A 57,671-nucleotide genomic window follows, 5' to 3' on the forward strand; every position below is an offset into this window, starting at 1 on the left:
GTGAGCACGCACTTGCCGGGTTTGAGAAGGGGTCAAGCGAACTCAAGAACCTAGAAATCAAGCGCGGCCGCGCCACGGGCATGGTGCAGATGCAGGTAGGCATCATCAGCGGTCTGACGCTGGCAATTGCGCTTCTGGTCGGTCTCAATCTCGTCGCGGAAGGAACCATGAGTGTGGGTGCTCTCAGCAGCTATTTTGCGACCGCGACTATCTTGATGGCGCAGGTGGAGCGGAGCAGTATGCTGCTCTCCATGTACCTGGGTGCTAAAGTTTCTATGGATCGTCACCGCCAGGTCATGGTGGGTGGAGCTGGTGAGCAGGTGGAGCTAACCCTTGACGCTGATGAGTCTGAGGTTGAAATGCTATCTACCCAGCTCGGTGGAGCGTCCATCGAGTTCGATCAAGTTCACTTCAGCTACGGTGAGTCAGAACGTCCTGTTCTCACAGGTTTCAGCCTGAAGGTACACCCCGGCGAGATTGTTGCCTTGGTCGGTTCAACTGGCTCAGGCAAGTCAACGGTTCTGCAACTGGCAGCTGGCCTTTACGCCCCTACCTCCGGCTCCCTGCGAATAGATGAGCTGGACGCACATCGGGTGCCGTTGCCCCAGCTACGGTCACGGGTTGCTTTCGCTTTTGAAGAGCCCGTACTCTTTTCAGCAAGCGTGCGGCAGAACGTCCTCCTTGGTGCCAGGTCAGACCTCACCGAAAATGAGCAGAATAAGCTACTAGAACGCGCTCTGGATGTTTCTGCTGCTGACTTCGTGGCGCAGCTGCCCCAGGGTGTTGAAACGGTCATTGGAGAAGAAGGCATGAGTCTATCGGGCGGCCAGCGCCAGCGTCTTTCGCTGGCACGCGCTATCGCAGCTTGCCCCGGCGTCCTGCTCTTAGATGACCCGCTCTCTGCCCTGGACGTGAGCACCGAGGAACGGGTTATCACCAACTTCAAGAAGCAGTTAGGCGGCACCACCGTCTTGCTGACCGCCCACCGGCCTTCAACTGTAGCTCTAGCTGACCGCGTAGTTCTGCTGCAGGAGGGTAAGGTTGCGGCCTTGGGAACCCACAGTGAGCTTTTGAGCAGGGCTGATTACCGCCGACTCATGGCACCAAGTACCACCGGGCAGGGAGCAGAGCAGTGAAACCCTCTATCGAAGCCCAAGAAGACAAGGTCAATCTCAGCAAAGAAGAAGCCCGGCAGGTGCGCCGCCGGTCGGTGGCTCTTCTGGCAGACATTCTAGCGCCGGTACGCTTACACCTGCTGTTTGCTGTGGTGCTGGTAGTTCTGTCCATGGTGCTCAAAACCGCCATGCCCTGGATTATTTCTGAGGCCCTCAACACCACCATTAACCCGCTGATGGCAGGGGATGCCGGGCCCGCCACTCGCATGGTGCTCCTTTACGCCGGTGCGGGTGTGCTGTCTGCAATCTGCATCTACACCAATATTCTGCTGACCTACAAGATCTCTCAGAGCGCCCTCTACGATCTGCGCCAACGAATGTTCGACCATTCCCAGAAACTATCCGTAGGTTTCCACGAGACCTACACTTCCGGGCGGGTCACCTCACGACTGACCAGCGATCTTGACACCATCCGCCAGTTCCTTGATTCCGGGCTATCTGAGCTGGCATCTACATTGCTGGGCATCATCTTCACCGTAGTTGCGCTCTTCCTGATGGACTGGCGAGCCGGGGTTGCCCTGGCGATCGCTTTCGTGCCGGTCTGGTTGCTTACCCTCTGGTTCCGCCGTGCGTCCTCTCTTACCTACCGCGCTCAGCGGGTAGCCTCCGCCCGCATTATCAGCCGTTTTGCTGAAACCTTCACGGGCATTAGGGCGGTCAAGGCTTTCCGCGCTGAACCACAGGTACGCGAGGACTACGCGGCAGCCGCTGAGGACTACCGCGCACGGGTCATGGAATCGGTGAAGGTTCACGGCCTCTACATGCCTACTCTTCAAGCTCTCGGAAACACTTTCGTTGCAGCGGTGCTGGTGATTGGTGGCTACACGGTCCTCGGCGGTTCTATGCAGGTAGGTACTTTGCTGGCGCTGGTTATTTATGCTAACCGAGTTTTCGAGCCGATTTTTATGCTCTCCGAGTTTTATAACATGTTCCAATCGGCGGTGTCTGCTCTTGAGAAGGTCTCCGGTTTCTTGGCGGAAAAGCCCCAGGTTCGTGAGCCTGAATATCCGGCGCAGCGTCTCACCCCTGCCCAGGGCCACCTGGTCTTTGACGGGGTGGAGTTCGAGTACTTGGACGGCACACCCGCCCTGCACCGCCTGAGTGCCGAGGTGCCTGCCGGTCAACATTTGGCACTGGTGGGCGCCACGGGTGCAGGTAAGTCAACTATCGCTAAGCTGGTTGCCCGTTTTTACGATGTAACCACCGGTTCTATCAGCCTGGACGGGGTGGACGTGCGGCAGCTGTCGGATGCGCAGCTACGCCGGGAGGTAGTGATGGTAACCCAGGAGGCCTACCTCTTTGAGGGTACCGTTGCCGACAACATCCGTTTGGGTGACCCCACCGCTACTGATGAGCAGGTGCACGAGGCCGCCCGCACGGTGGGGGCCTACGATTTCATTATGTCTCTACCCCAGGGTTTTGATACCGATTTGGCCAAGCGCGGTGGGAGGGTCTCTGCTGGTCAGCGACAACTGATTTCTTTTGCCCGCGCTTTCTTGGCAGACCCTGCTGTGCTCATTTTGGACGAGGCAACCGCATCACTGGATATCCCAACGGAACAGCTGGTGCAACGGGGCCTTGAGACCCTGCTAGCGGGGCGCACCTCTCTAGTGATTGCCCACCGGCTTTCAACGGTGCTCAACGCTGACCGTATCTGGGTGGTGGACGCCGGGCACGTGGTGGAGGACGGCTCGCCCAGCGACCTGGTGGCACACGGTGGACGCTTTGCTCGCATGGTGGGCGCCTGGGAGGAAAGCAACGCTGTGAGCTAGGTTTTGGGCAGCGGTAGTTTTATGGGTGTCCACCTAGTGATCGCCCAATGAAACTAACCCTGCCTAAAACTGCGTGTCACAGACCGACCTGCCGCCTTGGTTGATTCTGTGGGCTGAGTTACAGTAAGAAGTGGGCAACGCTGGTCAATTATGCCCCGCGCTGCTGTCACACACACTTCATCCCTGCCCTTGGAGCCCCCGTGAGCGTTATAACCTCAGCCGAAGCCCTAGCCCACTCCCACACACCAGAGCTACAAGCTCTGGCGGAAACATTGCGGGGTAAGCAGCAAGCAGATTTCTTCTCAGACAGCACCACCGACCGCCTCGCCATGGCACACGATGCCTCCCATTACCTCCTGGTTCCCGGTGCAGTTGTGCGGCCCGAGTCAGCGGCTGACATTGGCAGAATCTTTGCCGGTGCAGCCCGCCACGGTGTCCCCCTCACCTTCCGCTCCGGGGGCACTTCACTTTCCGGCCAGGCAAGCACCGACGGGCTGTTAATAGATACCCGCAGAAACTTCCGGGAAATCGAAGTGCTGGATGGCGGTAGGCGGGTGCGCGTCCAGCCCGGCGCCACCGTCCAAGCGGTCAACATCCGCCTGGCACCCTACGGGCGCAAGCTGGGGCCAGACCCGGCGTCCCTCACCGCTTGCACCATTGGTGGTGTGGTCGCCAATAACTCGTCGGGTATGTCCTCGGGGACCGAGTTCAACACCTACAACACCCTGGACTCCCTGGTTGTCGTGCTGCCCTCGGGAACCGTCATTGATACCGCCGATGCGGACGCAGACGCTCAGCTAGCAGCCAAAGAACCAGACCTGCATGAGGGTCTACTGCGCCTGCGACGCCGCATCGTGGATAACCCGGCATCCGTGGAGAAAATCGAGCAGCAGTTCTCTATGAAGAACACCATGGGGTACGGTCTTAACTCCTTTGTGGACTATGAGGTTCCGGTCAAGATTCTGGAACACCTGCTCGTAGGCTCCGAAGGAACCCTGGGGTTCATTGCCTCAGCCACCTACCGCACCCTGCCCATCCTGCCAGCGGTCTCCACCGGTCTGCTGACCTTTGATAATCTCATCGACGCCACCAGTACCATTCCAGCTCTAGTGGCAGCAGGCATGGCAACAGCAGAGCTCCTTGATGCAACCTCCATTCGCGTAGCCCAGCGCAGTGGCCAGGTACCGGCATCACTTGCCGCCATTGACGTCAAAGACCACGCCACTTTGCTGGTCGAATTCCAGGGCATCAGTAGCGAAGAACTGGCAGACAAAGAGGCGGCAGCTGCCCCCATGCTGTCTTCCCTGGGCACCGTTCTACCTTTCAGCATGACCACGGACGCCGCCGAACGAGACCTGCTCTGGGCGGCCCGCCGAGGCCTCTACACAACGGTGGCCGGAAACCGCCCTAGCGGCACTAACGCCCTGTTAGAAGACGTAGTGGTACCGGTCGAGCGCTTGGGTTCAACCTGCCAGGATCTCTCGGCCCTCTTTGACGAGCATGGCTATCAGGATTCAGTGATTTTCGGCCATGCTAAGGACGGCAACATCCACTTCATGCTCAATGAGCAGTTCCGTGACGCTGCTCTACTGAAACGCTATGAAGCCTTCACTGAGGACATGGTGGATCTCATCATTGGTGCTGGCGGCTCCCTGAAGGCTGAGCACGGCACCGGCCGCATCATGGCGCCCTTTGTCCGCCGCCAGTTTGGCGATGAACTCTACGAGATCATGTGCGAGCTCAAAGCCCTGGTTGACCCGCGCGGCATGCTCAACCCCGGCGTCCTGCTCTCTGATGATCCCACCTCTTACGTGCAGAATCTCAAGGTAGCTGAGACGGTTGAAGAAGAAGTGGACCGCTGCGTGGAGTGCGGCTACTGTGAACCGGTTTGCCCCTCCAAAGACCTGACTCTTACGCCCCGCCAACGGATCGTCCTCCGCCGGGAAATTCAGGCAGCCGAAGCCGAAGGCAACGGCCAGTTAGCGCAGCAACTGCGTGCGGACTACGACTACGCAGGGGTGCAGACCTGTGCGGTAGACGGCATGTGTCTGACCAGGTGCCCTATGCACATTGATACCGGTGAGCTGGTGCGCAGACTCCGCAGTGAAAACCAGAATAAGCTAGCGGCTACTGGTTGGAAACTTGCGGCTAAAAACTGGGGCGCAGTGGACGCAGGGGCCGGCAAAGCGCTGAACCTGGCTAAAGCTCTCCCCTTTCCGGCGGTCCAAAACGTCACGAAGGTGGCGCGCACTCTCGTGGGCGAAGACATGGTGCCTCTCTATAAGAAGCACCTCTCCGGCGGTGGAACCCGCCGCCATCCCCATGCCGATGAGGCAGCTGAGATCGTTTTCTTCCCCGCCTGCGTCAATGCCATGTTTGGCGGCATCGATGAGAACGGCGCTGACACCACCGTCAACGCCACCGCTGCCTTCACTGCCCTCTGCGAGCGCGCCGGTGTACACTACACGGTGCCCGAGGGTATCGGTGAGCTCTGCTGCGGCACTCCCTGGAAGTCCAAGGGCTACACCGGTGGATACGCCATTATGCGCGATAAAGTTCTCACTGCACTCTGGAAAGCCACGGATGGCGGGCGCCTACCGGTGATCTGTGATGCTTCATCCTGCACCGAGGGGCTGCTGACCATGCAGCAGAAAGTTGCCGCCGCGGTAGAGAGCCAGCAGGGGCGCAACCGAGTGGCGGGTGAGCCGGATTTCTCCCGTATTGTCTTCATTGACTCGGTAGAATTCGCGGCCGACCGTCTACTTCCCCAGTTATCCGTTACAACCCCCATCGCTTCTCTTGCCCTGCACCCCACCTGCTCCATCACCCATCTGGGCTTGCAGAGCCGTATGGTGCAGATTGCTGAGGCGATCTCACCGGATGCCGTGGTACCGGCTGCCTGGGGTTGCTGTGGTTACGCCGGGGACAGGGGTATGTTGCACCCCGAGCTGACGGCTAGCGCTACCGCTGCTGAGGCTGCTGAGGTTAATCAGCGCACCTTTGCTGCCTATGCCTCAACCAACCGCACCTGTGAGCAGGGCATGACGGAGGCAACCGGGCACAGCTACCAAAACATCCTGCAGCTACTAGAGCAGGCGACCCGGTAAAGGGAGAGCGCGCTGATCAGTGCAGAGAAAGCGCGCTATCGGCCTTGCCAGGTTTTGCGTCCTAGCAGGCGGAGCGTTATTATTGAACAGTTGCCCTAGGCTCAAAAACTGAAGCAACAATCGGGATGTGGCGCAGCTTGGTAGCGCGCGTCGTTCGGGACGACGAGGTCGCAGGTTCAAATCCTGTCATCCCGACCAATAGCCCCGGAACTCAGCAGAGTTCCGGGGCTTTGTCGTATCTAGACGTCAATAGCGGGAGGTAATAGCGCACGCGTAGACGACTGGCTCGGGGCTGGCGTGAATTCCGACGAGCGCCCGCGCGAGGAGGAAGAGGGTCGGCCGTCTACGCGTGCGCTATATTACCTCCTTACGCCTAAGGCTTCTTGGTCAGCTTGGAGGGCCACCAGACCTTGGCGCCGATGTCCTCAACCAATGCTGGGATGAGCAGGGCGCGGACCACGGTGGCATCCAGCAGAACGCCGAAGGCGACGATGAAGGCCAGCTGCACAAGGAACATGAGGGGGATGACGGCAAGGGCGGCGAAGGTCGCTGCTAGTACGATACCGGCGCTGGTGATGACACCACCGGTCACCACCAGCCCCTTGCGCATGCCTTGAGTGGTGCCAACCTGTAGGGCTTCTTCGCGGACCCGGGTCATGAGGAAGATGGTGTAGTCGATGCCCAGGGCTACGAGGAAGACGAAGCCGTAGAGGGGTACGGTGGGATCTGCGCCGGGGAAACCGAGGATGTGGTTGAAGACCAAGGCTGAGACGCCGATGGCGGTGAGGTAGGACAGCACAGTGGCGGCAACCAAGAGCAAGGGCGCGGCGATAGAGCGCAGCAGCAGCATCAGGATGAGAGTGATAACGATGAGCACCGAGGGGATGATGACGGTGAGGTCGCGTACGGCGCTGGTGTTGGTGTCCAGGTTGGTGGCGCTTTCACCGCCGACGATAGCTCCGGTGTCGTTCAGTTCGGTTCGGATGGTTTTGATGGTTTCTTCGGCCTCGCGGGAGTCGGCGGGGTCGCTGAGGGTTGCTTGAATCAGCACTTTGCCATCGACCACGGTGGGTGCGGCGTTGGCAAACATAGGCGGCAGGTTGGCAGCCTCTGCACAGAGGGGTATGGTGCCTGATGGTGAGTCTTCTGAGACTACTGCTAGGGAGTCCACGCCCTCGGTTGCTTCAAGGGCGCTAACCGCGGTATCCATGGAATTTTCGGGCAGAATGATGGACGCTGGTGAGCCGGAGCCTGCGGGGAAGTGCTGGGCGAGTACCGCCTGGCCGTCGCGTGCTTGGGATTCACCGAGCACCAGGTCTGACTGGCGCACACCGTTAGCCTGGAAGGTCGTGGCGAAGGCCGCGAAGATGGCGAGCACAAAGGCGGTAGCTAGCCAGACCTTACGGGGTTTAGCAGAAACAAAATCTGCAATTTTGACCCAGAGACCCGCGCTAGCGTCCTGAGTTCCCTCACGTAATTTGGGGCGGGCAGGCCAGAAGGCTGCTCTGCCAGCTAGGGCGAGGGTGGCGGGGAGGAAGGTAAGGGCGGCCAGCATGGACAAGACGATACCGGTGCCAGCTACCGGGCCCAGCGCCTTGTTGGAGGATAGCTCGGAGAGGAGCAAGCAGAGCAGACCGGCAATCACGGTGCCGCCGGAGGCCAGAATAGGCTCGAAGCTTCCCTTGAGAGCTGCTTTGGTGGCGTCGAATCGGGAGGCGTACTGGGTGAGAGCCTCACGGTAGCGGGCAACGTAGAGCAGGGAGTAGTCGGTGGCAGCACCGACCACCAGAATGAGCAGGATGCCCTGAACCTGCCCGTTGATTTTGACCCACCCCATGTTAGCCATGTGCCAGATGACGAAGATAGCGCCGGAGAGCGCGACCATAGAGGTGATGAGCACCAGGATGGGGAGAACGGGTGAACGGTAGACAATGAGCAGAATGATAAAGACAACAATCAGGGCCACGGCGAGCAGGATACCGTCGATTCCGCCGAAGGCTTCGACGAGGTCAGCGGTGAAACCAGCCGGCCCAGTGATGTAGCCCGTGAGACCAGCCGGCGGGTCAGCGATGTAGCTACGTACCGCTTCGACCGGTTCAAGCACATCTTCGTTGCCTTCTAGGGGGATGATAATTTCTGCAGCTTGCCCGTCTTCTGAGTAGATGACCGGAGAAGTTTCGCCGCTGATAAAACCCTCATCACGCATGGACTGGGTTAGCCCGTCTAGGTAGGAGCGGTGTTCATCGGTGAGTTCGCCGTCGGCAACGAAGACAGCAATAGCCGGGATGGAATCTGATCCGAAGAAGTCCCTCTGCTGCTCGGTCACCTGGGTTGATTCAGCGCTTTGGGGAAGAAAGTCGGTTGCTGAGTTGGTTGAGACTTCTGAAATCTTGCCAAAGTAAGGCCCACCAATACCTGCAACAGCCACCCAGACCAGCACCAGAAGGGCAGGAATCAGGGCTCGTAACCAGGGACGATTTTTTGGGGGCTCCATATGTTTGGGCATTGATAGCTCAGCTTTCTTCTAGGGGTGAGATGAGCCTATCAGAAAGAGGGGTTAATCTAACCCGAAAGCACCTCGTTGAGTAGGTACCGGCACAAGCATTAACCCCTGCCGCTGACCAGCGCTAATAGACTTTCCAGGGGGCCACGTCGAGCGATCGTTCTGCCCAACAGACGGTCCCAACTCCAGGCAAAAAGTAGCGATAGGGCAATGAGAAACGCGAGCATCCACCAGGAGTCGTCGTTGTAGGGCAAGCCGTAGGCCGGGGCGTAGCGGATATAGAGAGCCAGCACGCCTATCTGCAAGACGTAGAGCGAGAGCGTCATCCTGCCGGCAGCTACCAATGGGTCAAGCACCTGGGCACGCGAGGCGAAGATACGTGCTAGTAGGCAGCTCCACCCTAGGGCAGCGATACTCAAGAAGAGCGCGAACGCGATTTCAAGCCTGCTGGCGGTATAGGGCAAGAACTCGCTAAGTTCGGTGGTTGCATACCAGTAGATTAGGCCGGCGACGCCGGTAGCGGCTATCGCAGTTACCGTATCTCCAACTGCTCCCCACTCCCCCAGTGCACGAGCCAGGATGCCACCAACACAGGCATAGACCAAAAGAGTGAAAACCTGATAGTGGGTGCCAGCGAAGAACCACTGGTAGGCGTACTGGAGATAGCTACCGGAAAGTACCTGCTCATTGTAGGCGGGTGTAAAGTAGGTCAGCGCGGTAGTGGCAAACCACCATGAGAGTAAAGATATGACACCCAGCAGCCAGGCAGGCAAGAAGACCAGCGGGGCGATGAGGACGCTCAAAACGCCCAGGTAGGGCAGGACGATATCCACTTGCGCGTCCCACGTATCGATATATAGCCCAATAGCTATCAACACGATTCCGCGGACCACCGATGAGGCAAAGAGTGCCGGGAAGCTCATGCGTTCTGTGGAGAGGTAGGCTGACACGCCCATCAGCAGCGCGAAGAGGGGGGCGGTTACAAACTCACTGAGGTTTAGGATGCCAGCTGGTCCCGCACTAGGGGCAACATGGGCTACGTACATGGCAGTGAGTGCCAGGCAGCGTGCAAGGTCCACGCCAATAATACGCCCCGCGCCCGGTGTTGCTGTCTTCATGGAATCTCCACTTCTACGTCCGTTCACGATTATGCCACGGTCTTCCGGGAGTGGAGTGTGACAAATTACCTGCACCAGATCACCCTCCCCGAGTTTAGTTCAAGCATGCAGTATAGGTAAGACTCAATCATCGGTAACCGTCATAACCCTCGCTGAGGGATCAGCTAGAGCGCCAAGGATTTCTCCTCAAATATAAAAAGATGGGGTGTGAACTTTCAGTTCACACCCCATCTTTTTGTTTGCCAGCGCTCTACTTGAGGATAATGACATCCAGAGTACGGGGGCCGTGCACGCCCTCCACACGAATCAGCTCGATATCACTGGTGGCTGAGGGGCCAGAAATCCAAGTGATGGGCTTTTCGATATCCAGTCGAGCAACAGTTTCAGGGATCAGCTCCACAATGGTTTCCACCGGCACCACGCAGATGTGGTGGTCAGGTACCAGGGTGATAGCGCGGCGTCCCTCAGCAGGGTCGCTGTTGAGCGCAATGGTACCAGTTTCAGCACAGGACACGGTTGATGAGGTCACCACGGCGTCCACAGCGTCTAATTCGCGCACGGAGAGCACACCTGGCTTATCAGCGTTACCAGAATCTGTGACCGCTGAACGTGAAGCGGTGTCCTCAGGCAACCAAGCGGGGTCCAGACCAGCAGGCACCACATACCGCGACGCCTTAGCCAGGAGCTCATCAATGCGACCGGCGATGGTTTCAGCAGTTTCGTGATAAACGTTGGCCTTATAGTCAATCAGGCGGTCGACCAGAATCTCAATGATTTCTTCCTGACCCTTGTCGCTGACTCGGCGGTAGGTGCGCACCGGTTCAGCGGGCTGGGGTGAATCCCAGAGGGAGGCACGGATACGGCCCAGAATCTCGCTCTTAGCATCGGTCATTACTGTGCCTCCTTGGTGATGGGGTTAGCGGCCTCAGCTTTGGCGTGAGCCTCAGCTACCTTAGTCTTATTAGCCTCCATGAGGGCTGCAACGTCCACCCGGGAGCCGCCCACCCGCTTGGGCGCAGCACCGCGCTCCTTCTTCCACTGGTTACGGAAGGAGGTGGACGGGGGCTCAGGAATGTCTCGGTAGTCAGTCCAGCCGCCGACTAGACCGGGCAGCTTGCTAATCTTGTGCTTCTTACCGGTCAACAGCTTTGAGGCAGGCAGACCCTTGGTTGCCAGGCTCATGAGCTTACCGGAGCTAAAGAGCTTCTTAGCGCCAAACATGATGGCGTCCATCTGGTAGTGGGGGTCCTTCTTACCGCCGGCAAATTCGCCCTGAGCTTTCTCGGCGTCCACTGCCTTACCGCGCAGGTGAACCAGCACCTCAGGGATGTTGATCTTTACGGGGCATGCGTCATAGCAAGCACCGCAGAGGGAGGACGCGAAGGGCAGGGTGGCATTGTGCTCGTTCTCGATGCCGCCCAGCAGGGGTGAGAGAATGGCACCGATGGGCCCGGGGTAGGTTGAGCCGTAGGCGTGACCACCGACGCGCTCGTACACCGGGCAGACGTTCAGGCAGGCAGAGCAGCGGATGCAGTTTAGAGCCTGACGGCCTACCTGGTCAGCTAGGGCAGCGGTGCGACCATTGTCCATGAGGATGACATGCAGGTTCTGGGGGCCATCGCCCGGGGTAACACCGGTCCACATTGAGGTGTAGGGGTTCATGCGCTCACCGGTGGACGAGCGAGGCAGCAGCTGAGTGAAGACCTCAAGATCTTGTACGGTGGGCAGTAGCTTCTCAATACCCATAAAGGTAATGAGGGTGTCGGGCAGGGTCAGGCACATGCGACCGTTGCCTTCTGACTCAACGATGGTCATGGTGCCGGTATCGGCGATACCAAAGTTTACGCCCGAGATAGCCACCTTGTTGGTCAGGAACCTCTCGCGCAGACGGAAGCGAGATACCTCGGCAAGTTCAGCGGGATCATTCGACAGGTTGGGATTAACGCCCTCAATCTTGCGGCGGAAGATATCGCGAATCTCGGTACGGTTGCGGTGGATAGCGGGCACCAGGATGTGGGAGGGACGGTCGTTATCGCCCAGCTGCACAATCTCTTCTGCAAGGTCAGTTTCGATAGCGTGAATACCGAATTCTTCCAGGTACTCGTTCAGCCCGGTTTCGGCGGTAGCCATGGACTTGATCTTATTGACCTCGGTGACACCCTCAGCCTGAATGAGTTTCAGAGCAATCTCGTTTGCCTCGTGAGCGTCGCGTGCCCAGTACACGTGACCGCCCTTGGCAGTGAAGTTACGTTCGAATTCTTCGAGGTAGGTATCCAGGTTAGCCATGACCTGCTGCTTGATCATGGAACCGGCAGTGCGTAGATCCTGCCAGTCGGGCAGTTCGCTGGTGACAGCGGCACGCTTGGTGCGGATTTTATGGGTCGCAAAGCCCAGGTTGGAGCGTAGCTGCTCGTTCTTGAGCTCACGTGCTGCGTATTCGGGGAAGGGCTCGTGTTCAAAGATATTGCCCACTCCGTGGCGGACCTGGGGCATACCGAGTGCGGTTGCAGTCATGTTTACTTACCTCCTGCGGTAACAGAGACGGGGCCGGAAACCTTAAGCGGGTTCTCTTTAGTGGATGCCAGAATTTCAGCGAAGTGAACGGTCTGAACCGGTGATTCCTTACGGGACAGGGCGCCGCCGATGTTCATCAGGCAGGAGGCGTCACCGCCGGTACACACGCTGGCACCGGTTTCTTCAATGTGCTGCACCTTATCAGCGACCATAGCGCCTGAAGTATCGGCGTTTTTAAAGGAGAAGGTGCCACCAAAGCCGCAACACTGATCTAGATCTTTAATCTGGGTGTATTCTAGGCCGCCCACGGTGCGCACCAAATCTTCCTGGCGAGTGCCTAGACGCAGCAGACGCATGCCATGGCAGGACGCGTGGAAGGTAACCTTCTCAGGGAAGTAGGAGCCCAGCTGTTCAGCAGCATCAGTAATGCCGCAGATATCAATCAAGAACTGGGACAGCTCAAAGGTGCGGGCCGCCAGGTCAGCAGCTGCGGTGGCGGTGGCGGTGTCACCGGCTCGCTCAGCAATCATGGGCTGCTGGTGTCCCAGGGAAGCAACGCAGGAGCCCGAGGGTGCTACGGCTACGTCAAAGTCCCACTCACTGAAGGCCTTCACATGGGTTTTAACCACCGGGTAAGCATCGTCAAAATAACCCGAATTGACGTGCATCTGTGAGCAGCAGGTCTGCCCCTGAGGGAACACAACTTCATGCCCCAAACGCTCTAGGACGCTGACGGTAGCTGCCGCTACCTTCGGGTACATAGCGTCTACGATGCACGTTGAAAACAGTGCCACACGCATATCTATCTCTCAATCTTCCGTGCGGTGCTCCCTGCCGCCATCCGTAGCGCTGCCGCCGTCTTTGAGCGGGTGCCGGGAGCGAGAGAGGGCACCTAGTCTGGATTCTCTTCTTCACTCTTCATTTAACACGATATTGGGTCACTTTTACCTTTTTAATAAGCGCACATTTTTTTACTCAAATCGCCTAATGGTCTGACCACATCAAGACCGGTTCGACTCCCTGACCTTGTCAGGGAGGTATCAACAGGTTGAGTCACCCCTCGTTACCCCTGCACTAGCATTTCGGGAACACCTAACATACCTACAGACAAGCCCAAAATAATGGTTTGAACAACTTGGCAGAGTGTTATAAGTCATGTAATCTAAACCTCATCACTATGGTCTGACCACACAATCAGGTCTCTTAATTTTTATATTTGACAACTCATAGAAGAGTCGTCATCTCTGCACACATTCAAGGAGGTTTACGGTGGAGAATACTTATACCGCTGTAACCGACGCCGTAGGTGGCAGCCTTGCGCTCAGCGCACTGGTTTCAGCCCTGCCCCTGCTGGCGTTCTTCATTATGCTGCTGGGTTTTAAAGCCCGCGCACACGTCTCGGGTCTTGTTTCCCTCGTTGTCGCTATCCTCGTAGCCGTCTTCGGCTTCGGCATGCCTTTCGATCTTGCAGGTATGAGCGCTTTCCGCGGCGGTATCTACGGCCTCTTCCCCATCGTCTGGGTTATCCTCATGGCGATCTGGTTCTATCAGATCACCGTGCTCTCAGGCCGCTTTGAAGACCTCCGACGCACCTTCGACCTCATCGGCGGCGGCGACCTGCGCATCCAGGCAATCCTCATCGCGTTCTGCTTCGGCGGTCTACTTGAGGCACTTGCAGGCTTCGGTGCCCCCGTTGCTATTACCGCAACCATGATCCTGGCACTCGGCGTTAAGCCTCTCAAGGCAGCAACCACCGTCCTTATCGCCAATACCGCCCCCGTTGCCTTCGGCGCAGTTGCTATCCCCATCACCACCGCCGGTGAAGTTGCCTACGGCGCCAACGAACAGGGTGCCCAGGCCGCCGTCAACGTGGCAGCTGTTGTTGGTCACCAGGCACCCTTCATCGCCTTCTTCGTTCCTTTCATCCTGCTCTGGATCCTAGATGGTGTAAAAGGCCTCAAGGACGCCTGGATGCACGCCGCCGTTATCGGTCTGGCTTTCTCAGTGGCGCAGTGGTGGGCAGCTACTTACTTCGCCTACCAGCTCACCGACGTTATCGCCTGTATCGTCTCCATTGCAGCAGCCGTAGTCTTTATGCGCTTCGTCAAGCCTCGTGGAGTTGCGGGCGTCCGCGAGCGCTACGGCATCACTGAGTCAGCTGAATCAGTGCACCTGCCCGCCCGCCGCATCTGGATGGCACTCATGCCCTACCTCATTGTGGTTATCGTCTTCGGTCTAGCTAATCTCTACACCCCGCTGGTTAACTGGCTCAAGGTGCAGTCCATCAAGTTCGATATCCCCCTGCTGGCAGAACGACTGGTCACCGCTTCTGGCGATCCCGTCAACTCCGCCTACACCTGGGCCTGGCTGGCTAACCCCGGCACCTACCTGCTCTTCTCGGGTCTGATTGTTGCCGTTATCTACTCCATCTTCAACGAGAAGGGTGCCTACAAGCTTGGCCTCGGGGACGTCCTCAAGGAAATCGGCGCTGTCGCCTACAAGATGCGCTGGACCGCTGTCACTATCGCCCTGGTTCTGGCCCTGGCCTTCGTCATGAACTACTCAGGTCAGACCGTTGCCATCGGTGAATTCGTTGCCTCCCTCGGTGTGGCTTATGCCTTCCTCTCACCCGTTCTGGGTTGGGTTGGTACCGCAGTTACCGGTTCTGACACCAGCGCCAACGCGCTCTTCTCCAAGCTGCAGGTCACTGCCGCTGAGAACTTGCAGGCGAACGGTGTTCCCGGCGCTCACCCCGAACTTATGCTGGCTGCTAACACCACCGGTGGTGTTGTGGGCAAGATGATCTCACCCCAGTCCCTGGCTATCGCAGCTACCTCGGTGAACATGGAAGGCAAGGAATCAGAGATTTTCAAGGCTGTCCTGCCTTGGTCCTTCATCCTCCTGTTTGCTATCTGCGTGCTGATCTTCTTGCAGTCCAACATTCTGGGATTCATGGTTGACCCCTACTTCGCCAGCAACCAGTAACACTCTGTAGCCTCACGGCTAAGATATATGAGACGGTGCAGCGCCCTCGCTTCGTTGGGGCTGCACCGTCTTGCTACCCCCATTCCTTTCATGAAAGTAAAGACGTGAAAGAAAAAGAACGCACCTACACCGCTCTACTGGAGTCGGTGGAATACAGGCTGCGCCACGGCCAGCTACGCGTGGGCGACCGCCTGCCCGGGGAACGGACCCTGGCTGAAGAATACGGCATCTCGCGCCCATCCGTGCGCGAAGCTCTGCGCATCCTCAGCGCAGTAGGGCTCATTCGCTCGGGCGTAGGATCAGGCCCTAAATCAGGGGCCGTTGTTATCTCCCAGCCCTCGGATGCTCTGGGTTGGGCTCTGCGCATGCACATCGCCACGCGCACTCTGCCTGTAGCAGACATCGTCACCACCCGCGTCCTGCTCGAAGGTAACGCTGCCGCCCAAGCAGCTAAGGTGGCGCACCTGCCCGAACACAGCGAAGCCTTGAAAAGGGCAGAGAGATACCTCGATGAGATGAGTCACGCCGGTATCTGTGATGACCGTTTCCACTTCTGCGATACTCGCTTTCACTACGAAATTTCGTCGCTCAGCGGCAACATCGTCATGGAAACCGTCATCGACTCACTGCACCTTGCCACGGTGGGTTATGTACAAGAAGCGGTGCCCTATTTAGAAGACTGGGAAAGCACCAAAAAGGAGCTCCAGCGGCAGCACAGGGAAATTTTCGCAGCGGTGAGCACCGGTGAGCCTGAACGCGCCCAGGTAGCGGTAGCCGAGCATATCCGCTGGTTCTATGCTCTCTCAGAGATTGGTGCCGCCCACTACGAGTACCACCAGAAGGTACGCGCAGAGCAGGGTAGCTAACCTAGGCATGCAAAGAGGCGGGGTGCACCAGGCATCTTCCTGGTGCACCCCGCCTCTTTAGCGCTTAAGCCTTAAAGGTCTGCCCGGTCAGGCGTTCAAAGGCTTCCACATAGCGTGCCCGGGTCTTCTCAACCACGTCGGCAGGTAGTTCCGGCACGGGGCCGGTGCCGTCCCAGCCAGAAGCCTCGCTCTTGAGCCAGTCGCGCACGTACTGCTTATCGAAGGACGCTTGGGGGCGGCCTGGCTCGTAGTCCTCGGCGTCCCAGAATCGGGAGGAATCGGGGGTGAGCACCTCGTCACCCAGGGTAATTTCACCACGGTAAGAGTCGGTGCCGAACTCAATTTTGGTATCGGCGAGAATAATGCCGCGTTCGCGGGCAATCTTCTCTGCGGTTTGGTAAACGTAGAGGGTGAGTTCTTCTAGTCGGTCTGCGATTGCTTCGCCGACTTCTTCGTTGAGCTCCTCGATGGTGATGGGCTCGTCGTGTTCGCCCACTTCTGCTTTACCGGTAGGGGTAAAAAGCGCGCTCTCAAGGCGGGAGCCGTCCACAAGACCGGCCGGCAACTTGTGTTCATTGACCATCCCCGTCTTTTGGTAGGAGACCAGCCCTGAGCCGGTGAGGTAACCACGCACGATACATTCCACGGGGAACATATTCAGGGATTTGCAAATCATGGCTCGCCCGGCAACAACTTCAGGCACATCGGTGGAGAGCACGTGGTTGGGCACACCGGTGAGCTGCTTGAACCACCAGAGGGACATCTGGGTAAGGATCTTGCCTTTATCGGGGATTTCAGTGGGGAGCACCTGGTCAAAGGCGCTGATACGGTCCGTCGCAACGACCATGACACAACCGGCACGAAGTTCAGCATCGTCGCTGAGGTTCACTCCTACAGCGTCCTGTGTATCTTCTAAGGGAATGTAGAGGTCTCGGACTTTACCGGAATAAACGTGGTTCCAGCCGGGAATATCAACCGGGGTGTTGGTCATTGTGGTTCTCCTGGTATGTGATGCAGGGTGAGGTGTGAGCTAATGATAGAACAGTGACTGCCCACCCGTACATAGGGTGGGCAGTCATAGAACTATTTAGTTAGAGAGGGGTGGGAATGGTAATGCGGTTCTCGGCGGCAGCTAGAGCAATATCTGAGCGGTTCTGCGCGCCCTCCCAGCTAATGGCAGCAACACCAGAATAGGCTCGTTCGCGGGCATCTGCCAGGTCTTCGCCTAGAGCTACTACGGCCAGCACGCGGCCACCGGCTGTTTCGATGCCGCGGTCGGTAGACACAGTACCAGCGTGGTCGACGTGCACCCCTTCAAGAGCGTTAGCTGCTTCGATGCCGGTGATGACGTCGCCTCTGCGGGGAGTGTCGGGGTAGTTTTCCGCTGCCATGACGACGTCAACGGCGGTGCGGGGGTCCCAGTCCAGTTCTATATCTGCGGGCAGCTCACCCTTGGCTGCTGCCAGGAGCAACCCTCCCAGGGGGGTTTTGAGGCGGGTCAGCACTGCCTGGGTTTCAGGGTCTCCAAAACGGGCATTGAACTCAATGACGCGGATGCCGCGGGAGGTCGCAGCTAACCCGCAGTAGAGCACTCCGACAAAGGGGGTGCCTCGGTGATTCATTTCAGCGATAGTGGGGGCAGCTACCCTCTGAATGACTTCTTCAACGAAGCCTTCAGGTAGCCAAGGCAAGGGGGTGTAGGCACCCATGCCACCGGTGTTAGGGCCCCGATCCTCATCAAAAATACGCTTGAAGTCTTGAGCAGGCGAAAGCGGTACACAGTTAGTGCCATCGGAAAGCACAAAAAGGGAAACTTCGGGGCCATCCAGATATTCCTCGATAACCACGGTGCCGCCGGTGGCGAAACAGGTTTCGGCGTGGGCTAGCGCCTCGTCGTAGTCCTCGGTGACTATTACGCCCTTACCAGCGGCCAGCCCGTCGTCTTTGACCACATAGGGTGCACCAAAAGCAGCAAGCGCACTCTCAGCTTCTTCTGTGGTACCAGCCACACGAGCCAGAGCGGTAGGGACGCCAGCAGCAGCCATGACCTCTTTGGCAAAAGCTTTAGAGCCTTCAAGTAAAGCTGCGGGCTTGGAGGGCCCAAAGACCGGGAAGCCAGCATCGCGCAGGGCATCAGATACCCCGGCGACCAGAGGGGCTTCAGGACCAACAACCACTAAATCAACGGCAAGTTCCTGGGCCAGTTCGACGGCCTCCAGGGGGTTATTGGCGTCAATGGCATGAACCGGGGCATGAGCGGCTATACCCGCATTACCCGGTGCAGAATGCACTTCGGTAACAGAGGGATCTCTCTGCAAAACTCGGATAATTGCGTGTTCTCGCCCGCCGGGGCCAAGTACCAAAACCTTCATACCCTTAGGCTACCCGATAGCATCAGCTTGGCCAGTTTATCCCGCAGAGGTGACGCGAAAGATAACGTGTATATGTGCGCTCTATTAGCCATACAACACAGCATTTCCTGCTGTTTATCTAGACCATTTTGTTTTCGACATCACACGCTCCTAAGCCCTACCACCTTCCCTGACCACGACGGCCTCATGCGGATCCGGCCCGGCGCTTCTTCCCGTGATAAATACTGTTGATTCTCAGCATGGGCGGCGCCTCTTCTCTGTGCCCAACCCCACACAACGTTTTGTTGCAGTAACTGCATTATTACAGTTACTGTGTGAACATGCTCCATCATGCGCCACCCATCGATAAGCGTCGTGCCCGCTCCACTGCGTCCAAACAAAAAATTGCTGAAGCAGCTGAGCAGCTGGTTTTACGTAATGGACGCAGCGGGCTTACAACCAGCGCTCTCGTCGAGGTAGCAAAGGTTTCAGAACGCACGATTTTCAATCACTTCAAAAAAATCGACAATGCTCTGATCTTCCGCGTTGCTCAGCACTTAGAACCCATCATCGATAGCCCTCCGTTCCCTCATGACCTCACCCTTAAGCAAGTGCCGGTAGCTATCACCAACCACTTTCACGCAGCGGTGGATAGCCCCCACGTGCAAGAACACCTCAAGAAATTTATAGTGCTGGCAGCGGCCCTGTCCTATGAAGAATTCGAAGGCATGACTCAAGAAATCATGCTGACCTTAGGTACCATCAGCGACCGCTTCTGTAGCAGTATTGACCGTGCCTATCCCCAGCTCACGGTTCAGCAAAGCCTTGCCAATGCCCTCTACACCGTCAATCTATTGATGGGTGTCCTCATGAGTTTTGCCGCTTTCGCTCAAGAATCTGAGCAGAACTCCGCTTGCTTTTCGGCAGAAGCCAAAGACGTAGAAATAGCGCACATTGTGCCCTACATTCACCTCAATATCGATCAGGTAGCTAGCGGAACCCCGCGCTACTAACCGCCTCAAACATTCATCGTCCAAGAACATCAATTTTTCATCACAGGAAGCTGACCAATTAGCATGTCGCAACTCCTCTATAGGCTGGGCAGTTTTGCTGCCCGGCGCGCCTGGGCCGTTATCGGCATTTGGGTTCTCATCCTTGCCGGAATCGGTGGGTCCTATGCCGCTTTCAAGGGCGAAATGAGCAACGAAATCACGATTCCCGGCACCGAAGCGCAGCTGGTTCAAGAAGAGCTGGCTGACACCTTCGACATGAACACTAACGCCGCTACAGGCTCCGCGATTGTTCAGACTCAGGACGGCAACGAGTTCACCGAGGAGCAAAAAGCAGCCCTTGCCAGCTCACTCGCCCGGGTTGGGGAGCTTGAAACCGTTGATAGCGTCACCAACCCCTTTGAAACGGCAGCCCAAATCGCAGACGGGAAGGCCAAGATAGAAGAAGGCCGCGGCCAGCTTGAGAGTGGTTCCCGCGACATTGAAAGCGGGCAGGCAGAAATTGATCGCAACCGCACCGCCGCAGAAGAAGGTATCGCTGCCCTAGACGCAGCCCAAACAGATGTGGATGCCGGCAAGGCTCAGCTTGAGGATGCCCAGCGACAACTCGATGAGGCACGCGCCGGGCTTGAAGCCTCTAACGCTCCCGCTGAAGCTTTCGGTGAGATCGAAGCCCAGCAGACTGCACTTGATCAGCAGCGGACTCCCCTCGAAGAAGCTCAAGCTGAAATTGATCGCAACCGCACCGAAGCTGAAGCGGGCGTTAAGGCACTGGATGACGCCCAGGCTCAGCTTGATCAGGGACGCACGGACCTTGAAGCCGGCACCGCTGAACTAGAACGCAATGCGACTCTGCTGGACATGACCTCCGACGCGACCTCCATCTCTGAGGACGGCTCAACTGCCATTGCAGGAATTACCTTCACCAAGGAGCTCACAGCGCTCTCATCGGAAGACCTGGAGACCGTCCGCAGTGAAATGAGCACTGCCGCAGAAGACGCCGGGTTGAAAGTCACCTTTGACCAGACCATGCAGGGCATTGAAACCCACATGAACATGACGGCCGAGATTATTGGTGTGGCAATTGCTTTCATCATTCTCTTCATCATGCTGGGCACCCTAGTGGCCGCCGGCCTGCCCATTCTCATGGCCCTCATCGGGGTAGGCGCCTCCGCTTTAGGCACCCTAGCGCTCTCAGGCGTTATCGACATGACTAGCACTACCCCCACTCTGGGTACCATGCTGGGTCTAGCCGTTGGCATCGACTACACCCTCTTTATCCTCAACCGGCACCGCAATAATCTAGCGCAGGGAATGGGTATTCGACCTTCCATCGCGCTGGCAACGGGTACCGCAGGTGGTGCCGTGGTCTTCGCCGGTATTACCGTGATGATTGCCCTGTTGGGTCTCAACGTGGTGGGTATCCCCTTCCTCTCCACCATGGGTAACGCTGCTGCCTTCGCTGTTTTCATTGCGGTAGCCGTATCGGTCACCTTCTCCCCCGCTGTGCTGTCTCTCATTGGATGGCGCCTCATCAGCAAGAAGCACCGCGCCCACCTTCAGAAGCGCGCTGAGCAGACCGCGTCCGAAGACCCCTCTGATGCCGCGGCCAGCGTCCGTGCAGAAGCACACGCAGCGGCTCAAACTCACGAAGAGAAGAAAACCGGCTGGATTGCGGCGGTCCTCAAAAAGCCTCTGCTCACCATCGCTGCAGTAGTTTTGGCTCTGGGCGCTCTTTCACTACCGGTAGCGGACATGCGTTTAGGGTTACCCGACGGTTCCTCCCAGCCCACTGATTCGGCAGCTAACATTAGCTATAACCTCATTGCTGATACCTTCGGTGAGGGCCGCAACGGCACCATAATCGCGGCGGCGCGCCTCCCCGAAGGCACCACTGAGGATGAAGCCGCAGCGCTTCAGGTAGATATCGGCCAGGACATCTTAGAACAGGAGCACGTCGTCAGCGTGATTCCAGCACTCATCGCCGAGGATCACTCAGCGGTGCTCTATCAGGTTGTTCCCGCCGAGGGCCCCAACTCAGAGTCAACCACCGCTCTGGTGCACGAGCTGCGAGCGCTGACCCTGGACACCGACCGGGGGCAGGTAAACTTCGGTGTTACCGGCCAAACCGCCATGAATATCGATATCTCAGAGAACCTTTACCGGGTGCTACCCATCTACGTGGGGATCGTCATTGGCCTTTCGCTTCTGGTGCTCGTTCTGGTCTTCCGTTCCATCCTGGTGCCAGTCACCGCAACCATTGGTTTCCTCTTCTCTTTGTTGGCAGCGATGGGTGCCACTGTGGCGGTATTCCAGTGGGGCTGGGCTAGTGAGCTCTTCGGTGTTTCTACGCCCGGGCCCATCCTCTCCTTCTTGCCTATCCTCGCCGTGGGCATCCTCTTCGGCCTAGCCATGGACTACCAGCTCTTCCTAGTATCCGGCATGAAAGAGGCCCATAGCCGGGGACGCGGGGCTCAAAAGGCTGTGGTGATCGGCTACCAGCACGGGGCCAAGGTGGTCACCGCAGCGGCCCTCATTATGGCCGGTGTCTTTATCGGCTTCGTTTTCTCGGGTGATCCCATGATTGCTTCTATCGGCTTCATCCTCGCCGCCGGCGTCCTCTTTGACGCCTTCCTAGTTCGTATGACGCTGATTCCGGCGCTCATGTATCTTCTCGGTGAGCGGGTCTGGTGGATTCCCAGCTGGCTCGATAAGGCGCTACCTGATCTGGACGTTGAGGGCACCAAGCTCGAAGCTGAAATGACGAAGGCGGGCTAGGCACCCGGTAAAACTTTTCGCCCGAAAGGAGTTAGAAGCAGCCAGTTTTTAACCCCTTTCGGGCGAAAACTTTGTGCGGGAGAAATACGAGAGATAAACGGCCCCCAGTAGACTTGACCCATGCAGACTTTTACCGCTGACCAAGCAGCCGAACTCGCCGTCGTCACCCGCGGGGGCTTTACCGAATCCCGCCACGTAGGTTCGGTGGTGGTGTTGGACTCCGCCGGCCAGGTCGCTTTCTCCGCTGGGGCACCCGATGAGTTGATTTACGCCCGCTCAGCTCTCAAGCCCCTGCAAACCATTGCCTCGATGAACGCGGGAGCTGAGCTACAAGGAGCGCAGATTGCTCTAGCTTCTGGCTCCCACACCGGCTCCTTTGAACATATGAAGGTGGCGCAGACCGTCCTTGCTGAAGCTGGTTTGACCGCTGATGATGTGCAGTGCCCGGTAGCATGGCCCGCCGATGAGCCTAGCTACCATGCCCTCGTGCAGGCAGGTCACGGCAAGCAGAAACTAGCCTATAACTGTTCAGGTAAGCACGCCGCTTTTCTCTGGGGTTGCGTGAAATCAGGCTGGGACACCGCCACCTATCTTGAACCTCAGCACCCTTTACAACAGCTGGTTCTTCAAACCATTGAGGACTACACCGGTGAGACTCCCCAGCATGTTTCCGTTGATGGCTGCGGCGCTGCCCTGGCAGCAACATCCCTGACGGGCTTAGCCCACGCGTATTCAACGCTAGGCGCTGCCGCCTACAACATTAAGGCGGATGCCCGCGCAGCTACCGTTGCCACCGCCATGATCGACTACCCAGAATACGTGCACGGGGTAGGCGCCAGCGATACCGTCCTCTCTGAAACCCTAGATGCCGTGGTGAAGCGTGGTGCCGAGGGTGTTCTGGCTATTGGCCTGCAAGGTGGGGCAGCCGTAGCTGTCAAAATGTTGGACGGCTCCAACCGGGCAGCATCTCTGGTGGCAGTTCGCGCTTTACAGGTGGCCGGGCTCATCGAAGCTGATGTAGCTGACCGTGCGGTAACAGCTACCACCTTCCCCATCACCGGTGGCGGCGCCCCCGTGGGCGCTATCAGACCGGGGGCAGCTTTTGAGGAGCTGCTTTAATGGGGATCCGGCGTAAGGTATCTGAGGACGCCGGGGCAGCGGCTCTTGCCGCCATCAAACAAGCCCTATGCTCAACTGACCCAGCCACAGATTTTGCTGCTCTGCCCCGCACCGTTCGGGCAACCGGCGTCCGCTATCTGCTGGAGGAACTGGCAACCCTGGCTCCCGGTAACTCGGTTGAAGTACGGGTACCGCCCTTTGGTGTGACACAGTGCGTGGCGGGGCCTCGACATACTCGCGGCACCCCGCCCAATGTGGTAGAAGCAGACGCGCTGACCTGGTGCCAAATTGCTCTGGGCTTTGCCACCTGGGGCGAGAAAGCTGCACTCATCTCAGCGTCCGGGCTGCGCTCAGATTTAAACGACTACCTGCCGCTCTTCTAAAGATTCGACGCATTAACCGTAAGCTGGGTGGGGCGCTCCCTCGCCAACTAATCAACTTGGGGCTGGTGCATCAGTTAAGCGCTAGATAGGCTGCTCCCCCAGATACGCTCTAAACCGGGTAAAGTTAAGCCCCATGAGCACCCCTTCTGAGAAGACCGAAGAAACCCAATATTCCCTGGGCCAGCACTTTAACCCTGCTGATGCACCAGAACGCGCGCAACTGACCGTGCGCCGTGCGCCATCCATCCCTGCTTTTGCCATTACAGGGCTGATTCTTGGCTTAATCGTTGCGTTTGTAGTTACTCTTCTGGGCCCTGAAAACGAGAACTACACCTTTGGTGCGGTGTACGGGGTTATGGCGGTAATTTTTGGAACTGCCTGCACCGCACTGTTCATAGTATTAGCGCTGTTGCTGGATCGCCGCTCGTCCAAGCGACCCAAGGTTTATAACGCCACCACAGATGTTGCCTAGATGATTGGCCCACCAACGCGAATGTACACGCCGCTGGTGGGCTTTTCTTCTTTAAGCTCTTCGCAACAGGTAAACTAGGCTTGTTCACTCGCTCACCCACCCCACCCCGCGCGGCAGTGACGAGGCTAACCACTACACGAGAAGAGATGGAAACTCGCGCTTTGGCTCGTTCCGATGGAAAACTCACCCACGATCTCGATCCCCTAGACCACGGCCCCAAAGACGAATGCGGTGTCTTTGGCGTGTGGGCTCCCGGTGAGGACGTCGCAAAACTTACGTACTACGGTCTTTATGCCTTACAGCACCGCGGCCAGGAGTCTGCTGGTATAGCAACCAGCGATGGCAAGCATCTTAGCGTCTATAAGGATATTGGGCTGGTTTCCCAGGTGTTTGACGAAACTACTTTGAACTCCATGCCGGGCCATATGGCCATTGGGCATTGCCGCTACTCAACCACCGGTGGCAATATCTGGCAGAACGCGCAGCCTACCTTGGGTGACACCCCCCACGGCACCCTAGCGTTGGCGCATAACGGCAACCTGGTCAACTCAGCGGATCTCTACGATCGTTTGCTGCAGAAGAATGATGGCAAACGCCCTGAACGCGGCGAACTAGCCCAGGGCAATACGACCGACACCGCGCTGGTCACGGCTCTGTTGAAGGACCATCATTTTGAGAGCCTCGAGGAGGCAGCTCTTGATTTGTTGCCGACGCTCTCTGGCGCTTTCTGCCTGGTGTTCATGGATGAGGAAACTCTCTATGCGGCGCGTGACCCTCAGGGCGTGCGTCCGCTCGTCTTGGGCAGGCTGGATCGCGGCTGGGTCATAGCCTCGGAAACCGCTGCTCTGGATATCGTTGGTGCTTCTCTCGTGCGCGAGGTTGAACCCGGTGAATTCATCACTATCGATGCCGACGGACTACGCTCCCAGCGCTTCGCTGAGGCCAAGCCGGCAGGGTGTGTCTTCGAGTATGTTTACTTGGCCCGCCCCGACACCACTATTAGTGGGCGGAGCGTGTACGAGTCCCGAGTTGAAATGGGGCGCCAGCTGGCGCGGGAGCACAAGGTTGAAGCAGACCTCGTGATGCCTACCCCAGAATCCGGCACCCCGGCGGCCATCGGCTACGCTGAGGAGTCGGGTATTCCCTTTGGCAACGGTCTCGTCAAGAATGCCTACGTGGGCAGAACCTTTATTCAGCCCTCGCAGACCATTCGCCAGTTAGGCATTAGGCTCAAGCTCAACCCCTTACGCAGCGTGGTGGAAGGTAAGCGTCTAGTCGTCATTGATGACTCCATCGTGCGCGGTAACACCCAGCGCGCCCTAGTCCGTATGCTACGAGAGGCCGGGGCTAAAGAGGTGCACGTGCGGATCTCCTCCCCACCCGTTAAATGGCCCTGCTTTTACGGTATTGACTTTGCTTCCCGCTCTGAGCTGGTGGCCAACGGCCTAACCATTGAAGAAATCGGTAAGTCACTGGGTGCAGATTCTCTGGGATACATCTCTGAAGAGGGCATGATTGCCGCTACAGAGCAGCCCCGCGAGCGTCTTTGCACCGCCTGTTTCACGGGCAACTATCCCATTCCCCTTCCTGCTCAAGAGCGCCGGGGCAAAGCAATTTTCGATGCTGGAAAGAACGGTGGTCCTCTAGCCGGTACCGCTGCTGAGGTAACGGTAGAGCGCGAGGTTGCCCATAAGCCAGAGCATGCCACAGCAGTGTCGATTGATACCCGTCCAGGCACCGAGACCCTCGAGCAGAAGTTCTCCGCTCATCCTCAGGGCCCCGGGCAGCAGTCCGTCACCAAGACCGGGTGCGAACCAGGGCCAGACGCCGATCTTGAGGCGCTCGTCCTCCCCGAAGACAAAGTTTCACCCACCACCCAGAAGGGCTCATAATGACCGCAGACAAGGCAGTAACCTACGCTTCAGCAGGTGTGGACGTTGAGGCAGGTGACCGCGCCGTAGAACTGATGAAGGACGCGGTCAAGGCAACCCACACCGCCGGTGTGGTGGGCGGGGTCGGCGGCTTTGCTGGCCTCTTTGACCTCTCTGTTCTGAAGGATTACCGTAAGCCTTACCTGGCGACTTCCACCGACGGTGTGGGCACCAAGGTAGCGATTGCGCAGGCTCTGGACATTCACCACACTATTGGCCATGACCTGGTGGGTATGGTGGTTGATGACATCGTGGTGACCGGTGCCCGCCCTCTCTTCATGACCGACTACATCGCCACCGGCAAAGTAGTACCCGAGCGCGTTGCTGATATCGTGCGCGGTATCGCTGAGGGCTGTTCTCTGGCTGGTACCGCCCTGGTGGGGGGTGAAACCGCTGAGCACCCCGGTCTGCTGGCTGAAGGTGAGTACGACGTCGCTGGTGCGGCAACCGGTATCGTTGAGGCAGATGAGCTTTTGGGCCCTGAGCGGGTACGCGAGGGTGATGTGCTGATTGCTATGGCCTCCTCCGGCATCCACTCCAACGGTTACTCACTGGTGCGCAAGGTTATTAACGTTGCGGGCTGGGGTCTAGAACGCCAGGTGGATGAGCTGGGCCGCACCCTGGGCGAAGAACTGCTGGAACCCACTCGCATCTACACCGCGGATTGCCTTGATCTGATTGAGGCTTTCCCCGTGAACGGTGAAGACGGGCAGACCGGTAGCGGTATTCGCGGTTTCTCTCACGTCACCGGTGGTGGTCTAGCCGCAAACCTGGCACGCGTGCTGCCCCGCGGGACCGTGGGTCTTGTGGACCGTTCCAGCTGGGAAATCCCCGCTATCTTCCGCCTCATCAGCGAACTGGGTTCTGTGCCCCAGGCTGACCTGGAGCGCACTCTCAATCTGGGTGTCGGCATGATCGCTGTGGTTGACCCCAGCGTTGCCGATGCTGCCGTTGAACGCCTCAACAAGCGCGGACTACCCAGCTGGGTTCTGGGAACCGTGGAGGCAGATACCGGCGCCTATCAGAGCAACGCCGACTACGTTCAGGGGGCTAAGGGCGTGGACGGCGGTGCGGCAGTGTTGCTGGGCAACTACGCCTAAAGCGCTAAAGGCCACAGCAAAGGGGCCAGATTTTTTAGAAGAGACCATGAGTATGGGGATCTCTTCTAAAGAATCTGGCCCCTTTTTCTTTGAGGTAGGTCAAAGAAAAGGCACCTAGCCACTCAGCGCGGCAGGTGCCTAATATAACGGGAAGAACCCGCGCTGGGCGCGGGTTATTTACCGTCGTAGTCGTCAGAATATTTATCTGCGTACTGCGAATAGTCTTCTTCGTCATCGCGCCGTGGGTGGGCAGATGATCGGTTGCTAGAACCCGTGCTTTTGCTGAGTTCTTTTTCAAGTGCAGTGTAATCTGTCTCGGGGCTGAAGTACTTCATCTCCCGAGCCTGACGTGTTGCTTTAGCCTTTTGACGGCCGCGCCCCATGGCGAGACCCCCTCTTTATCGCTCGTATCTGGTCACCTGCTTATGCACGCACAAGGGTACCAGAAAAACCTTCAGTCTTTTCTGTATATAAGGGTACAGGTTTTTGCGGCCATTTTCCTCTCGCTCTGCCGGTTGAGACGTAAGAATGTAGTCACATGTATAGAGAACGGTCGTTTTACTGAGCAGTCAGAACATAGAGAGCATCCGCCACATCAGCTCTCCACAGGTAGTTAGCCTTGGCATCTGCTCTGCCGGGGCCCTGGTTAACCACCGCGATAGGCTTGTCCGCGCGGATAAAGTCGAGGGCAATTTTGTAGGAGCTCATCACGGCTAGGGACGAACCCAACACCAGTAGGGAGGACGCCTGTTCACCCAAGCGTTTTACCGCCTCTTTTCGAGCCGCTGGCACCGCTTCACCAAAATAGACTACCGCCGGTTTGAGTTTGGTGGAGCCGCAGGCAAGGCAGTGCACCATGCTGAAATCACGAATGAAACGGTCAGCCAGGTCAACGTCACCGTCCGGGTTGACTCGCAGGTCGGTGCCAATCAGGCGGGCAAGGTAACCGGGGTTGGCGGCGTCGATACGGGAGTCCAACGATTCACGGCTCTCGTGTGCACCACAGTCCAGGCACTCAATGGTGGATAAATCCCCGTGCAGGGTGAGCACATCCTTCGCTCCCGCACTAGTGTGGAGTCCGTCCACGTTCTGGGTAATGATGCCAGCCAGCTTCCCCTGCGCTTGAAGATCCGCTAACAGGTAGTGGGCGGTATTGGGGCGGGCGCGGCTCATCTGTCGCCAACCCAGAAAGGACCGTGCCCAGTAGCGCTGCCGGGCAACCTCGTCGTATTTAAATTCCTGATAGGTCATGGGCCGATGGTTTTTGAGAGAGCCCGCAGGGCCTCGGTAGTCCGGTATGCCTGAGCCGGTGGAGATACCCGCGCCGGTCAGTGCCAGGACATCGCCGGCATCTAGCAGAGCCCGGATACCAGCCGCAGCAGTAGCAGGGTCTGTGGGCTCTGCGGTTTCGCTCACCACTCGCTCAATGGAGCGCAGCGCGGCACGGTGGGTTGCGGCAATATCGGCATGAGCGCTGATGCTCTCAGCGGCACCTGCAAATCGGGTATCAATGGCCATAGGTCTATCTTACTGAGGGGTGGAATCCTGCTTACCTTCAGGCATGGCAAAGAGGTGGGTATGTTCTCGCCAACTGGCTATAAACATACCCACCTCTTTGTTGAGGTTTATGCGGCAGTAACCGTTAGACCCTCGGTGGCAACATCCGGGTTAACGTCCACCCGCACGGTGTCGCCGTCCTTGATAGCACCAGCCAAGATTCCCTTAGCCAGGCGGTCACCGATTTCTCGCTGCACCAGGCGGCGGAGCGGGCGGGCACCGTAGGCGGGGTCATAACCAGCCAGCCCCAGCCATTCAATAGCTGCCGGGGAGACATCCAAGGTCAGGCGGCGGTCTTCCAGGCGCTTGCTCAGAGCTTCGATTTGCAGCCCAACGATGGAGCTCAGCTCATCGGGTGAGAGGGGATCAAAGATGATGACCTCGTCCAGGCGGTTGAGGAACTCCGGCTTGAAGCTGGCATTCACTACTCCCATAACCGCAGAGCGGCGGGCGTCTTCGTCCAGCTCCTGATCAATCAGGAACTGGGAGCCCAGGTTGGAGGTCAGAATCAGGATGACGTTGCGGAAGTCCACGGTACGCCCCTGACCGTCGGTGAGGCGACCATCGTCCAGCACCTGCAGCAGAATGTCGAAGACCTCTGGGTGAGCCTTTTCCACCTCGTCCAGCAGGACGACGGAGTAGGGGCGGCGGCGTACAGCTTCGGTCAGCTGGCCGCCCTCTTCGTAGCCGACGTACCCGGGAGGGGCACCAACCAAGCGAGAAACAGCGTGCTTCTCTGAGTATTCGCTCATGTCGATGCGCACTAGTGCGCGTTCATCGTCGAACTGGAACTCCGCCAGCGCCTTGGCAAGCTCAGTCTTACCGACGCCCGTGGGGCCCAGGAAGAGGAAGGAGCCAATGGGACGGTCGGGGTCAGAGATACCTGCGCGGGAACGGCGCACAGCGTCCGCAACAGCGGTTACAGCCTTGGACTGACCGATGAGACGCTTACCCAGTTCGGCTTCCATGTTGAGCAGCTTCTCGGTTTCGCCGGTCAGCATGCGGCCAGCGGGGATGCCGGTCCAGGCTGAGATAACTTCTGCGATGTCATCAGCGGTGACTTCCTCAGACACCATAGCTTCAGTGTTAGCAGAGGTACTCTCTGCCTGCTGGGCGGCAACCAGCTCAGCTTCCAGGGAGGGAATCTCGCCGTAAAGAATACGGGAAGCTTCCCCCAGGTTACCTTCGCGCTGGGCTACTTCTGCTTTAGAACGCAGCTCATCGATTTGGGTTTTGAGGTCACCCACCCGGTTAAGACCAGCCTTCTCGGCTTCCCAGCGGGCGTTGAGGGCGTCCAGAGTTTCCTTCTTATCCGCTATGTCAGCGCGCAGGGCTTCGAGGCGTTCGACGGAGGCGGGGTCAGTTTCGTTAGCGAGCGCCAGTTCTTCCATCGTCAGACGGTCAACAGCACGGCGTAGCTGGTCAATTTCTTCGGGGGCCGAATCAATTTCCATGCGCAGGCGACTAGCTGCCTCGTCGATCAGGTCAATGGCCTTATCGGGTAGCTGGCGGCTAGGAATGTAACGGTTAGACAGGCTAGCTGCGGCAACTAGGGCCGAGTCAGCAATTGCAACCTTGTGGTGCGCTTCGTAGCGTTCCTTGAGGCCGCGCAGAATAGCGATGGTGTCTTCCACGCTGGGTTCGCCTACGTAGACCTGCTGGAAACGACGCTCAAGAGCAGCGTCCTTTTCGATGTTCTCGCGGTATTCATCCAGGGTGGTGGCACCAATCAGGCGCAGTTCACCGCGGGCCAGCATGGGCTTGAGCATGTTACCGGCGTCCATAGAACCTTCGGTGGCACCGGCACCAACTACGGTGTGGATTTCGTCGATGAAGGTGACGATTTGCCCTTCTGAGGCCTTGATTTCTTCAAGCACTGCTTTGAGGCGTTCTTCAAATTCACCGCGGTACTTGGCACCTGCCACCATAGCTCCCAGATCTAGGGAGATGAGGGTCTTGCCGCGCAGAGATTCGGGCACGTCCCCGGAGACCATGCGCTGGGCCAGCCCTTCTACAACGGCAGTTTTACCGACGCCGGGTTCGCCGATGAGCACGGGGTTGTTCTTGGTGCGGCGGGAGAGCACCTGGACCACGCGGCGAATTTCGCTGTCGCGACCAATGACCGGGTCTAGTTTGCCTTCGCGTGCGACGGCGGTCAAATCGGTGCCGTACTTAGTTAGGGCATCAAAGGTGCCCTCGGGGTCAGGAGTGTTCACAGTTCGCTCCCCTCTCATTTCTTTAATGGTGGTTTCTAGACGATTAGCGGTCGCGCCTTCTGCTTCGAGGGCGCGAGCGGTGTCGTCGTTTCCTGCGGCAAGGCCCAGCAGTAAGACTTCGGTGGAAATATAGGTATCACCCAGCTCTGTTGCTTTGTTTTGCGCAGCTTGAAGGGCAGTGAGCAGGGCACGGGAAGGTTGAGCCTGGGTTACGGATGAGCCGGCCGCCTTGGGCAGTTTCTTAATGAGGGTGGAGGCAGCAACCGAGATAACATCGACATCCAGTCCTGCAGCTTTGAGCACAGCTACCGCCACACCATCACGCTGATCCATGAGGGCCTTCAGCAGGTGAGCGGTGTCTAAATTAGGATTGCCCGCAGTTTGAGCATTCATATTGGCTGCCGAGAGAACTTCTTGGCTCTTGGTGGTGAATTGAGCGTTCATGTTGTCTTCTTTCTACGAGGAGGTTGATATTTAAGGTTGGTGGTGGACGCTCGCTACAACCGGTGGAACCGACCTAGCTGCATCCTTTCTATAAGTTGAGTCTACCTCACTCAACTTATTTGCGCTAGTATCGTTCAGTAATTTTTGGAGACATCTCAACCCGCGAGTATCAACTAGTAACCTCTGGCACATCTCAGTAGACTGACACGGCAGCACTCACCCCATTACCTAAAGAGGATCCATGACTCGCACAGCATATGCCATCCGCCATGTAGCATTCGAAGATCTCGGTATTTACGAGCAGCTCCTTGAAGACCGTGGTTTCACCGTTGAATACCGCGATGCTGGCATTGATTCTCTCAATATTCCTGAGGTTCAAGAGGCCGATCTCTTGATTGTTTTGGGTGCCCCAATTAGCGTGAACGACACCCAGAGCTACCCCTTCCTCTTTGAGGAGGTTGAGCTCATCAAAAACCGCCTAGCGTCGCAAAAACCCGTTTTAGGCATCTGCCTAGGTGCCCAGCAAATCGCCATGGCAGCTGGCGCCGAGATCAGCACCTCCGGCGTTCTAGAACTGGGCTACTCCCCGGTGGAACTCACCGAAGCTGGTAAGAACTCCGTGCTAGCTCCCCTTGGCAACACGCCCGTTCTGCACTGGCACGGGGATCAGTTCAGCATTCCCGCCGACAGAGAAACACTGGCAACCACCTCTGATTTTGAGAACCAAGCTTTCACTCTTGAAGACGAAGCAGGGAAGCCTTTCGCCCTAGCCCTACAGTTTCACCTAGAAGTTGACCCCCGTAAGGTTGAGCAGTGGCTCATCGCCTACACCGCCGACATCGTTGACTCGGGCCAGGATATCGCGGTCTTCAGGCGCGAAGCGTCCCAGTACGCTGAGGATTTGACAGCAGCGTCCACCCAGGTACTCAACGGTTGGCTGGACGCGGTGGGCCTCTGAGCCCTTAATCCAGGAAGTCGTACATCGACTCTTGGCGCTCCAGTTGCTCGCGCACATCATCATCGATGCCGCGGGCAGCTTCTTTAGCCTTGCGCCGGCTGGCAAGGGTCAGCAACAGCACAGCTATGGCGAAAGCAAAAGTCAGGATGCCGGCGGTATTACCGAACCCCGCAGAAAGACCCACGACATCGTGCCCCAAAAGAGCGGAGGCGGCTTAGACCGTCACACCATCGACACGGTCAGGCACGAGTAACCCAAAGACAGCGGCAAGTAGCCAGCCAACTACCTGCACCAGTGCGGTGACCAGCGGCAGACCTGCGGATACCCCTGCTCGCTGCAGCTTTACCTCCTGCCAGGCATAGTAGGTAGCCAGCAGATAAAGAGCAGCTAAGGCTGGTCCGAAGCTGATAGCAAAGACTGGTACCAGAGACCCACCTGCACCAAAAAGTGATCTACCTGCGGTAATCCACAGAGCAGCCAGCACCCCCAGGGGCCCCATCAGGTAGAGACTAATCCGGGTCAACGCACACCCCTGCCGGCGTAGAGTAGAGCTGCCAGGGGTTACAGTGCCATTTTCAGAAAAATTTTGCGGTAAGCTCACTCCCCCATCTTATGCACGCGCCCGCTCCCTGACCGGTAGGGTGGAAGGTATGAGCAGACTTGAAGCGATTTTCTTTGACCATGACGGAACCCTAGTTGATACCGAGCCCCTGTGGGCTGAGGCCAAAACGGCCCTCGCAGCAGACTACGGTAAGACCTGGACCGAAGAAGATTCGCTGGCATGCCTGGGGCGCCCCGCCACGGTAACTTTTGAACGAATGCATGCCCTCGGCATTGACGCTCCGGCAGACGAACTCTATGCAAGCCTTAAAGAGAAAATGGGTGTTTTGCTGTCTGAAGCAACCATTACTCTGCTTGAAGGCATCCCAGAACTCTTGGACGAAGTTGCGGCAGCTGGTGTACCTGCCGGGATCGTTACCAACGCCACCACCGCCGTCGCCCAGCGCACAGCAAACTTAGGGCCTGAAGGACTGTTTTCTACCATTGTGAGCGATGAGCACGTCACCCAGGCCAAGCCCAACCCCGAGCCCTACCTGCTGGCTGCCAAAAATTTGGGCGTTGACCCCGCTAACTGCGTAGCGATTGAGGACTCAGATTCAGGGACTCAGAGTGCAGTGGATGCAGGCATGAAGGTAGTTGTGGTGCCGGGTCTCCTCTCTGTACCCAAGAACCTTGGTCACGCTCGTATGGAGCACTCGGAGCTCTCTCTGGCTAAGATTCGCGCGCTGGTTGACGAAGACTAAACCTCTCATCCGAATAAAAAATCAGCCTCTTCCCGCGCGGGAAGAGGCTGATTTTTTACCATGTTACGTGCGTAGTGAGCCAAGAACTTACTTGACGTTGCCCTGGCCGTCATCGAGGTGTGAGCGGATGAACCACTGGAATTTTTCGAGCTCAGCGGTCTGACCAATCAGCAAGTCTTCGGTGATGGGGTCAACATCTCCCACCTTAGCGATGGCTGCACGATGGTCTTCAATGACACCATTGTAGACTTCATCGAGGGCGGATAGGTGAGCCTGGGCGTCAGCGCGGTCGACGCTGTAATCTTCCCAGGTACGCTTAGCTACCAGGTCTCCGGGCAGGCCATTGGGCGAGACGCCCATGGTTGCCATACGCTCAGCAAGCTCATCGACAAAGCCACGCACCAAATCAACCTGGGGGTCTAGCATTTCGTGCACACTAATGAAGGTGGGGCCCACAACATTCCAGTGGGCGTGCTTGAGGGTCAAATGCAAATCATTGAGGGCATGCAGGCGAAGCTGCAAAGCCTCGGCAACGTGGTGGCCGGACTCTTCGGTCAAACCGGGAACAGTGAATGATGCGTGCTTAGTCATCCCAACACCTTTCTACGAGGGAGACGGGCGGGAGCTCCCTACTGGGCCGCCCTTTGCTCACTACTGTACCGCCGACAATCCGCCACCGCAAGGTTATTATGAAAATATCATAATAAGAAGACCATCGGTACGAGCAGACCAAGATATTTTGGCGGCACCACCTATAACAATTACGGTTCTACGTCCTAGGCTCCCTGCGCTTTGTTCTTGATATAAAGACCAGAGCTATTGCAAGACGCCGGTGCTCACACAAAGTGTGAGCACCGGCGTCTTACTGACAAGAATTTCGGGCTTACTTGCTAGCGAAGATTTCGCGCATCAGAGCAGCAGCTTCTGAAGGGGTCTTACCAACCTTCACGCCAGCTGCTTCCAGTGCTTCTTTCTTAGCCTGAGCTGTACCTGATGAGCCGGAGACGATAGCGCCTGCGTGGCCCATGGTCTTGCCCTCAGGAGCGGTGAAGCCAGCAACGTAGCCAACAACGGGCTTGGTGACGTTTGCCTTAATGAAGTCAGCAGCACGCTCTTCAGCGTCACCACCAATTTCACCGATCATGACGATAGCTTCGGTCTCGGGGTCAGCTTCGAAAGCTTCAAGAGCATCGATGTGGGTGGTACCGATGATGGGGTCACCACCAATACCGATAGCGGTGGTGAAGCCGATATCGCGTAGTTCGAACATCATCTGATAAGTCAGGGTACCTGACTTGGACACCAGCCCGATCTTGCCCTTGCCCGTGATATTGGCGGGTGTAATACCAACCAGTGACTCACCGGGTGTGATGATACCGGGGCAGTTGGGGCCGATGATACGGGTGACGGGCTTACCGTCAGCATCCACCTTGCTCTTGGCGTAGGCCCAGAACTCGGCGGTGTCACCCACGGGAATGCCCTCGGTGATCACAACGACCAGGGGAACCTCAGCGTCAATCGCTTCGATCACGGCGTCTTTGGTGAATGCCGGGGGCACGAAAACGATGGAGACATCAGCGCCAGTTTCCTCTACAGCTTCAGCTACGGTGCCGTAGACGTTGAGCTCAACATCCTGCCCGTTAGCATCTTTGTGAGCGACGGTGGTGCCGGCCTTGCGAGCGTTGACGCCGCCTACAATCTGGGTGCCAGCTGCGAGCATGCGAGCGGTATGCTTGGTGCCTTCGCCGCCGGTGATGCCCTGAACGATGACCTTGGAGTCTTTGTTCAAAAAGATAGACATATCTATAAACCTTCTAAAAAATCTAAGCGGAGAATTTAAGCGTTAGCGAGTTCGGCGGCCTTATCAGCACCCGAGTCCATGGTCTCAGCCAGGTGGACCAGCGGGTGAGCAGCCTCGCGCAGAATAGCGCGACCCTCATCTACGTTGTTGCCGTCCAGACGTACAACCAGGGGCTTGGTTGCCTTATCGCCCAGGATCTCTAGTGCCTTGACGATGCCATTAGCTACAGCGTCGCAGGAGGTGATGCCTCCGAAGACATTCACGAATACAGACTTAACCTGCTCATCGTTGAGGATGATGTCCAGTCCAGCTGCCATAACCTCAGCCGAGGCGCCGCCGCCGATATCCAGGAAGTTAGCGGGCTTGACGTTGCCGTGGTTTTCGCCGGCGTAGGCAACGACGTCTAGGGTGGACATCACCAGGCCAGCGCCGTTACCGATGATGCCTACCTGGCCATCGAGCTTGACGTAGTTGAGGTCGTTTTCCTTAGCCTTAGCTTCAAGGGGGTTCTCTGCGCTCTTATCAACCAGAGCTTCGTGGTCAGCATGACGGAACTCAGCGTTGTCGTCCAGAGAGACCTTGCCGTCCAGTGCGAGAATCTTGCCGTCGCCGGTCTTAACCAGCGGGTTGACCTCAACAAGGGTTGCGTCTTCCTTCTTGTAGACTTCACCCAGCTTGATGAGAACCGCTGCAACTTCCTCGCGGATGTCTTCAGCGAAGCCGGCTGCCTCAACAATTTCTGCTGCCTTCTTGGCATCGATGCCGTTGATGGGGTTAACCTCAACCTTGGCCAGCGCATCGGGGCGCTCTACAGCCAGGGTTTCAATGTCCATACCGCCTTCTACGGAGCACATGGCAAGGTAGCTACGGTTAGCGCGGTCTAGCAGCAGGGAGAAGTAGTATTCCTCGGCAATGTCTGCACCCTGGGCGATCATTACACGGTGAACGGTGTGACCCTTGATGTCCATGCCTAGAATCTGCTGTGCATATTCGTACGCCTCATCGGCAGTCTTGGCAACCTTTACGCCGCCAGCCTTACCGCGGCCGCCCACCTTAACCTGGGCCTTGACAACGGTGACGCCGCCAATTTTTTCAGCTGCTGCTTTTGCTTCTTCGGGGGTGGTCGCTACGATGCCTTGAAGTACGGGCACGCCGTGCTTCTCAAAGAGATCGCGTGCCTGGTATTCAAACAGGTCCACAGGTATTCCTTCTTCGTCGAAGTCATGCTGGGCAGCGCGTGGGCTACCCCGCTTTTACGGGTGTGAAGCATAGTGGCACAGCGTCTGCCTAAGCGAGAGCTAGGGCACACTACAGCTTCTCAACAGTCACTTTAGCGCATCCTGTAAAGCGGTGCGAACTAGATATCAACTTATGACGCCTCATCTCGCCACGAAGGCAGGAGTCTTACTTTACCGACTCACAGGCGTCAATGAGGGTAACAAGGAAGGGGGCAGTATCAGAGACGCGAGGCACCAGCAGGTATTCCAACTCGTCAATTCTCCACAGCATCACCCAGGCCTCAGCTACTGAACAGCTCAGAGCACTACCGGGAACAAAGTTGTCCGGCGGGAAGTCAAAGTGCACTACCTCGTCAATAACGTCGGCTGCTGCGACGCCGCTGAGGTTAATGACGGTTCTGTTAGCTGAAACATCTAAGATTAGCCCTTCGTCCCTGCCGAGAGCAGCGTTCAGAGCCCTCCCCAGTTTGACCGGGTCCACGCGGGTGACGACCAGGAAAACGCCCTCTTTGACGTACATGCAGGCGACCACCTGGCGGGTGCCGTACAGCAGTTGCAGTGCCTGAGAGTCACCAGTAACCTGCCCACGTTGGCGGGGTAGCTTAACCCCTAAGACTGCTTGGATACGCTGGGCAGCGTCCGAATCAGGGCTGATTTCGATGCGGAAGAGCGAAAGATCCAAGATTTCCTGGAGCTGCACGCGGGTGTCGGTAACCCCATCCATAGCTTCTACAAATTCATCGGCAATTGAGGGAACTGTACTGTCATGGTCCATTCGCGGTATTCCTTTGTAGATGCAAGAACTACTGAGAGCTCATTGTGAGCAAGACAGTTTTATCTTAGTCGGAAATTTTTGTCAGGGGTGCATAGCGCAGGAGAAGTCGTTTTTCTTCCTGAGCGAAGCGCACCTTCGCCACGGTCTTATCGCCAGCCCCTTCCATTGCCAGAACCCTGCCTTCACCGAAAGTTTTGTGCTCAACCCGGTCTCCTACCGAAAGGGCAGGGATTTCCTTGTTCTGCTGCACGCGGGAGACATTTTTAGTTGCCGCAGCGTAGCCGTAGCTAGCTGACCCATTAATCTCAGCAACTGACGGGGACGAGGCGGGGCGGCTTTGGTAGCCCGGTGCATCAAAGCGGGAGGTGTAGGTAGACCCCCCGTAAGAGCCGTAGCCGCCGTAGCTACCCACCCCCCCGGCAAAGCTATTACCCTTACGTTTCCAATCGATGAGTTCTTCGGGGATTTCTTCTAAGAAGGGGGAGGGCGGGTTGTACTGCCCCTTGCCCCACATAGAGCGGTTCTCGGCGCGGGTCAGGTAGAGCCGTTCCATAGCGCGGGTGAGACCGACGTAGGCAAGGCGGCGTTCCTCGCTCATCTCGCCCTCATCGGTGAGAGCACGCTGGTGCGGGAAGAGGCCGTGTTCCATACCGGTCAAGAAAACCACCGGGAATTCCAACCCCTTGGCGGTGTGCAGGGTCATGAGGGTTACCACTCCCTGCGAGCGCGCTTCAGCCACTTCAGCAGCGATTTGAGCTGCGGACGGGCCGCCCTCCTGGTCGTGCTTGGGCTTGTTGGGGATCTGGTCGGCATCAGCCACCAGAGCAACGTGTTCTAGGAACTCTTCTAAGGTGGCACCGGGGTGGTCGATTTCGAACTCACGTACGGCATCTACCAGCTCTGAGAGGTTCTCTACGCGCGATTCGTCCTGGATATCCTTTGATTCGCGCAGGGCTGCCAGGTAGCCGGTCTGTTCCAGGACTGCCTCAAGGCAGGTGGCTGCCGGTTCGGTGGCTGCAATTTGGGCGAGGTCATCAATGAGACGGGCGAACTCTGCCATCTTTTTGACGGCCGCGGCCCCCAAGCCAGGAGCATCGGCAGCGCGGCGCAGGGCTGCCATGAAGGAGATACGTTCAATGCGCGCAAAATCAGCGACTACGCTCTCAGACTTAGCGCCAATACCGCGCTTGGGTTCGTTGAGAATACGGCGGACGTTAATGTCATCATCCGGGTTGACCAGCACACGCAGGTAAGCCAAGGCGTCCTTGATTTCCTTGCGTTCATAGAAGCGGGTGCCGCCGACCACGCGGTAGGGCAAGCCCACGCGCATGAGCATTTCTTCCAGGGTGCGCGACTGGGCATTGGTGCGGTAGAAGACGGCGACGTCGCCGGGCGCGATGTCATGGTCATCGCGCAGGCGGTCAATTTCTTGAGCAATGTAGCGAGCTTCGGCATGTTCAGACTCAGCCACGTAACCGGTAATTTTGGCGCCGTCACCGCTGGCTGTCCACAGCTTCTTGGGGCGGCGCCCCTTGTTGCGTTCAATTACGGCGTTAGCTGCTGAGAGGATGTTCTGCGTGGAACGGTAGTTTTGCTCCAGCAGGATAGTGCGGGCAGCCGGGTAGTCCTCTTCGAAGTCGGTGATATTGCGAATATCAGCGCCGCGGAAGGCATAGATGGACTGGTCGGAGTCGCCCACCACGGTCAGTTCAGCCGGTGGGTAGGCGTCGGGATAGGGGCCCTGCTCTGCCTGTGGGGCAGAGGCCCCACCTACCAGGGCACGGACCAGAGCGTACTGGGCGTGGTTGGTGTCCTGGTATTCGTCGACCAGGATGTGGCGGAAACGGCGGCGATAGTAGTCAGCCACCTGGGGGTGCTGACGCAACAGGTTGACGGTTTCAAAGATGAGATCATCGAAGTCTAGGGAGTTGGCTGCGCGCAGACGCTCGGTGTAGGCCGTGTAGATTGTGGAGATAGTGCCTTCCCAGGGGTCGGTGGCACTGGTTTCTGCTGCGAAGGTTTTGGCATCTACCAGTTCATTTTTGAGGTTGGAGATACGGTTGCCCACCGCCTTAGCGGTGAATTTCTTGGTGTCAAGGTTCATCTGCTTGATGATGAGGGTCAGCAGACGCTGGGAATCAGCAGAGTCGTAAATTGAGAAGGTCGATTTAAGTCCCAGCACTTTAGCTTCGCGGCGAAGCACGCGCACACAGAAACTGTGGAAGGTTGAGATCCACATGCTTTGGGCTCGTGGCCCCACCAGGGCAGTGATGCGTTCGCGCATCTCAGCAGCCGCCTTGTTGGTGAAGGTGATAGCAAGAATCTGCCCCTGGAGGGCTCGGCCTGTTGCGAGCAGGTAGGCAATACGGTGAGTGAGCACCCGGGTTTTACCCGAGCCAGCGCCGGCAACAATCAGCAGAGGGCTCCCGGCATGCACTACAGCTTCTGCCTGGTTCTCGTTGAGCCCCTGCACCAGGGCAGACGGGTCAGTACGATCGGGTTCAGGCTGGGCATAGTCAGGCATAAAGCCACCCATCTGATAGGAGGGTGGCAGAAAGTCTAATTCAGCAGGGTCAACAGGCACCTGCCCGTCCGGCACTGGTTCCTGGTTCGGCTCATAGGCCGGTTCCTCATGAGCCAGGTGGTCTGGGAAGTCATCAAAGAAAGGGTCAAAAGGAGGTTCCTGCTGCCCGGCGTCCTGCCCTGAACCTGTTTTCTTAGGTAGCTTGGGCATAAAATCATCGTTAAACATGGTGCCTCCTCGAATAAACCGTCAACCACTCATTTTATGCGAACAAACTTTCTAAGGTCAGCTCATTCTGCTGAGAGGTAAGGGCGGCATGCACCATAATGGAGTCTATGGGTCTCTCAAAAGGTCAAAAGAAACGCCTCTACGGCGAGCAAGCAGCAGCGCAGGTAGCCCCCGCACCCCAACAGGAAGCTCAGGCGCAGCCGGGTCTGCGCGTCATCACCGATTATTCACGCGGTGAGCTTGTTGCGACCCCAGAGAATGGTAGCTCCTACATCTTTTTGGGGGTCGCTTTTGTGATTACCCTGCTCTTTGGTCTCTACTATCACCTGATGCTATTGCCAGGGGTGAGCAACATGGCAGGCGCCACCGCCCCTGAACTCATGACGTGGTTTAGCACCGATCACCTTCAGCGCGTTGCCACCGGCCTGGGAGTTGATGGCCTGCGAGAGTACCAGGTTTTACACCGTTCTACCGGCCTCATCTTTTCTCTAATTTTTGCGTTTACCTGGTGGAATATGGTGCGGGCATCACAGTTTGAACTGCTGGTAGGCAGGCTCATGCTCACCCTTCCAGTGGCTTACGCTGTAGTCTTCATTGCCGGTGGTTTCGCTATAGACACGGCCCTAGCTGACCCCTTAGGCGGCACAGCAGGGCTTGCCGCCGTGTTGGTGGCGGCGCGCTGGGTGCTATTGGTTCTCTGCTTAGCCCAGCTAGCTATCATGGCGGTGCGGCTGGTGCGCAGCAAGGTGGATGCTTTCTCCCGCGGGGAACTACCCGGTCAGTAACCACCCATAGTCCACTTGAAATATGGAGATTACAAAAAGACCCGGTAGTCGTGCTAGCGACCACCGGGTCTTCTCTTATGTGCCCCCGATACGATTCGAACGTACGACACCCGCTTTAGGAGAGCGGTGCTCTATCCCCTGAGCTACGAGGGCAAGTATTTGAAGGTTAGCTCTAGAACTTTTAGTGCCAGAACCTCCCCAAGTTTACACTAAAACCATGGCCCTTCTCATTGACCCTGCCCGCTGGCCAGCCCACGGCACTGTTTTCTCCCACCTTATTTCTGATAGTAGTCTGCAGGAACTCCATTCCTTTGCCCGCGCTCAGGGAATCAGCGAACGCGCCTTCGACCGGGACCACTACGATGTGCCAGCCCACCTTTGCCCGCAACTCATCGACGCTGGTGCGCAACCGGTCAGCGGCAGCGAGCTAACTCGTAGATTGCACGCCAGTGGCCTGAGAGTGCCACTCAAGGAACGCCCCGAAAAAATTAGAAAGGGGCTACTGGTTCGCTGGGGAACACTTGCACCGGGTGCCGAACAGCTGGGCGAAGACATACTAGATCGTTGGCAAGAGCCCCACCGGGCCTACCATAACAGCGCTCACCTGTTAGAAATGCTGGGTCATGCAACTTACCTGGCAGGCAACGATAAGCTACCCCGCGCCGCCCTTCTGGCGATATGGCTGCACGATGTGATCTATGAAGGGAAACCGGGGGCAGACGAAGAGGCATCGGCGACCTACGCACGCCACCAACTAGCCCGCCACCAGGTAGCAGGCGAAGGAGAGATAGAAGCAGTAGCCTGCCTCATTGAAGCAACTGCGGCGCACCAGCCCCCGCAGGCTCAGGAGGTCTTGCAGAGGGCAGGTATCAGTCAGGAGCACTGGAAGATTTTCTTTGATGCAGACCTTGCGATTCTGGCAGCAAAGACCGCTCGTTACCGGCGTTACACTACAGGCGTGCGGCAGGAATATTCACGCGTGAGTGATGATGACTTCAGGCAGGGCCGCGCACAGGTCTTGCAAGAGCTACTAGAACGTCCCAGCATTTTTACAACCCGGCTAGGACGTAGTACCTGGGAGGCGAGAGCACGGGAGAATATAGCGGCAGAGCTGAAAGAGCTTACTTACTCTGGACGCCCTTGCGAGCTTTCCGGCGAGAGTAAAGCACCCGAGAGACGACAAGACCTAAAATGATGCCGATACCGCCAGTGATAGAAACCCACATCGCTGCGTGACCCACAAAAAGCGCCACCAGTAGCCCGGCAATAATGCCAGGAACCGCCCCGGCTACCATGCCAATCGCCATGTAGGTGAACTCTTGATCTGATGAGCTAGTGGGTGATTCAAATTGTGGTGCCATGCCCTCTATCCTACCGGCGCCCACGTGGGGCCATATACTTCTTCACCGCTGAGCTAAACACCGCCCACGGTTCCTTAGGGGGTATAAAAAATGCGCCCCAGCTGGTCGTCTGGTGCGCATCTGCAAACTAGAGTTTGCGGTGCCTCTACCTTGTGTGTGGTGAGGAAGTCTGCGGGTTAGTTCTTGAGCGTTGCGAGCCGACCAGGCAACACCCGTTGAGTACTAGCGAGCTAGCACAACCCTAAAGAGGTAAGGTTTAGAGACCTGCAACGGTGTAGTAACCGTCAACGGGCATCATGCCGCCACCATCGACTGAGGTCAGCTGGGTGCCCTGTGAGGGGTTCAGCGCGCTGATCATCTGGCCGTTACCAACGTAGATGCCTACGTGGTTGAGGCCGTTGGTGAAGACGATGTCACCGGGCTGGGGGTTTGAGGTGGGAACCAGTTCTCTTTCCATCTGGAAGGTGTTGGAGGTCAGTGAGATACCGGCCTGAGCGAAGACGTAGGAAACGAAGCCTGAGCAGTCCCAAGCCTTGTAGCTCTTGCCGCCCCAAACGTAAGCGCCGCCGATGCCATCCTGAGCTGCTGCGAGAACGGTTGCACGAGCACCGGAGACGTTAGCGGGAATCTCTGCGGAGTCGTTTGACTGGGTGCTGACGGTTGAAGGAGTTTCAACAGTGGTTGAGCCCTGGTAGTAGCCCCATGAGGTGGTGGGTGCTGAGTAGTCAGCCAGTGAAGGAGCTGAGTAGGAGGGAGCTGAAACTTCAGCTGCAGCAAAAGCGTTAGCAGGAGCAACGGAAGCTGCCAGAAGGGCACCTGAGGCTGCTACGATACCTGCGTTACGTACGATGTTTGACTTAGTCATGATGTTCTTTCTCCATTGCCTCACGAGGTGAGCTGTCGGGTTCGAGCATGAAGGTCGCTCGGCCACTTCTTATAGGTGGCTTAACCCCAAGGACTCTCTCTTTGAGTGAGCCCGGTAAGGTGGGTCCCCCGCTCCTGCCATATGATTTATTTGTATTTCCTCCGACGCGGTGGCAGGACTAGGCGGATGCTGCGTCGATGGGTGCCGTACGACCAGTAGTTGGCACGGAATAGAACATTACACACCGCAACTACAATTGTCACGTTTTGGTCACGAAAAATAGGTAGGCGTGGCTTTTAAGCAAGCAAGGTTATCTTTTGGGGGATGCCAAGCAGGCTCCCAGCAAACATTGCGAGAGTTTAAAAAATGCCCCTGACAAGAGAGTTTATTGGTTTGCTGCACCACTTAAAGTGGCACCTCTACCTGACCTTCCGCGCTGTCACCCAGCTCAACGCACGTGCTGAGAAGCCTGTCACTTGACCACCTTGCGGCACAGCGCGAGGTGTACAGATAACGAAGAGGTAACAAAGAAAGGCACCGGTCATGGTCGGTGCCCTTACAGTGTTATCAGTTTGTTATCGCTTCACGACAATCGACTCAGCTACCTCGGCATTGAGGGTAAGTGCCCGTTCCTCCCCGTCAGCGTGTACCACCACCGAGCCGTCACGGTTGCCCAGAATTGACACGGTTGCCCCGTAGATGATGCCAGCGTCCCCCAGCATCTTCAATAGGTCGATATCGGTCTGCAGGAACTCGGGCAGTCGAGAGATGGTGAACCTGTCGCCCTCACTAGAGTCCTTGCCCGCGATGGACATGGTTACGGTGCGTCCATCATTCTGGTCGCTTTCAGCACCCAACTGCTCCAGACCCGGAATGGCATTGCCATAGGGGGAGAACTTGGGGTTGTTGAGCAGTTCTAACAAGCGGCGCTCGACCCGCTCGCTCATCACGTGCTCCCAGCGGCAAGCTTCTTCGTGGATGTATTCCAGATCAAGACCGATGATGTCGGAGAGCAGGCGCTCGGCCAGGCGGTGCTTGCGCATCACCTCAACCGCCTTCTGGCGCCCGTCATCGGTGAGGCGGAGGGAGCGGTCTACTTCAACGGTGAGCAAGCCGTGGCGCTCCATGCGAGCCACGGTTTGCGAAACGGTGGGACCAGAATGATCCAGACGCTCGGCGATACGAGCTCGCATAGGAGTAATACCCTCTTCTTCGAGCTCAAGTACGGTACGAAGGTACATTTCAGTAGTATCAATCAAGTCTGTCATTGACTTCTCGCGTCTCTTCTCTGCTGGGGGCCTAGCTACGACCGTTAGGTACTTTCTTTAATTCTGCCCTCATTCTATTCTTTTTCCGCCTAAAAAGACGTTCAGCTCTTTAGGAGCTGAAATTTTCCTTCCGTCAACTTCTTGGCCCACCAACGAAGCTGTCTCACTATGTAACCTGCTTAGTGTCATGTATCGGCAACCGAGCCTCAGTAGCACCCCTAGAGCCGCTCTACCTGCCACAATAGACACTGTGGGCGCTAGCGGCATTCCCTCATCCTTTTCACGCCCGCCGCTTGCTGAGTCTGCCTGATACTAGGAGTTATTGTGACCGATTTCCTCACCATCCCCACCGACCTTCTGCCCGCTGACGGCAGGTTTGGCGCTGGGCCCTCCAAGGTGCGCCCGCAGCAGGTGCAGGCAGTCATGGACGCTGCCACCAACCTTATGGGCACTTCTCACCGTCAGGCGCCGGTCAAGAACCTGGTGGGTGAGATTCGTGAGGGGCTAGCTCAGTTCTACAGCGCACCCGAGGGTTACGAGGTCATTCTCGGCAACGGCGGAGCAACTTCCTTCTGGGACGCCGCTACCTTCGGGCTGGTAGAGAAAAAGGCACAGCACCTCACCTTCGGTGAATTCGGCTCCAAGTTCGCTTCAGCCACCAAGGCTGCCCCCTTCCTCGAGACATCGACCGTCATCTCCTCTGAACCCGGCACCCGCCCGGTAGCGTCCGCCGAGGACGGCGTAGATGTCTACGCCTGGCCTCACAATGAAACCTCCACCGGTGTCTTTGCCACCGTTACGCGCCCTACTGGCATTGCCGATGAAGCCCTGGTGCTGATTGACGCCACTAGCGCCGCCGGCGGCCTGGAGGTGAATGTTACCGAATCTGATGTCTACTACTTCTCGCCGCAGAAGAATTTTGCCTCGGATGGCGGGCTCTGGCTGGGCCTCTGGTCGCCGGCCGCTATCGAACGTGCCCAGCGCATCGGAGCCTCGGACCGCTGGGTGCCTGACTCCCTCAACCTGGTCACAGCGATTGATAATTCCCGCCTCAACCAGACCTACAACACCCCGGCTTTAGCCACTATGATTATGCTCAACGAGCAGATCAAATGGATGAACGAGCAGGGCGGCCTTGACTTTGCCGCTGCCCGTACCGCTGACTCAGCAGGCCGTATCTACAGCTGGGCTGAGGCCTCCGACTACGCCACCCCCTTTGTGGCTAACGCCGATGAGCGCTCCAATGTTATTGCTACTATCGACTTTGCTGACTCAGTGGATGCCGCAGCTGTCGCTAAGGCACTGCGTGCCAACGGCATAGTGGACACCGAGCCCTACCGCAAGCTGGGCCGTAACCAGCTGCGAATTGCCACCTTCACCGCTATTGACCCCGAAGACGTCACCGCTCTGCTGGGTTGCATCGACTACATCGTTGAAAATATGTAACGCTCAACAGCCAACATCTAGAAAGGGCGCCTCACCGAACTTAAAAGTCCGGTGAGGCGCCCTTTCTAGGTGTACAGATTGGAGATGGCCCTAGCGAGGCTGCTGGATCTCGATAGCAGCGGTAACCGGCGGAGCTTCATCCACAGCCTCTAACTCTTCGGGCTCAGGCTGGCGAGGGCGGAGCACCAGTCTGGTGCGTGAATCGCGGTCATAGGCAACGTGCAGGTGCTTGTACTTCATAATCCAAATGAGCCCCAGCAGTGTGGCAGCAAAACCTGCAGCAGAGGCCACACCCAACCCCCAACGGGCGCCGAAGACATCGTTGACCATGCCCACCAGAGGCGAGCCAATAGGCGTACCACCGATGAAAACGGCCATATAAATGCTCATAACACGGCCTCGCATCTCGGGCTCTGTCGTGACCTGCACATAGGCATTAGCCGAGGTGATAATGGTCAGCGCCATGAGCCCCAGAGGAACCAGAGCAAGGGCAAAGAACCAGATATTGGGTGCTAGGGCGGCGAGCGCAGTGGTGATGCCGAAACCGAAGCAGGAGGCGAACATGAAGCGCATGCGCGGGACGTCCCGCCGGGCTGCCAGCAGGGTGCCTGCGACTGAGCCGATCGCGACCACTGAGTTCAGGACGCCGAATTCCCCGGCTCCCTGCCCAAATTCGGTGGTGGCCATAGCAGCAATATTGAGCGCGGTGTTCAGCCCGAAGGTGCCGATAAGGAAGGCAGAGACCATCACGATCATGATATCTGGCCGCTGTTTGAGGTAACTCAGCCCATCGCGCATACGGCTATTGGCTTTGGACGAGCGGGGCAGCTGGCGTAGCTCCTTCTCGCGAATAGCGCAGATAGCTGCAATCATAGCGACAAAGGTGAGAGTGTTGAGTAGGAAGACCGGGCCGGTGCCCACCAGAACCACCAGTAGGCCAGCCACTGCTGGGCCTATCATGCGGGCGGTGTTAAAGGACATAGAGTTCAGCGCCACCGCGTTGGGCAGATCGCGATCAGAGACTAGCTCAGAAACAAAAGTGGAGCGTACCGGCGAATCAAGGGCACCCACCACACCCAGAGCCAAGGCAAAGAGGTAAACATGCCAGATTTCTACGTACCCAGAAAGCACTAGGGCACCGAGCCCCACGGCCAGCAGGGCCATGATGCTCTGCGTCCAGAGAAGAATTTTGCGCCGGTCCCCTCGGTCTGCCAGCACACCCGCGTAAGGGGCAAGAAAGAGGGGCGGGGCGAACTGCAGAGCAATGACGATACCCATTTGGGTGGAATCGTGATCAGAAAGATCATTGAAAACTAACCAGTCCTGGGCGGTGCGCTGCATCCAGGTGCCAATATTTGAGACCAGAGCACCGATAAACCAGATGCGATAATTTAAGATCCACAGTGACCGAAAGGTCTTGGGTTTATCGGTGACGGCGCGCGGGCCGCTGCGTTCTACTCTCACGTAACGTGTTCTCTTTCAGGTTGCGTAGCTCATTCAGCCCTAGTTCATCTTCTATCCATCCTAGAACGATGTGCAGTACTGCACCAGAGGTCACCCTGCTTTAAGCGTCAAGCTTCCTGAGTTTGTTCATACTCTCCACCCTCAAACTCGTCGGCGCCCTCGCCGTCACCATCGTAATCCTCAGGACTCTTGTGATCTTCAGGCAAAACGCGATCCGCCCAGGGCACCCACGCAGGAGCTAGCAGAGCGTCGTCACCGGGCAGCAAGCCAATTTCGCATACCGTAGCCACCTTAGAACGGGGCGCACGGGAGAGAGTAGCAAACCAGAACCAGCCGCGGTAACCGGGCAGGGCGCACTCAAACAGGTGGGTGGTTAGGCGCTCTTCTTCACCGCGCAGGTGATGCACCGGCCCCATTGCGCTTTCAGGTGCGATATCCGCAAGAGCTGCCAGCGCTACGTCCTTGGCTTCAGCCAAGATGGTATCGACTTTGGCGGTCCGACGGCGGCGCGTGCGCTCACCGAGTCGAGGCTCGTTGCGCTGCTCCCCCGAGGTGGCGGGTGCCGTGGTATCTAAAACCTCGGTCACTGGCGCGGTGGCACCGGGGGCGGAGAGTTCTTCTTTTACCTGTTCAGTCATACCCCTATTAAACAGGTTTTGGCCGCCGATTACCTACCCGGCAGGAGAGCCAGCACAGATTTTTGCTCCCACACCTGCGCCCTTGCCCTGTTTTGATACCTTAGAGCTATGTCATCTGAAATTTCCGAGCTACCTTACAGCTCCCTTATTCGTGCCCTGAGCATCGTAGCCGGGGTCTTCACCGCGGTAGGTACCATCAGCGGTGTCACCATGCTCCTTATGAAATGGGACCACAACAGCGCCCCGCAGATTCTCAGCGTGCTACCCATGCTCCTGCTTCCCGCCGCTTTTATCTGCCTCATGGCGGTCCTCTTTCTCGCCGTTTTACGCCGCCGGGCATCCTAGCTATGAGAAATATGAGATGAACTCACTCCCGCAGCTCACATCAGGGGTGCACCAGATAGCGCCCAGCTAACACCCAGAGAAGAGGGGCACAATGGAAGGGTGAACACTAAAGAACCTGAAGCTAAACTCCTTGTTGTTGACGATGAGCCCAATATCCTTGAGCTCCTCGCTACCTCCCTGCGTTTTGCAGGCTTTGAGGTTGTCACCGCAACGAACGGCCGCGAAGCCCTCGATAAAGCCGAGACTGAAGCCCCCGACCTAGCCGTACTCGACGTCATGTTGCCCGATATGGACGGCTTCACCGTCACCCGGAAGTTGCGCAGCTCAGGACGGCTCTTCCCGGTTCTTTTCCTGACGGCTAAAGACGACACCGAGGACAAAGTCACCGGTCTTACCGTAGGCGGTGACGACTACGTCACCAAGCCCTTTAGCCTTGATGAAGTGGTGGCTCGTATCCGCGCCGTGTTGCGCCGCACGCAGCCCCACGTTGAAGAAGATTCTCGTTTGCGCGTGGATGACCTGGTGCTCGATGACGATGCCCACGAAGTTTTCCGCGGTGACCGCGAAATCGACCTCTCCCCCACCGAGTTCAAGCTGCTGCGCTACCTGATGCTTAACCCCAACAGGGTCCTTTCTAAAGCTCAGATTCTTGACCACGTATGGGAATATGACTTCAATGGTGACGCTTCGATTGTGGAGTCCTACATCTCCTACCTGCGCCGCAAGATTGATAACGATCATGACCTGCCCCCGCTGATTCATACCAAGCGCGGCGTAGGCTACCTTTTGCGCACCAGCAAAAACTAAACGAAGGGTGATAGCGGGTTGAAGTCTCGTCTCTCACTGTCCCGGCTGGGTTCGCTGTCCTTGCGCACCCAGTTGGTTCTTTTAACATCCATGCTGATTGCTTTGGCTATTTCGGTCATGTCTCTGGTGGCAATCTCATCTATCCGCGCCCAGATGTTGGATCAGCTGGATGATGAAATTACCGCTAGCTACAGCTATCTGGTGACCGCCGTGTACTCGGACCAGCAGATTTCACGCACCCAGGGCACTTTCATTCCCTACGAGGCTTACCTACTTGATAAGCAGGGTAACACCATACGTCCGGTGGCGACGCTGTCCGACGGTTCATCCTCGCCGGTAATTTCAGGGCTCACCGCAGATGTTGTGCAACGCTATAACCAGACCGCCCTGACGGTTCGCTCGTCCAACGGTCCCAGCGAATGGCGTCTCATTGCCTTTCCGGTAGAGGCGACCGACCAAACTCTGGTGATTGCTGCCCCGCTCACCCAAATCAATGAAACAGTAGCCATTGTAGGGCTACTGACAGTTTTCTTTGGTGGAGCCCTGCTGCTGGCGTCCATAGCGCTCACCTGGGTGATTGTTACCCGAGCCTTTGAGCCCCTAGCCCGGGTGGAACAAACCGCCGCTCAAATTGCCGCCGGCGACCTCTCACAGCGTATCGAGAACTACAGCCCCTATAACGAGCTGGGGCATCTCACCACTTCACTCAACACTATGCTTTCTCATATTGAAGAGGCCTTTGATGCGCAGAAGCGGTCCGAGGTTAAGATGCGACGTTTTGTGGGCGATGCTTCTCATGAGCTTCGCACCCCACTGGTCTCTATTCGCGGCTATTCAGAGCTCTACCGCATGGGGGGTTTACCCAATGCTGAGGCTATCGGTATGGCAATGAGCCGTATCGAATCTGAGTCCAAACGTATGGGGCAGCTGGTTGAGGATCTGCTCACCCTGGCACGGTTGGACGAGCGGAGGGTCGCTGAAAATGCTCGTATTGATCTGCTGAGCCTAGCCCAGGACGCCGCCAATGATGCCTTCGCCACCGCACCTGACCGAGATATCGATGTCATCGGTCTTGAGAGTGCTGAGGCTGTTTCTGCCCCTGTATGGGGCGATGAGCAACGTCTGCGCCAGGTCCTGGCTAACCTCATGACCAATGCCCTGCGCTATACCCCTGAGGGAACTCCCATAGAACTTGCTGTGGGTACAAAAACCGCTCCGGATGGGACGCCGCTATCTACTATTGAAGTGCGTGACCACGGGCCCGGAATTAAGGGTGAGGACGCCCAGCGAGTGTTCGAGCGGTTCTACCGGGCCGATACCTCCCGCACCAGGGAGACCGGTGGCACCGGTTTGGGGCTCGCTATTGTTGCCGCCATCGTGGGGCAGCATGACGGCACGGTAGAGGTTCAGCAGACCGAAGGTGGCGGAGCTACTTTCGTCATTCAGTTACCCGTCTACAGAGACCAGGGGCAGAGCAGGCCTACAACAGCAGGGATGCGCACGGTCTAATCGGGAACCAGCCCTGTGGATAGGGGCATGAGGTATCTTCATATTGCTCACCGGTTCACCAAAATCCCCTTTAAACCAGCATCGCCCCCGTGTTCACGCTAGTCCGGGGGCGGTGCTGTATCCACAGTCTGCCAGCGCCCCGCACTGTAGATCCCTGCCGCCCTAAGGTTGAAGGCACAGAGCAAGCAGCTCTGATAAGTTACTACTATTCTTAGGGAGATTCCCATGGCACAGTTCAACGTCGATGCAGATCTCATCTCAACCAAATCAGCTCAGGCGCGCGCACAGGTGGACACCATTATTTCTGAGGTCAACGGCCTGACCGCCTCCTTGCAAGATTTGCAAGGCTCCTGGACCGGTTCAGCCTCCGCCAACTTTCAGGGCGTGCTGACCAACTGGCGCCATACCCAGCGACAGGTAGAAGATTCTATCGCCCAAATTAACGAAGCCCTTGCACGCGCCGGGGTTAACTACTCAGAAACAGAAATGGCTAATGCCTCTATGTTTGTGGGCTAGTAGCTGGTGAGGCGGCGGTTTCCTGTCGATAGCGCAGCTTCCAGTGGCCAGCTTTGTTCGCATACCAGACACTGGAACGCAGCACCGCACCGCGGGCAGTTTCAACCCGACTGACCAGCAGTACCGCCCCCTCACCCAGCAGCGTAGCTTCAACAGGTGTTCCCTGCCCTGTCAAGGCAAAGGCACGTTCGCGGTGCTCTAGGACAGTTGTTCGGTCTAGAACACGACCGGCAGGGGTCACCCAGGTAAGGTCTTCACTCAGCAAACCGCTGAGTAAACTGCGCGAACCGTACGTTGAGGGCGATGCTAGCTGATGTTCGAGTTGCCGGACCGCAGCCAGTTGCAGGTCGACATCCAGCTCTACGCCATCTGTTACAGGTTTTTCTAGCTTTGCTGTTGCTGCGCTTTCACCGCTAGAAGCATGCGGGGCGGTCAGGTTCTTAGTCTTGCTAAATCCAGGGCCAGTCTTGGGGGTTTGCCCCTTTGAAAAAGCCTGAGCTGCTGCGTTAGCCAGGGAGTCGGCAGCCTCGTTGAGGGGATGCCCGGAATGGCCCTTAACCCACTCAAAGGTATAGGTGCGACCTTCTAGGGCAGCGTCCAGCTCTTTCATGAGATCGACGTTAAGCACCGGCTTACCGTCAGACTTCTTCCAGCCCTTTTTCTTCCAGCCTGGCATCCACTTGGTCAGGGAGTTGATGACGTACTGGCTATCGCACAGTACTTTTAGAGGGCGCTCGGGTACGTGAGCTGTTGCTTCAAAGAGGTCCAGCACCGCTTTGAGCTCACCCATATTGTTGGTGCCGTGCTCCCAGCCGCCGGCTGCCCAAGTGTCAGCATCGATGTACCAAGCCCAGCCTGCTGGGCCTGGGTTACCCAGCGCTGACCCATCGGCTGCGGCTACTATTTCATGCGTCATTGAGGGCACCTCCCCCTGCTGGCAGGGATATTTTTTCAGCCCAGCTGGCTGTGTCCCAACCCAGAGCTCGGGCGAAGGTATCGAATTTGCTGGCAGTTTCTGCATGTTCGTTCATCGGGGCAGAGTCCTTGACGATGCCTGCGCCGGCGAATAAGATAGCGCGGCGAGCGCTCACCCGGGCACACCTCAATACCAGGTGCCATTCCCCGTTGCCCTCAGCGTCCATGTAGCCAACCAGCCCGCCAAAAAAACCACGTTCGAAAGGTTCTAGTTTTTCGATGACACGGCGCGCTAGCTCTGTGGGGGTACCGCAAATTGCCGGTGTGGGGTGGATAGCGCGAGCGCCGTCCAGCGAACTTAAACCGGGTTTGAGGGTTCCGGCGATATCGGTGCCTAGGTGCCACAGCTGAGGGGTCATTTTAAGGCTGGGAGTGGCGGGGATTTTCATATCCAAAGTCAGCGGAGAAAGGCGCTGTTTGATGTCTTGGACCACGGTGGCGTGTTCTGCGCGATCCTTGGCGGAGCGCAGGAGAGCCTCACCGATCTGGGCGTCCTCGGTACTGCCAATAGGTGCGGTGCGGGTGGCTGATCCGGCCAGTGGGCCGGTGCTGAAGCCGTCTGCACCCGATTTGAAGACGAGCTCGGGTGAAGCTCCCATCAGGTATTCCCCGTTGGGGAGTTTCACGCTAAAGACGGTGGCGCGCTGTTGCTGGGCGCGCAGGGTTTCTAGCAAGGCAGGTAGGTTCAGGTCGTTGTCGTAGTCAGCGGTGAGTAGGCGAGCCAGCACTACCTTGTCATACTCCCCGCGGTTCATTGATTCAACGGCCTGGGCAACCGCTTGCCGGTAGCCTGGGTTATCCAGCCCGCTGAGCCGCACCGGTTCAGGCTGCTGACGGATTGCGAGGTTTGGGGTCTCTGTCGGCACCAGGGAGTCGGGGACGGCGAGGTAGGCGGGTTCTTCTGGGGAGAAAGGTACCAGGCCCACTACGCATGAGTTCTTCTGTGCTGCCGTCTCTAGCGCTGAACTTTCGCTGACCGGGGTCATTGCTCCTGATGCACTCAGCGCACTGTGGCCGCGCGCCAGGATGAAGGGCGCAAGCAAGGCGGGTGCGGTCATAGTCTGTTCTTTCGCTAGGGTCGGGAGCAACACCTATTTACGGTACTCCAAAACTGGGGCAGGGCAAACTGGGGATAAAAGACTAAATAAAAACAGCCTAGCCACTCTGGAAATTCCTACCGGGGTACTCTCTACTATTTTCCGTGAGAGAGTGTCATCCCCCCAATTAGCTTCGCTGAAGCAACACGATGGTCTCATAGTGGGTGGTATGCGGGAACATATCCACCAGACGCGCTTTCACAGGCTTAAGCGAGGGCATAGATTCCAGGTCTTTGGCCAACGATTTAGCATTACAACTGGAGTATATAAACGTCTCAATACCGGATTCTTCAATCCAGGTAGCTAGCTCATGCCCAATGCCGCGGCGCGGTGGATTAACCACTACCATTTCGGGCACAGTGCCCTGCTGCAGGGCGAACTCGGTGGCGTCCCCAGCAAAAAATTCTAGATTGGCCAGCCTGTATTCTGCAACGGTGCGGCGGGCAGACTCAATCGCCTCGCTACTCAACTCAATGCCCGTAACTTCTGACGATGCAGGCAGTACCTGCGCTGCGTGAAGGGCGAAACCACCCACCCCGCAGTAGAGATCCCAGAGGCTAGCCGGGGACGCCTGACGCACCCATTCCTGCCCCTGCAGGTAGAGCCCAGCGGCTATCTCGGTGTTAGTTTGAAAGAAGCTTTGGGGCCGCAAGTGTAAGGTGAGGTCATTAACCTGCATGGGCAAGGTAGTACGTTCAGAGAGGGTAATTTCTTCGGGGCCCTCCACCAAAGCAACGTGCTCGCGGAGGAGGTTGACACTTACCACAGCAAGGTTGGGTAAACGCTCGTACAACCAGTGCAGGCGTGAGCGGATGGGCACAATCAGCTTCTTGGAACGCAGCACAAACCTAATCATTAGCTCACCGTTAGCTGATACCGTCACCAAAATATTCTTGAGCTCCCCCTTGCGCTTGGGCACGTCGTAGGGGGTGAGGGACGCCGCGCGAATGAGCTCATCCAGAACCGGTAAGGCGGCTGTGATGGCATGGTCATAAAGGTTACAGCGTCGCAAATCAACGCCACGGCCCGCCCGGTCAATGATGCCTAGGGTAGGCTGATCAGCGCTACCTCCCACCACGATTTTTGCTTTGTTGCGGAAACTCTCTTCGCTGCTAGCCAGCGGCTGGAGCCACTGCACTTCACCAAAAGGTGCGAGCAGACTGCGCGCTTCTTCCTGTTTCTGAGCAAGCTGCACAGCGTAAGGGGTTTCAAGGAGGGTGCAGGAGCGGCAGATGCCGGCGTCAAAGTAATCGCAATTCATAGCCCCACCAGTCTACCTGTCGCTAAACCAACGGGTAGAAAAAGGTTGGCGCCCCACGTTTGGGGCGCCAACCTTAGAAAAACATAATCGCCAAAAAGTCTTTTAGCTAACCGAGCCAAAAGCGATATCTCGCTGAAGAGCCTCAGCGCTCTTCTTCTCAAGCTCTGACCAGCCATCCGCTGCGTGGCACACGAGCAACATAGCCAGCATAGCAACGATAACGGTATACAGAACTAGGTCTACGATAGTGAACATATGCCTCACAGCTTTCAGTTGTCGCCATTGATACTGAGCACCTAAAAAAATCTTTTAAGTGATTTAAAGCATACCCCTATACTCGTTCGGTGTGCAAGGGTTTATCGCGATGTAGTGCCAGCAAGCTACACACGTCAAAAACCCCGCCCCGGCGCCAAGATAGCGCCGGGGCGGGGTTAGAGCCTAGGCTGAAAAACCGGTGAACCGGTCTTACATCATGCCGCCCATACCACCCATGTCAGGGGCGGGAGCTGCACCAGCAGGCTCAGGCTTATTAGCAACAACGGCTTCGGTGGTCAAGAAGAGACCAGCGATGGACGCTGCGTTCTGCAGGGCTGAACGGGTGACCTTGACAGGGTCATTGATGCCAGCTGCCATGAGGTCTTCGTACTCGCCGGTTGCAGCGTTCAGACCGGTACCTGCGGGCAGGTTACGGACCTTATCAACAACGACGCCGGGCTCCATGCCAGCGTTGAAAGCAATCTGCTTCAGCGGCGCGTCGATAGCTACGCGGACGATGTTTGCACCGGTTGCTTCGTCGCCCGTCAGTTCCAGCTTCTCGAAAGCCTTGGCGCCAGCCTGGATGAGGGCAACGCCGCCACCGGCAACAATGCCTTCTTCAACTGCTGCCTTAGCGTTACGCACAGCGTCCTCAATGCGGTGCTTGCGCTCCTTGAGTTCGACCTCGGTTGCTGCACCTGCCTTGAGCACTGCAACGCCACCAGCCAGCTTAGCCAGGCGCTCCTGTAGCTTCTCGCGGTCGTAGTCTGAATCTGAGTTAGCGATTTCGCCACGGATCTGGGCTACGCGGCCTTCGATAGCTTCAGCGTCGCCGGCACCCTCGATGATGGTGGTTTCGTCCTTGGTGACAACGACCTTGCGGGCGGTGCCCAGCAGGTCGATGGTTGCCTGATCCAGGGAGAGACCGACCTCTTCGGTGATAACCTGGCCACCAGTCAGGATAGCGATATCAGCCAGCTGTGCCTTACGGCGGTCACCGAAGCCAGGTGCCTTGACAGCAACGGACTTGATGGAGCCGCGCATCTTGTTGAGCACCAGCAGAGCCAGAGCTTCGCCCTCGACGTCCTCAGCAACAATCAGCAGGGGCTTACCAGCTTGCATGACCTTCTCGAGAACGGGAACGAGGTCCTTGACGTTTGAAATCTTGGAGCTGACGATCAGGATGTAAGGGTCCTCTAGGACAGCTTCCTGGCGGTCAGCGTCAGTGACGAAGTAACCGGAAAGGAAGCCCTTGTCAAAGCGCATACCTTCGGTCAGTTCGAGGGAGAGACCAAAGGTGTTGGACTCTTCAACGGTGATAACGCCTTCCTTACCGACCTTCTCCATTGCCTGCGCAATGAGCTTGCCGATTTCGGGGTCACCGGCTGAGATAGACGCCGTTGCAGCGATCTCTTCTTCGGTTTCAACTTCCTTAGCTGACTCCAGCAGCTCGGCGGTAACAGCTTCTACAGCCTTTTCGATGCCGCGCTTGAGGGAGAGGGGGTCAGCGCCAGCTGCAACGTTGCGCAGACCTTCGCGCACGAGAGCCTGAGCCAGAACGGTTGCGGTGGTGGTGCCATCGCCTGCGATGTCGTCGGTCTTCTTTGCGACCTCCTTGACCAGCTCAGCACCAATCTTCTCGTAAGGGTCCTCAAGTTCGATTTCCTTGGCGATGGATACACCGTCGTTGGTGATCGTGGGGGCACCCCATGCCTTTTCAAGCACGACGTTGCGGCCACGGGGGCCGAGAGTTACCTTCACTGCGTCTGCCAGGGTGTTCAGACCCTTTTCAAGACCGCGGCGTGCTTCTTCATCAAAAGCAATCAGCTTTGCCATGTAGCTTCGCTCCTCCTGGAACATTAGTTTGAGCGCGTACTCTCTGGTGCCCGCGACGGACGGTGCGGCACGGTCTGGACCGGCCGGTGCACCTCACCGAAGGTACGCTTCAGAGTTTTACCCGAAGAACAGCTGACTGTATCTAGATCTAGCACATGATTTAGCAGTCAGAGCCTTCGAGTGCTAAATACAATCTTGGCACTAGTGCGAAAGGTGTGCAAACCCCTGTTGCGAGTGGCCCCTATTTAATCGCCGACAGCGCACAAATTTTAGCGGAGGACGTAGGTGCCGGTAGCCGCATCGAAAATGTAGGTTCCTGCGGGGTCTAGAACGAAGGTTCCCGTGTCGGGCTGGTAAGAGTAGGTGACCACCGGTGCATTGTTAGGGGTATACCCCTGCTGAGGGTTGTATTCCTGGTAGGTATCGGTCGCTGGGTCATAGCTGTAACGGGTTAAGCCGCTAGCGGTCGATTCAGTTGCTTCTACGAAAGTACCTGTGGCAGGGTCGAGCACATAGAGGCCCTGCGCATCTGCCTGGCTGGAAGCCGCCGGTGTGCTCTCGGGCGCTTGGCTAGCTTCACCCCCGCCCTGTTCTTCAGCAGGTTCGGTGGGATCGGCGGTCTCAGCAACATCTTCAAAAGATGCAGCGTCAAAATCAGCGCCCAGCACCACATAGACCAACCCGCTCTCGGCCTCGTAGTCTTGCGCAATGAAGGGTAGTGAGAGGGTGTCTGCTATGTCGTTGGCTTCACTGGACGTGCCCGTAGCAAAATTGACCGTCGACTCGGTAGTGTAGGTGCCAGCCCAGTTGCCGGTGGTACGCACGGTGTATCCCTTGCTCTCAATGAGACGTGCAGCTACGGCAGCGGACCCGGCGGGGGCACTTGAATTATAGATTTCAACGGTGGTGCCCTCGATGTTAAGAGCAGCCGGCGCCTCTTCGCTGGGTGAGGCATTGGAAGAGGCGCTGGCTTCCGCTGCAGCCTCCGGGGAATCGGTGCGGGGAGAGATGACG

General features: G+C 57.3%; 49 protein-coding genes, 2 tRNA genes and 1 riboswitch (2 of these 52 cut by a window edge). Of the genes, 22 read left to right on the forward strand and 29 right to left on the reverse strand.

All coding sequences use genetic code 11. The features are described 5' to 3' along the window. The 4 genes from VVR27_RS01070 to VVR27_RS01085 form a co-directional block, all read left to right on the forward strand. Nucleotides 1-1,136, forward strand: the 3' portion of a protein-coding gene (locus VVR27_RS01070; protein ID WP_368546693.1) for an ABC transporter ATP-binding protein. Its footprint begins 709 nt before the window's first position; 1,136 of the gene's 1,845 nt are visible here — the last part of the coding sequence; the start codon falls outside the window, past its left edge; it ends in the stop codon at nt 1,134-1,136. After that, entirely contained in the window at nt 1,133-2,947 is a 1,815-nt protein-coding gene (locus tag VVR27_RS01075; RefSeq protein WP_368546694.1) for an ABC transporter ATP-binding protein, read from the forward strand. Before VVR27_RS01070 ends, VVR27_RS01075 begins: the two co-directional genes overlap by 4 nt. Before the next feature lie 329 nt (nt 2,948-3,276). Then, nucleotides 3,277-6,054: an FAD-binding and (Fe-S)-binding domain-containing protein gene (locus VVR27_RS01080; RefSeq protein WP_368546875.1), complete on the forward strand. Its 2,778-nt coding sequence runs from the start codon at nt 3,277-3,279 to the stop codon at nt 6,052-6,054. A 121-nt stretch (nt 6,055-6,175) separates the two neighbouring features. Continuing rightward, nucleotides 6,176-6,252, forward strand: a tRNA-Pro gene (locus VVR27_RS01085). A gap of 175 nt (nt 6,253-6,427) precedes the next feature. Here the strand turns inward: VVR27_RS01085 and VVR27_RS01090 are convergent. The 5 genes from VVR27_RS01090 to VVR27_RS01110 all read right to left on the reverse strand — a co-directional run bounded on the left by VVR27_RS01090 (nt 6,428) and on the right by VVR27_RS01110 (nt 12,989). Continuing rightward, nucleotides 6,428-8,560: an efflux RND transporter permease subunit gene (locus tag VVR27_RS01090; protein WP_368546695.1), complete on the reverse strand. Its 2,133-nt coding sequence runs from the start codon at nt 8,558-8,560 to the stop codon at nt 6,428-6,430. Nucleotides 8,561-8,658: 98 nt separating this feature from the next. Continuing rightward, entirely contained in the window at nt 8,659-9,675 is a 1,017-nt protein-coding gene (locus VVR27_RS01095) for an acyltransferase family protein (protein WP_368546696.1), read from the reverse strand. Nucleotides 9,676-9,925: 250 nt separating this feature from the next. Then, nucleotides 9,926-10,567, reverse strand: coding sequence for a lactate utilization protein C (locus VVR27_RS01100; RefSeq protein ID WP_346872475.1), 642 nt, complete (start codon nt 10,565-10,567; stop codon nt 9,926-9,928). After that, nucleotides 10,567-12,189 carry a lactate utilization protein B gene (locus VVR27_RS01105; RefSeq protein ID WP_368546697.1) on the reverse strand — a complete coding sequence of 541 codons (1,623 nt, stop codon included), beginning with the start codon at nt 12,187-12,189 and terminating at the stop codon, nt 10,567-10,569. The genes VVR27_RS01100 and VVR27_RS01105 overlap by 1 nt, the downstream gene beginning before the upstream one ends. Before the next feature lie 2 nt (nt 12,190-12,191). Beyond that, nucleotides 12,192-12,989 (reverse strand): (Fe-S)-binding protein, encoded by a 798-nt coding sequence (locus VVR27_RS01110; protein ID WP_368546698.1) that lies wholly within the window; start codon nt 12,987-12,989, stop codon nt 12,192-12,194. Nucleotides 12,990-13,458: 469 nt separating this feature from the next. Between VVR27_RS01110 and VVR27_RS01115 the strand changes: the two genes are divergently transcribed. Both VVR27_RS01115 and VVR27_RS01120 read left to right on the forward strand, forming a co-directional pair. Continuing rightward, the gene (locus VVR27_RS01115) at nt 13,459-15,174 is read left to right on the forward strand and encodes an L-lactate permease (RefSeq protein WP_368546699.1); all 1,716 of its coding nucleotides are present in this window, start codon (nt 13,459-13,461) and stop codon (nt 15,172-15,174) included. A 104-nt stretch (nt 15,175-15,278) separates the two neighbouring features. Then, nucleotides 15,279-16,040 carry an FCD domain-containing protein gene (locus tag VVR27_RS01120; protein ID WP_346872479.1) on the forward strand — a complete coding sequence of 254 codons (762 nt, stop codon included), beginning with the start codon at nt 15,279-15,281 and terminating at the stop codon, nt 16,038-16,040. Between the two features lie 64 nt (nt 16,041-16,104). Here the strand turns inward: VVR27_RS01120 and VVR27_RS01125 are convergent, their stop codons facing one another. Both VVR27_RS01125 and purD read right to left on the reverse strand, forming a co-directional pair. Continuing rightward, nucleotides 16,105-17,031: a phosphoribosylaminoimidazolesuccinocarboxamide synthase gene (locus tag VVR27_RS01125; protein ID WP_346872480.1), complete on the reverse strand. Its 927-nt coding sequence runs from the start codon at nt 17,029-17,031 to the stop codon at nt 16,105-16,107. Nucleotides 17,032-17,131: 100 nt separating this feature from the next. Then, a complete protein-coding gene (gene purD, locus VVR27_RS01130) occupies nt 17,132-18,412 on the reverse strand; it encodes a phosphoribosylamine--glycine ligase (RefSeq protein ID WP_368546700.1) in 1,281 nt (426 codons plus the stop codon). Between the two features lie 314 nt (nt 18,413-18,726). Between purD and VVR27_RS01135 the strand changes: the two genes are divergently transcribed. The 7 genes from VVR27_RS01135 to purM all read left to right on the forward strand — a co-directional run bounded on the left by VVR27_RS01135 (nt 18,727) and on the right by purM (nt 27,184). Next, complete coding sequence (locus tag VVR27_RS01135; RefSeq protein WP_368546701.1) at nt 18,727-19,404, forward strand: TetR/AcrR family transcriptional regulator; 678 nt, start codon at nt 18,727-18,729, stop codon at nt 19,402-19,404. Between the two features lie 63 nt (nt 19,405-19,467). Beyond that, nucleotides 19,468-22,179 carry an MMPL family transporter gene (locus tag VVR27_RS01140; protein ID WP_368546702.1) on the forward strand — a complete coding sequence of 904 codons (2,712 nt, stop codon included), beginning with the start codon at nt 19,468-19,470 and terminating at the stop codon, nt 22,177-22,179. A 120-nt stretch (nt 22,180-22,299) separates the two neighbouring features. Next, nucleotides 22,300-23,298: an asparaginase gene (locus VVR27_RS01145; protein ID WP_368546703.1), complete on the forward strand. Its 999-nt coding sequence runs from the start codon at nt 22,300-22,302 to the stop codon at nt 23,296-23,298. Beyond that, a complete protein-coding gene (locus VVR27_RS01150; protein ID WP_368546704.1) occupies nt 23,298-23,681 on the forward strand; it encodes a sterol carrier family protein in 384 nt (127 codons plus the stop codon). Before VVR27_RS01145 ends, VVR27_RS01150 begins: the two co-directional genes overlap by 1 nt. A 133-nt stretch (nt 23,682-23,814) precedes the next feature. Continuing rightward, nucleotides 23,815-24,153 carry a hypothetical protein gene (locus tag VVR27_RS01155; protein ID WP_346872486.1) on the forward strand — a complete coding sequence of 113 codons (339 nt, stop codon included), beginning with the start codon at nt 23,815-23,817 and terminating at the stop codon, nt 24,151-24,153. Nucleotides 24,154-24,314: 161 nt separating this feature from the next. Next, on the forward strand, nt 24,315-26,045 hold the full coding sequence (gene purF, locus VVR27_RS01160) for an amidophosphoribosyltransferase (protein WP_368546876.1): 1,731 nt from the start codon (nt 24,315-24,317) through the stop codon (nt 26,043-26,045). After that, a complete protein-coding gene (gene purM / locus VVR27_RS01165; protein WP_368546705.1) occupies nt 26,045-27,184 on the forward strand; it encodes a phosphoribosylformylglycinamidine cyclo-ligase in 1,140 nt (379 codons plus the stop codon). Before purF ends, purM begins: the two co-directional genes overlap by 1 nt. 173 nt (nt 27,185-27,357) lie before the next feature. On the opposite strand, the gene VVR27_RS01170 is transcribed toward purM, so the two are convergent. The 3 genes from VVR27_RS01170 to clpB form a co-directional block, all read right to left on the reverse strand. Continuing rightward, nucleotides 27,358-27,567 carry a DUF3073 domain-containing protein gene (locus VVR27_RS01170; protein WP_368546706.1) on the reverse strand — a complete coding sequence of 70 codons (210 nt, stop codon included), beginning with the start codon at nt 27,565-27,567 and terminating at the stop codon, nt 27,358-27,360. 175 nt (nt 27,568-27,742) lie between these two features. Next, a complete protein-coding gene (locus VVR27_RS01175; RefSeq protein WP_368546707.1) occupies nt 27,743-28,702 on the reverse strand; it encodes a Sir2 family NAD-dependent protein deacetylase in 960 nt (319 codons plus the stop codon). A 107-nt stretch (nt 28,703-28,809) separates the two neighbouring features. Beyond that, entirely contained in the window at nt 28,810-31,401 is a 2,592-nt protein-coding gene (gene clpB / locus VVR27_RS01180; RefSeq protein WP_368546708.1) for an ATP-dependent chaperone ClpB, read from the reverse strand. Nucleotides 31,402-31,642: 241 nt separating this feature from the next. Here clpB and VVR27_RS01185 point away from each other — a divergent pair, with 241 nt between their 5' ends. Further along, the gene (locus tag VVR27_RS01185) at nt 31,643-32,359 is read left to right on the forward strand and encodes a glutamine amidotransferase (protein WP_368546709.1); all 717 of its coding nucleotides are present in this window, start codon (nt 31,643-31,645) and stop codon (nt 32,357-32,359) included. 4 nt (nt 32,360-32,363) lie between these two features. Here VVR27_RS01185 and VVR27_RS01190 read toward each other — a convergent pair whose 3' ends face one another. Both VVR27_RS01190 and VVR27_RS01195 read right to left on the reverse strand, forming a co-directional pair. Continuing rightward, nucleotides 32,364-32,543, reverse strand: coding sequence for a hypothetical protein (locus VVR27_RS01190; RefSeq protein WP_368546710.1), 180 nt, complete (start codon nt 32,541-32,543; stop codon nt 32,364-32,366). A 30-nt stretch (nt 32,544-32,573) separates the two neighbouring features. Beyond that, nucleotides 32,574-32,882: a hypothetical protein gene (locus tag VVR27_RS01195; RefSeq protein ID WP_368546711.1), complete on the reverse strand. Its 309-nt coding sequence runs from the start codon at nt 32,880-32,882 to the stop codon at nt 32,574-32,576. A gap of 127 nt (nt 32,883-33,009) precedes the next feature. Between VVR27_RS01195 and VVR27_RS01200 the strand changes: the two genes are divergently transcribed. Further along, nucleotides 33,010-33,663 (forward strand): HAD family hydrolase, encoded by a 654-nt coding sequence (locus VVR27_RS01200; RefSeq protein WP_368546712.1) that lies wholly within the window; start codon nt 33,010-33,012, stop codon nt 33,661-33,663. A gap of 87 nt (nt 33,664-33,750) precedes the next feature. Here VVR27_RS01200 and VVR27_RS01205 read toward each other — a convergent pair whose 3' ends face one another. The 5 genes from VVR27_RS01205 to pcrA form a co-directional block, all read right to left on the reverse strand. Continuing rightward, on the reverse strand, nt 33,751-34,254 hold the full coding sequence (locus VVR27_RS01205) for a Dps family protein (RefSeq protein WP_368546713.1): 504 nt from the start codon (nt 34,252-34,254) through the stop codon (nt 33,751-33,753). Nucleotides 34,255-34,546: 292 nt separating this feature from the next. Beyond that, nucleotides 34,547-35,464 carry a succinate--CoA ligase subunit alpha gene (gene sucD, locus VVR27_RS01210; RefSeq protein ID WP_345443879.1) on the reverse strand — a complete coding sequence of 306 codons (918 nt, stop codon included), beginning with the start codon at nt 35,462-35,464 and terminating at the stop codon, nt 34,547-34,549. A gap of 35 nt (nt 35,465-35,499) precedes the next feature. After that, entirely contained in the window at nt 35,500-36,663 is a 1,164-nt protein-coding gene (sucC, locus tag VVR27_RS01215; protein ID WP_251379393.1) for an ADP-forming succinate--CoA ligase subunit beta, read from the reverse strand. A gap of 205 nt (nt 36,664-36,868) precedes the next feature. Beyond that, nucleotides 36,869-37,477 (reverse strand): sarcosine oxidase subunit gamma family protein, encoded by a 609-nt coding sequence (locus tag VVR27_RS01220; protein WP_368546714.1) that lies wholly within the window; start codon nt 37,475-37,477, stop codon nt 36,869-36,871. A 64-nt stretch (nt 37,478-37,541) separates the two neighbouring features. Then, nucleotides 37,542-40,229, reverse strand: a complete 2,688-nt coding sequence (gene pcrA / locus VVR27_RS01225) for a DNA helicase PcrA (protein ID WP_409349913.1) — start codon at nt 40,227-40,229, stop codon at nt 37,542-37,544. Nucleotides 40,230-40,336: 107 nt separating this feature from the next. On the opposite strand from pcrA, the gene VVR27_RS01230 reads away from it, so the two are divergent. Then, nucleotides 40,337-41,014: a hypothetical protein gene (locus VVR27_RS01230; protein ID WP_368546715.1), complete on the forward strand. Its 678-nt coding sequence runs from the start codon at nt 40,337-40,339 to the stop codon at nt 41,012-41,014. Between the two features lie 80 nt (nt 41,015-41,094). On the opposite strand, the gene VVR27_RS01235 is transcribed toward VVR27_RS01230, so the two are convergent. Beyond that, nucleotides 41,095-41,167 (reverse strand) — tRNA-Arg (locus VVR27_RS01235). A 64-nt stretch (nt 41,168-41,231) separates the two neighbouring features. Here VVR27_RS01235 and VVR27_RS01240 point away from each other — a divergent pair. After that, a complete protein-coding gene (locus VVR27_RS01240; RefSeq protein WP_368546716.1) occupies nt 41,232-42,209 on the forward strand; it encodes a DUF4031 domain-containing protein in 978 nt (325 codons plus the stop codon). Here VVR27_RS01240 and VVR27_RS01245 read toward each other — a convergent pair. The 3 genes from VVR27_RS01245 to VVR27_RS01255 form a co-directional block, all read right to left on the reverse strand. Further along, nucleotides 42,136-42,375: a hypothetical protein gene (locus VVR27_RS01245; protein ID WP_346872498.1), complete on the reverse strand. Its 240-nt coding sequence runs from the start codon at nt 42,373-42,375 to the stop codon at nt 42,136-42,138. The two genes, VVR27_RS01240 and VVR27_RS01245, sit on opposite strands and share 74 nt — an antisense overlap. A 256-nt stretch (nt 42,376-42,631) precedes the next feature. Continuing rightward, nucleotides 42,632-43,240: a C40 family peptidase gene (locus VVR27_RS01250; protein ID WP_368546717.1), complete on the reverse strand. Its 609-nt coding sequence runs from the start codon at nt 43,238-43,240 to the stop codon at nt 42,632-42,634. A gap of 1 nt (nt 43,241) precedes the next feature. Continuing rightward, nucleotides 43,242-43,435: riboswitch (cyclic di-AMP (ydaO/yuaA leader) on the reverse strand. A 380-nt stretch (nt 43,436-43,815) separates the two neighbouring features. After that, on the reverse strand, nt 43,816-44,508 hold the full coding sequence (locus tag VVR27_RS01255; protein ID WP_368546718.1) for an iron dependent repressor, metal binding and dimerization domain protein: 693 nt from the start codon (nt 44,506-44,508) through the stop codon (nt 43,816-43,818). 324 nt (nt 44,509-44,832) lie between these two features. Here VVR27_RS01255 and serC point away from each other — a divergent pair, with 324 nt between their 5' ends. Beyond that, nucleotides 44,833-45,954 (forward strand): phosphoserine transaminase, encoded by a 1,122-nt coding sequence (serC, locus tag VVR27_RS01260; RefSeq protein WP_368546719.1) that lies wholly within the window; start codon nt 44,833-44,835, stop codon nt 45,952-45,954. A gap of 90 nt (nt 45,955-46,044) precedes the next feature. On the opposite strand, the gene VVR27_RS01265 is transcribed toward serC, so the two are convergent. Both VVR27_RS01265 and VVR27_RS01270 read right to left on the reverse strand, forming a co-directional pair. Beyond that, entirely contained in the window at nt 46,045-47,418 is a 1,374-nt protein-coding gene (locus tag VVR27_RS01265; protein ID WP_368546720.1) for an MFS transporter, read from the reverse strand. A 107-nt stretch (nt 47,419-47,525) separates the two neighbouring features. Then, entirely contained in the window at nt 47,526-48,056 is a 531-nt protein-coding gene (locus VVR27_RS01270) for a DUF3027 domain-containing protein (protein ID WP_368546721.1), read from the reverse strand. Nucleotides 48,057-48,164: 108 nt separating this feature from the next. On the opposite strand from VVR27_RS01270, the gene VVR27_RS01275 reads away from it, so the two are divergent. The 4 genes from VVR27_RS01275 to VVR27_RS01290 all read left to right on the forward strand — a co-directional run bounded on the left by VVR27_RS01275 (nt 48,165) and on the right by VVR27_RS01290 (nt 51,233). Next, nucleotides 48,165-48,401, forward strand: coding sequence for a hypothetical protein (locus VVR27_RS01275; protein WP_368546722.1), 237 nt, complete (start codon nt 48,165-48,167; stop codon nt 48,399-48,401). A gap of 99 nt (nt 48,402-48,500) precedes the next feature. Beyond that, nucleotides 48,501-49,208: a response regulator transcription factor gene (locus VVR27_RS01280; protein ID WP_237202798.1), complete on the forward strand. Its 708-nt coding sequence runs from the start codon at nt 48,501-48,503 to the stop codon at nt 49,206-49,208. An 18-nt stretch (nt 49,209-49,226) separates the two neighbouring features. Continuing rightward, the gene (locus VVR27_RS01285) at nt 49,227-50,717 is read left to right on the forward strand and encodes a sensor histidine kinase (protein ID WP_409349914.1); all 1,491 of its coding nucleotides are present in this window, start codon (nt 49,227-49,229) and stop codon (nt 50,715-50,717) included. A gap of 225 nt (nt 50,718-50,942) precedes the next feature. After that, complete coding sequence (locus VVR27_RS01290; RefSeq protein ID WP_251379403.1) at nt 50,943-51,233, forward strand: WXG100 family type VII secretion target; 291 nt, start codon at nt 50,943-50,945, stop codon at nt 51,231-51,233. Here the strand turns inward: VVR27_RS01290 and VVR27_RS01295 are convergent. From VVR27_RS01295 to VVR27_RS01320, 6 genes are all read right to left on the reverse strand, one after another. Continuing rightward, nucleotides 51,217-52,149, reverse strand: coding sequence for an RNase H family protein (locus VVR27_RS01295; protein WP_368546723.1), 933 nt, complete (start codon nt 52,147-52,149; stop codon nt 51,217-51,219). The two genes, VVR27_RS01290 and VVR27_RS01295, sit on opposite strands and share 17 nt — an antisense overlap. Continuing rightward, nucleotides 52,139-53,266, reverse strand: a complete 1,128-nt coding sequence (locus VVR27_RS01300; RefSeq protein WP_368546724.1) for an isochorismate synthase MenF — start codon at nt 53,264-53,266, stop codon at nt 52,139-52,141. The genes VVR27_RS01295 and VVR27_RS01300 overlap by 11 nt, the downstream gene beginning before the upstream one ends. 166 nt (nt 53,267-53,432) lie before the next feature. Next, entirely contained in the window at nt 53,433-54,566 is a 1,134-nt protein-coding gene (gene rlmC / locus VVR27_RS01305; protein WP_368546725.1) for a 23S rRNA (uracil(747)-C(5))-methyltransferase RlmC, read from the reverse strand. A 102-nt stretch (nt 54,567-54,668) separates the two neighbouring features. Continuing rightward, entirely contained in the window at nt 54,669-54,821 is a 153-nt protein-coding gene (locus VVR27_RS01310) for a hypothetical protein (RefSeq protein ID WP_368546726.1), read from the reverse strand. A gap of 210 nt (nt 54,822-55,031) precedes the next feature. Next, on the reverse strand, nt 55,032-56,657 hold the full coding sequence (gene groL / locus VVR27_RS01315) for a chaperonin GroEL (RefSeq protein WP_346872509.1): 1,626 nt from the start codon (nt 56,655-56,657) through the stop codon (nt 55,032-55,034). Nucleotides 56,658-56,926: 269 nt separating this feature from the next. Continuing rightward, nucleotides 56,927-57,671, reverse strand: partial view of a LytR C-terminal domain-containing protein gene (locus VVR27_RS01320; RefSeq protein ID WP_368546727.1) — the 3' portion only. It continues 161 nt past the right edge of the window; only the last 745 of its 906 coding nucleotides appear in the window; its start codon lies beyond the right edge, outside the window; it ends in the stop codon at nt 56,927-56,929.

Origin of the sequence: Rothia sp. LK2492, from assembly GCF_040946345.1 — a bacterium.
GTDB lineage: Bacteria > Actinomycetota > Actinomycetes > Actinomycetales > Micrococcaceae > Rothia > Rothia endophytica.

Excerpts from the sequence above, each read along its gene's own strand:
- VVR27_RS01080 (WP_368546875.1), top strand. The coding sequence starts at position 3,277 with ATGGCACACGATGCCTCCCATTACCTCCTGGTTCCCGGTGCAGTTGTG.
- VVR27_RS01090 (WP_368546695.1), bottom strand. The coding sequence starts at position 8,560 with ATGCCCAAACATATGGAGCCCCCAAAAAATCGTCCCTGGTTACGAGCC.
- VVR27_RS01095 (WP_368546696.1), bottom strand. The coding sequence starts at position 9,675 with ATGAAGACAGCAACACCGGGCGCGGGGCGTATTATTGGCGTGGACCTT.
- VVR27_RS01100 (WP_346872475.1), bottom strand. The coding sequence starts at position 10,567 with ATGACCGATGCTAAGAGCGAGATTCTGGGCCGTATCCGTGCCTCCCTC.
- VVR27_RS01105 (WP_368546697.1), bottom strand. The coding sequence starts at position 12,189 with ATGACTGCAACCGCACTCGGTATGCCCCAGGTCCGCCACGGAGTGGGC.
- VVR27_RS01110 (WP_368546698.1), bottom strand. The coding sequence starts at position 12,989 with ATGCGTGTGGCACTGTTTTCAACGTGCATCGTAGACGCTATGTACCCG.
- VVR27_RS01125 (WP_346872480.1), bottom strand. The coding sequence starts at position 17,031 with ATGACCAACACCCCGGTTGATATTCCCGGCTGGAACCACGTTTATTCC.
- purD (WP_368546700.1), bottom strand. The coding sequence starts at position 18,412 with ATGAAGGTTTTGGTACTTGGCCCCGGCGGGCGAGAACACGCAATTATC.
- VVR27_RS01140 (WP_368546702.1), top strand. The coding sequence starts at position 19,468 with ATGTCGCAACTCCTCTATAGGCTGGGCAGTTTTGCTGCCCGGCGCGCC.
- VVR27_RS01145 (WP_368546703.1), top strand. The coding sequence starts at position 22,300 with ATGCAGACTTTTACCGCTGACCAAGCAGCCGAACTCGCCGTCGTCACC.
- VVR27_RS01150 (WP_368546704.1), top strand. The coding sequence starts at position 23,298 with ATGGGGATCCGGCGTAAGGTATCTGAGGACGCCGGGGCAGCGGCTCTT.
- VVR27_RS01155 (WP_346872486.1), top strand. The coding sequence starts at position 23,815 with ATGAGCACCCCTTCTGAGAAGACCGAAGAAACCCAATATTCCCTGGGC.
- purM (WP_368546705.1), top strand. The coding sequence starts at position 26,045 with ATGACCGCAGACAAGGCAGTAACCTACGCTTCAGCAGGTGTGGACGTT.
- VVR27_RS01170 (WP_368546706.1), bottom strand. The coding sequence starts at position 27,567 with ATGGGGCGCGGCCGTCAAAAGGCTAAAGCAACACGTCAGGCTCGGGAG.
- VVR27_RS01175 (WP_368546707.1), bottom strand. The coding sequence starts at position 28,702 with ATGGCCATTGATACCCGATTTGCAGGTGCCGCTGAGAGCATCAGCGCT.
- clpB (WP_368546708.1), bottom strand. The coding sequence starts at position 31,401 with ATGAACGCTCAATTCACCACCAAGAGCCAAGAAGTTCTCTCGGCAGCC.
- VVR27_RS01185 (WP_368546709.1), top strand. The coding sequence starts at position 31,643 with ATGACTCGCACAGCATATGCCATCCGCCATGTAGCATTCGAAGATCTC.
- VVR27_RS01200 (WP_368546712.1), top strand. The coding sequence starts at position 33,010 with ATGAGCAGACTTGAAGCGATTTTCTTTGACCATGACGGAACCCTAGTT.
- VVR27_RS01205 (WP_368546713.1), bottom strand. The coding sequence starts at position 34,254 with ATGACTAAGCACGCATCATTCACTGTTCCCGGTTTGACCGAAGAGTCC.
- sucD (WP_345443879.1), bottom strand. The coding sequence starts at position 35,464 with ATGTCTATCTTTTTGAACAAAGACTCCAAGGTCATCGTTCAGGGCATC.
- VVR27_RS01220 (WP_368546714.1), bottom strand. The coding sequence starts at position 37,477 with ATGGACCATGACAGTACAGTTCCCTCAATTGCCGATGAATTTGTAGAA.
- pcrA (WP_409349913.1), bottom strand. The coding sequence starts at position 40,229 with ATGTTTAACGATGATTTTATGCCCAAGCTACCTAAGAAAACAGGTTCA.
- VVR27_RS01230 (WP_368546715.1), top strand. The coding sequence starts at position 40,337 with ATGGGTCTCTCAAAAGGTCAAAAGAAACGCCTCTACGGCGAGCAAGCA.
- VVR27_RS01240 (WP_368546716.1), top strand. The coding sequence starts at position 41,232 with ATGGCCCTTCTCATTGACCCTGCCCGCTGGCCAGCCCACGGCACTGTT.
- VVR27_RS01245 (WP_346872498.1), bottom strand. The coding sequence starts at position 42,375 with ATGGCACCACAATTTGAATCACCCACTAGCTCATCAGATCAAGAGTTC.
- VVR27_RS01250 (WP_368546717.1), bottom strand. The coding sequence starts at position 43,240 with ATGACTAAGTCAAACATCGTACGTAACGCAGGTATCGTAGCAGCCTCA.
- VVR27_RS01255 (WP_368546718.1), bottom strand. The coding sequence starts at position 44,508 with ATGACAGACTTGATTGATACTACTGAAATGTACCTTCGTACCGTACTT.
- VVR27_RS01270 (WP_368546721.1), bottom strand. The coding sequence starts at position 48,056 with ATGACTGAACAGGTAAAAGAAGAACTCTCCGCCCCCGGTGCCACCGCG.
- VVR27_RS01275 (WP_368546722.1), top strand. The coding sequence starts at position 48,165 with ATGTCATCTGAAATTTCCGAGCTACCTTACAGCTCCCTTATTCGTGCC.
- VVR27_RS01290 (WP_251379403.1), top strand. The coding sequence starts at position 50,943 with ATGGCACAGTTCAACGTCGATGCAGATCTCATCTCAACCAAATCAGCT.
- VVR27_RS01295 (WP_368546723.1), bottom strand. The coding sequence starts at position 52,149 with ATGACGCATGAAATAGTAGCCGCAGCCGATGGGTCAGCGCTGGGTAAC.
- VVR27_RS01300 (WP_368546724.1), bottom strand. The coding sequence starts at position 53,266 with ATGACCGCACCCGCCTTGCTTGCGCCCTTCATCCTGGCGCGCGGCCAC.
- rlmC (WP_368546725.1), bottom strand. The coding sequence starts at position 54,566 with ATGAATTGCGATTACTTTGACGCCGGCATCTGCCGCTCCTGCACCCTC.
- VVR27_RS01310 (WP_368546726.1), bottom strand. The coding sequence starts at position 54,821 with ATGTTCACTATCGTAGACCTAGTTCTGTATACCGTTATCGTTGCTATG.
- groL (WP_346872509.1), bottom strand. The coding sequence starts at position 56,657 with ATGGCAAAGCTGATTGCTTTTGATGAAGAAGCACGCCGCGGTCTTGAA.